Source organism: Microbacterium meiriae, assembly GCF_025143875.1.
Lineage (GTDB): Bacteria > Actinomycetota > Actinomycetes > Actinomycetales > Microbacteriaceae > Microbacterium > Microbacterium meiriae.
In genome coordinates this window covers 1-47,624 of the sequence record NZ_JAMBDU010000029.1, presented here as the reverse complement: position 1 = coordinate 47,624, position 47,624 = coordinate 1, and the positions used below count along the sequence as shown (strand labels likewise).

Below are 47,624 nucleotides of genomic sequence, written 5' to 3'. Positions count from 1 at the left end.
GTCCACCGGCTCGAGCCCGCGTGCTGCCCGCGCCCTGTCGACGATCTCCTGGATGACAGCGGTCTTCGCTGCGTTGTAGAAGGAGTTCCGCTCCTCCGCCTCCCGCGCTGCGTCGTGCTTGACGCGTTCGTATCGCTCCGCATCGTCCGGGTGCGCGCACAACCAGTCCCGCAGCAGGCGCTGAGGCACGGCATCCCATTCGGCTGCCGTGAAGAAGTGTGCGATGGCGAGGCGCTCCCCGGCCGCCTCCATGATCATCACCGGATGAGTGCGGATTCCGCTGCCGGTGCGCCATCCCACCGCCTCCAACGCGGACCGGTACGCGGCGAACTCTTCTCCTGTCTGCACCCGCACCGCCAGGTCGATGATCGGTTTCGCGCTCATCCCGGGAATGGCCGTCGATCCGATGTGCTCGACGATCCAGCCGTCCGCCCCGGCAGCGCGGATCGATGCCGCGAACTCCTCGAATCGCTGCGGCCACGACGGGTCGTAGGGAACGAGGAGCATCGGTCGTCAGGAGGCGTCGGCGATGCGAGGGTCCCAGCGACGATGGCGCTGCTTCTCGTCCAGGAGTCCCCAGACGGCCGGCGTGAGCTCCGGGTACTCCAGGGCGATCTGACGCAGCACCCGGTAATGCCGCGCGGCGTTGGGACGTACCCCGTCGTTCGCGGCGATGTTGTCGGCGCGCAGCAGGTAGACGACGAGTTCGTCGACACTGGGCAGCTCCTCCATGAACTCCCAGGGGTCCTCACCGCCGAGCAGGCGCTCCTGGACGAGGACGGCGAGTTCGTCCGAGGCCTCGGCGCGCAGCACTTCCAGGCTGGCGCGACGGGGGACGGACTCGGTCATCCCTCCAGCCTACGCGCGTGCGCGACGGGGTCGGCGCTCCACCTTCGCATCCTCGCTCATGTCCTCGAGCTCGCGGCCCTTGGTCTCCGGCACCTTGAAGAACACGAAGAAGAACGACAGCAGCGCGAAGAACGCGTAGAAGCCGTACGCGAAGGTGAGGCCGATCTCGGCGAACGCCGGGAACGTCGTCGAGATGAAGAAGTTCGCCACCCACTGCGCCGCGGCGGCCACGGCCAGGGCACCGGCACGGATCGAGTTCGGGAAGATCTCGCCCAGGAGGACCCACACGAGCGGTCCCCAGCTCGCCCCGAAGAACACCACGAAGCCGTTGGCGCAGACGAGGGCGACGGTCGCCCACGGGTCGGGAAGCGTCGCGGTGCCCGAGGCATCCAGCGTGCCGAACGAGAAGGCGAGCGCCATGAGTCCGAGGGTCACCGTCATGCCGACGGAGCCGACGAGCAGCATGATCCGGCGACCGATCCGGTCGACGAGCAGGATCGCGACGATCGTGACGACGATGTTGGTCACAGAGGTGATGACGGAGGTCAGGAGAGCGCTGGACTCGTCGAATCCGACCGACTGCCACAGTGTCGTGGAGTAGTAGAAGATCACGTTGATGCCGACGAACTGCTGGAACACCGACAGCAGGATGCCGACCCAGACGATCGGCTTGAGGCCCAGACGGCTGCCTCGCAGGTCTCGCAGCGACTCGGAGCGCTCCGTGTCGATCGTGCCCGTGATCTCCTTGATCTTCGCCTCGGTATCGATCGTCCCCGTGACGGTCTGGAGCACTTCCGCGGCACGCTTCACTTCGCCCTTGCGCACCAGGTAGCGCGGGGATTCCGGCAGCCGGAGCGACATCAACCCGTAGACGAGCGCGGGGATGGCCGCGACCATGAACATCCATCGCCAGGCGGTCAGGCCCCAGAGCGGCTGGTCGGCCTCCCCCGCGATGCCGGCGAGCAGGGCGTCCGACAGCAGGGCGGCGAAGATGCCGAGGACGATGGCGAGCTGCTGCAACGAGCCCAGACGACCGCGGATCGCCGCGGGAGACACCTCCGCGATGTAGGCGGGGGCGATCACCGAAGCCGCGCCGACGCCGAGGCCGCCGATCACACGCCAGACGATGAGATCGACGACGCTGAACGCGAGTCCGGAGCCGATCGCCGAGACGAAGAACATCGCCGCGGCGACAACCATCACCGGGATGCGTCCGAACTTGTTCGACACCGGGCCGGCGAACCAGGCGCCGACCGCGCAGCCGATCAGGGCGGAGGAGACAGCGAAGCCCTTGAGACCCGTGCCGAGGTCGAACCCTGAGACATCTCCCGCCAGGGCGTCGACAGCACCGTTGATCACCGCGGTGTCGAATCCGAAGAGGAATCCGCCCAGAGCCGCCGCAATACTGACGGCGATCACGCGACGCTTGATACTCGCTGGATCAGCTGGTCTGGACATGACATCCCCCTCGCATCGACAAGATGACGCGAGTCTATGTCACCCCCGACCGGGGGCGGGGTCAGCGCGCGGAGCCGTATCCTTCTTCGCCGAGCTCCTCGAGAATGCGGTTCAGGTCCTGGATCGATGCGAAATCGATCGTGACCTGGCCTTTCCGAGCTCCCAGTGCGATCCGGACGCGGGTGTTGAGCCGGTCCCCCAGCTTGCCGGCGACCTCATCCAGGTACGCCCGCCGTGCCCCTGGCGTGGGCTTGGGAGTCTTCCCTGCGGAGGGCTGCGACTTGGCCGCCTCTTCCGTGGCACGGACGGAGAGGTCCTCGTTGACGACCTTGTCCGCCAGGCGCTGCATGGCCTCCGGCGAGTCCACGCTCAGGATCGCGCGCGCGTGTCCCGCGGTCAGGACACCAGCGGCCACCCGCTGCTGCACGGGGACAGGAAGCTTGAGCAGGCGGATGGTGTTGCTGATCTGCGGACGGGAACGACCGATGCGCGTCGCGAGCTCCTCCTGCGTGATGCCGAAATCGTCGAGGAGCTGCTGGTAGGCCGATGCCTCTTCCAACGGGTTCAGCTCCGAGCGGTGGAGGTTCTCCAGGAGCGCGTCCCGCAGCAGGTCCTCATCGGCGGTATCCCGGACGATGGCCGGGATCGACTCGAGTCCGGCCTCGCGGGCAGCCCGCGTGCGCCGCTCCCCCATGATGAGTTCGTACTCGCCGTCGCTGTTCTTCCGGACCACCACCGGCTGCAGCACGCCGAACTCGCGGACGCTGTGCACGAGCTCCGCGAGGTCCTCCGGGTTGAAGTGCGTGCGCGGCTGGCGGGGGTTGGGGACGATCGCCTGCGGGTCGACCTGGATCAGGTGGATCCCGGGCACCGCCTCAAGCTCAGCCTCGGGTGCCGCGTCGGCGTTCGCGGAGGGAGGCTCGGGTGCCGGAGCGATCTTCGCGCCCGGGAAGAACACGTCGACAGGACGTTCGGCCTGGTCCGCCGTCGGGATGAGGGCGCCGATGCCGCGGCCGAGTCCAGTGCGCTTCGCCATTATTTCTCCTTGCTCTGCGTCTGTCGCGACGCGATCTCGACGGCGGCCTCACGGTAGGCGATCGCTCCGGCGGACTGACCGTCGTATGCGATGACCGTCTGGCCGAAACTGGGGGCTTCCGATACGCGTACGGACCGCGGAATCACGGTGTCCAACACCTGTGACGGGAAGTGCGAGCGCACTTCCTCCGCAACCTGCTGCGCCAGACGCGTCCGCCCGTCGAACATCGTCAGGAGGATCGTCGAGAGATGGAGGCTCGGATTGAGGTGCTTCTGGATCATCTGAATGCTGCCGAGCAGCTGGCTCAGGCCTTCCAGGGCGTAGTACTCGCACTGGATCGGGATGAAGACCTCGTTCGCCGCGGTGAACGCGTTGATCGTGAGGAGTCCGAGCGATGGGGGGCAATCGATGATGACGAAGTCGACAGGGTTGTCGACGAGGTAGTCCTCCAGAGCACGGCGAAGTCGGTGCTCCCGGGCGACCTGTGCGACGAGTTCGATCTCGGCACCCGCGAGGTGGATGGTGCTCGGCGCACAGAAGAGATTGGGGCTCTCCGGACTGGGCTGCACGATCTCCGCGAGCGGGAACTCGTCGATGAGGACGTCATAGACGCTCGGTGTGTCGGCATTGTGTGGCACCCCGAGCGCCGTGGAGGCGTTCCCCTGAGGGTCCAGGTCGATGACGAGCACCTTCGCACCCAGACCAGCCAATGCCGAAGCGATGTTGACGGCGCTCGTGGTCTTACCCACGCCACCCTTCTGGTTCGACACCGTCAGGATTCGCGTGTCTCCCCCGAACTCCACGGTGACTGCTTCGAGCGCGCGGCGACGAACAGAGAGATCCGCGATTTCTCGCGCGAGGGGGGTGTCCATCCCGAACGATTCGTTCGACGATGCCTTCTCGGACTGTTTCACGTGAAACATCCACTCCTTTCGGGGCCGCGTTCCACTCTAATCGCAGCGACCGACGTCGGATCACAGGCACGACCGGGCGGCAGAGATGCTTCCCGTCCGCGCACTTCCGCATACACGCGGACAGTCAGCTCCGGTGAGGTTCGTTTCACGTGAAACGACGGCTTCAGCACGGCCCGCTGAACGCGGCTTTCGTCACCGGTTGCTTCGCGCAACTCCATCGACGAAAGGCGAAGGGACGCCCCCAGCGCTGACACCGGGGTCCCCTGCTGAGACGGATGTCTGAATCACGCGACTGGGGTCCCTACCGCTCCACCGAAGCGTGCTCGCGAGCCGACCTCGTGCCCCTCCTCGATGAGAGCGCCTGGCGGTCCGGCGTAGCTTCTCCGCGTCGTCCGGTTCGACGCCACATTTCTCGAGGCCCAGTCCCGCGCTCGCAAACCTCAGCCTCCCCACCTCACTCGGGTACCCTGTCGCAGCTTCCCACGCGGGGTGCCTGCCGCGGTCAGGCGAATTCGCGACCGCGTCCTTCTGGATAACCCCCGGCCTACACCCGCGAGCCATCGCTCTGCCGGGCACCTCCCCCGCAGAGCACGCGGATCCTTCACGCGTGCACCCTCCGCCGGGAGGACGCCAGCGTCGCGCGGCACCGATCCGGTCCGCTCGCGCCCCGTGCTCCGTATGACAGCGCGACAGGCGCGTCGCGTCGTTCTGGCCCCTCCGTGACCTGCCTGCCCGCACAACTCGCGGAGCATCACACCGCTGCCTCCTCCAGCGTCCGAGCCGGCAGGTGGACGAAGGATCGCGCCGCATGGGGGCACCGACCCCCAATGTGGCCCGTCCCTTCGCCCTTTGCGACGGCTCGTCTCCCGTGAATCCGCCGCCCGATCGCGGTCTGTTTCACGTGAAACGCAACCCTCCTGACCTGTTCACATCCGTTCACCATCTCGGGCACGCACAGCAGCACGTGTTCCCAGCCGCTGCTCGGGTCGCCCCACGACGACGGAGCACACCTGGGAGCAGTTCTGGCGCGGAGGATTTCCCTTCACGGCGATGCCCATCGAACGACGTGGCGTCGCCCATCCACGCACACCGCTCGGCATGCGTACTCGAAGTGTGTGGAACGACCGTCGCTCAAGAGCCATCTGCGTCACGCCAGCGATAGCCCCCGGCGGCGGCTGGGCACGTTCACGCCCGACTTTCGCGCAAACGCCGCACACAGCTCCCCCTCCCCTTCCTGTGCACACCGTCCATAGCGAAGATCAGAGCTCGTCGCAGCAGGTCCGCCGCGGACCGCTATAGAGAGGAGGCTCCACGGCACGTCTGCCACAGCGGCGCCCGGTCACACCGTTGCCCGCTCCTCCACGGGAAGGCCGATCACCGGGCCCCGCCCACTCATCGAGGGACACCGTTGAGCATCAAGGCCAGCCCCGGTTGTCCGGAGTCTTCCCCCGGACAAAACACGAGACGAGGCATGAGCGCCACTGCCGCAGCGGCCGAAGGCGCCAAAGCCCACTCCCGCGTCAAGGCACTCACCGGGCCCCTCCACACATGGACACACAGTATCGAATGCCAGGCCAGCACCGGTTACACCGCGTCTCCCCCCCGACGGCACTCGAGACGAGCACGAGGGATCCGATGGCGCCGCAGAAAGGTTCAGAGGCCACCTCCGAAGAAGGCCACACACCGGGTGCCTTTACACGTCGGCACACCAGCGAACGCCAGGGCCCGGCCCCGTTGCCCCGAGTCGTCATTGAACCAAGCACGGGACGAAGTATCGCGCCGCCCCCCGCCGCAGAACCCGGCGACACCATCACACTCTCCCAAGAGAAAGCCACCCGCCGGCTCCAGTCCAGGCTTCGAGGCACACCCCGAACGTCACTGACAGGACTGGTGGCACCATGTCCGTTTCAGACGGCAGAGGAAACGAGGCACCGAGGCACCCCCTGCGGTAGCTTCGCCGAGCGGATGACCTTCTTGCCTGTCGACGCCCCCGCGGGGGACCTCCACTGCCGCAGCGACCTGCAGGAGCCAGCGGTACGACCCAGTCGACTCTGACGAGGGCTCCCCCCGACGACCGATGACACGTTCGCCCCGTGCCGCGCTCACCGTCACCACACTCTGCGCACGCGCTGAGGATCGGTGCCCCTCAGCGCAAGGACGGGCACTCAGGCACCGTGGGAGCCACACTGAGAACCGACTGTTTCACGTGAAACACTCATTCAAGATCGCTGCGACTGAGGGATACCTCCTCCACTACCGAATGCGCCATGGCAAACGGTCGGAGATCGTCAGCGGACGACGTAGGCGCGTGCGATAACTCGTCGAAGCGAATCGCGCGACGTTTCACGTGAAACGGTTGTGTGTCTGATGTGGCCACGCCGACCACGATCCCACCTCCTGCGTCTGCCTCACGGGAGGTTCTGCGATCCGCAGCCCACCACGCCGCGCCGTGAAGACAGCACACCCCGCTCGCTGACCCACAGCACGGGCAGGTGCCAGTGTCGAGCAGAAGGGCACTCAACGAGCAGTACGTCCGATGACCTCGCAGGAGAACATCACTGTTGACCTACGGACCGCCCGGGGCAGCGCCCCACGCTCCTTGGCTCGATCAGTGGATGCCCCACCGGTCTCCACACGCGCTTTCCAGAAAGACCCGGGGACGCTGATGAGTACGCCCGTCCACAGCGCCGATGCCAAGGAGTTGTGTGGCGGCGCCCACCGATTCCCTCCTCCGAGGCCGGCCTCGGAGTCGTGATACTCGCCCCTGACCGCCTCAGCGAAGATGGTCCCGCGATGGAAGAAGCTCTACGCCCCCGAACCCAGCGCTCCCGACAACCGTGTCAGACAGAGGTCGATCGCCGATTCAGGTTCACCGTAACTGGCAACCAGGACACTGGCGTCGCTGAAGCACCCAGTGAACGCGATTCCCGACTCAGCGCCTTCGGAGCCGTGAGTAGCGTCCTACCGCACTGCACCGAGACTCGTTGTTGTTTCACGTGAAACATGGCCTGTCCGGGCGAACCTCATGCGTGAGCCGACACGACCTTTTCGGATCAGCCGATCAAGAGGTAGTGCCCACCAAAGAAGGCCACTCTGACGGCAGAGTTTCACGTGAAACGACAATGTCCTCAGCGCACGTGGGCACGGACGACCCGGGTCGTCTCGGGAAGCAGTCCCTCGCCCAGAACCTCGACGCGAACGTCGGAGAGTGTGAACTTCGCGATCTGCTTCCGCGCCGCCTCGATCTCGTTCGCGGCGTTCATGCCCTTCAAGAGGGCGAGTTCACCACCATCGCGCACCAGCGGAGCCGTCAGTGGAATCAAGGTACGCAGCGCGCTCACCGCGCGAGCCGTGACGACGTCGAAGGCACCCTTCGCACGGACGTCCTCCGCACGCGCACGGAGGATGGTGACGTTCGAGAGCTCGAGATCGTTCACCTGCTCCGTCAACCAGTTGATCCGACGCTCCATCGGCTCGACCAGTGTCCACGACACATCGGGGCGGGCGATGGCGAGCACCAGACCGGGCAGCCCGGCACCAGACCCGATGTCCGCCACGGAACCATGGAAGAGCGGTGCGGCGATCGCGCTGTTCAGGATGTGACGGGTCCACAGGCGGGGCAGTTCGAGCGGCCCGATCAGACCCCGCTCCTCCCCCTCACGGGCGAGGGAGTCCGTGAACCGCCGAGCCATCTCCAGGCGGTCTCCGAAAAGATCGGCAGCGACAGCCGGCTCCTGCTCGACGGTCTTCTCGCCGGAATCGTTCGTCTCAGACACCCGCCCGTACTCGCCTTCGGTACGTCAGTGACGACGCAGGACCGTGTGACGGTCCGCGCCCTCGCCGTACGACTCGGAGACGAGCCCTCGCTCGGCAGCGATGTCGTGGACCAGCTTGCGCTCGTAGCTCGACATCGCCGGCAGCGACGCCTGCGACGAGCCCTCATCGAGCTTGGCGGCCGCCGCCTCGACCAGGGTCACGAGCTGCCGGCGGCGCGTGTCGCGGGATCCTCCGATGTCGAGGATGAGACGCGAGAACGAGCCGGTCTTGTTCTGCACGGCGAGACGTGTGAGCTCCTGCAGCGCCTGCACTGTGTCCGGAGCGGAGAGCAGCGCGAGGCCGTCATCCTCGGCCTCGACCGAGACGTAGGCACGCCCCTGCCGGACATCGAGGTTCAGGTCGCCGTCGATGTCGGCGATGTCGAGCAGCTCCTCGAGGTAATCCGCGGCGACATCGCCTTCGTTCTCGAGCTGCGCCACAGTGGGCTCGGTGCTCCCGGTCACGACCTCACTCATGACGCGTTCCCCTTCTTCTTCGCGCGCTTCTTGCCGACCGGCTGCTGTCGCTTCGGTGCCTCAGCCTTCGCCTTCTCGGCCTGCTCCAGCAGACGCTGCTGCTCTGCCTCGTACACCGACATCGGCACGACCTTGCCCGAGGAATCGATGGCCTTGCCCTTACGCGCCAGACGCTCTTCGCGCGCCTTCGCCGCCTCCGAGCCCGGGGTGGGCATCTCACGGATGACGAGGAACTGCTGGCCCATGGTCCAGAGGTTCGAGATGAACCAGTACACGACGACACCGAGCGGGAAGAAGACACCGGAGAAGATGAAGCCCAGCGGCAGCACGTAGAGCATGATCTTCTGCATCTGGTACGCCTGGCCGGTCTTGGCCTCCGGCGAGAGGTTCTTCGAGATGATCTGCAGCTGGGTGAAGAACTGCGACGCGATCATCAGGACGACCAGGGTGACGAGGATGATGATCGCCGTGACGTTCTGGGCATCGATGGCGTTGCCCAGCGTCTCGTGCAGCGAAGCGACGCCGAAGAGCTTCGCGTCGTAGAACTCCTTCGTGAGCTCCGGGCTCAGCAGGCCGACGCCACCGACGTTGTCGCGGGCGTGCTTGCTGACGTCGCTCAGCACGCTGTAGAGCGAGAAGAAGATCGGCATCTGCACGAGCAACGGCAGACAGCTCGACATCGGCGTCGTGCCGTGCTTCTTGTACAGCGCCATCGTCTCGCGGCTCATCGCCTCACGAGAGAGCTGATCCTTCTTGCCGCGGTACTTCTCCTGAACTTTCCGCAGTTCAGGAGCGATTTCCATCATCTTGCGCTGGCTCTTGATCTGCTTCACGAACAGCGGGATGAGCGCTGCACGGACCACGATCACGAGGCCGACGATCGAGAGGACCCAGGTGATGCCCGAGGCCGCAGGAAGACCGACGGCGGTCAGCAGCCAATGCCAGGCGACGAGGATGAGCTCGACGACCCACTTCAGCGGCCACAGGATCGTGCCGAGCAGGTCGAATCCGCCGGATGCCGGCTCCGGGCTGGGGGTGGCACTGGCGAACAGAAGGTCAAGACCCACCGATCAGTCCTTTCGGGAGGGGACGACGAAACCGTGTGCGGTCAGGTCGTAGCGGAAGTGTCGGTGCGGTGTGACGTCGTCGACGCCTCCGCGAGACCAGGGATTGCAGCGGAGGATGCGCCACGCCGAGAGCAGAGCCCCCCGCACGGCGCCGTGCTGCTGCACCGCACCTACAGCGTAGGCGGAACAGGAGGGGTAGTACGCACATACGTCCCCGTACATCGGCGAGACCACCCTGCGGTACCCCGCCAGGAAGGCGAGCACGACGTTGCGTGGCAGGAGCGGGATGCTGCGAAGCACGTCGCGCCCGTGCATCTCCCCCGTCCCCACCGACGAGGCCGGCAACGCGGTCATGAGGCGGCCTCGGCCGGTGCGAGCCGCGCCAGGCAACGATGCACATCGCTGCGAAGCTCCGCGTAGGAGGCGGTCGCGGACGCAGGAAGGGCACGGATGACGACATCCGTGCCCTGAGGAACACGCGGGAGCGCCTCCGCACAGACGGCTTTGAGTCGCCGACGGACGGTGTTGCGCACCACGGCCGTGCCCACCTGCTTGCTGATGATGAAGCCGAACCGGGCGGCCCTGCTCTCGCCCGTCGCCAGCATGGAGGTGAGGACGCGGGCCCCGCCACAACGCGATCCGCGTCGAACGACCAGTCGGTAGTCGCTCCCGCGGGTCAAACGGAACGGGCGGGCGAGCACAGCTGCTTACGCGGAGAGCTCGGTACGGCCCTTCGCGCGGCGTGCCGAGAGGATGGCACGGCCGGCGCGGGTACGCATGCGGGCACGGAAGCCGTGCTTCTTGGCGCGACGACGGTTGTTGGGCTGGAAGGTGCGCTTGCTCATGAGATCACTCCGGGAATGCTGTCACCGGATTCACTTCGACCGGAGACATAGGGAACTGCCAAACAGGCATAAGTCAACCGACTAAGGGTACGTCTTGGCGGCGGACAGGGCAAATCTGCGACCTGTACCGCTTGTCATCCCATGCGTACCGCACAGCCATTATCCACAAGCCGGACGCATCCGCCACATCCAACACGCCCGCGTGTTTTCAAGGGCAGGTTGCCGTTCCGAGCCGGTGTGACTACCGTGGCATCCGAAGTTATCCACAGGGGAACGGCACGTCGACCCCGACCCGATCCGTCGTCCGGAGCACCATGTCCTCACCAGCCCAGCCCGAAGTCCCGATCTGGACCACGGTGCAGGAGCTGCTGGAAGCCGACGATCGGGTCACGCCGCAGCTCCAGGGCTTTCTGAGCCTCGCGGTGCCGGCCGGGGTGATGTCGGCGACCCTGTACCTCGAGGTGCCGAACGACCTCACCGCCGCCCAGATCAACAAGCGCCTCCGCCTGCCCATCATGGAGGCCCTCGCTCACGTCGGCGAAGAGGTCACGTCCTACCGGGTGGTCGTGAACCACGAACTCGCGGACCAGCCCACGGCCCCCATCGCGGTCGCCGACTTCGGTCGCCAGGAGCCGGTGCGCGCCGAGTCGCCGATGGAGCAGCCGACGGCGCTGCGCCACGAGTCCCGCCTCAACCCGAAGTACACCTTCGACAACTTCGTGATCGGCCAGTCCAACCGGTTCGCCCACGCGGCCGCCGTGGCCGTGGCCGAAGCTCCGGCCAAGGCCTACAACCCGCTCTTCATCTACGGCGACTCCGGACTGGGCAAGACACACCTCCTCCACGCCATCGGTGACTACGCGCAGTCCCTCTATGCCGGGGTGAAGGTGCGGTACGTATCGAGCGAGGAGTTCACGAACGACTTCATCAACTCCATCGCCAACAACCGCGGCGCCGCGTTCCAAGCGCGGTACCGCGACGTGGACATCCTCCTCATCGACGACATCCAGTTCCTCCAAGGACGGGCGGAGACGCAGGAGGCGTTCTTCCACACGTTCAACACGCTGCACGACCACAACAAGCAGGTCGTCATCACCAGCGATGTCGCACCGAAGCACCTGACCGGCTTCGAGGACCGCATGCGCAGCCGGTTCGAGTGGGGCCTCATCACCGACGTGCAGGCGCCCGACCTCGAGACCCGTATCGCCATCCTGCGGAAGAAGGCGCAGAGCGAGGCCCTCCACATCCCGGACGAGGTGCTCGAGTACATCGCCACGGTCGTGTCCTCGAACATCCGCGAGCTGGAGGGTGCACTCATCCGCGTCTCCGCGTTCGCGAGCCTGAACCGCTCTGCTCTCGACATCTCCCTGGCTCAGACCGTGCTGCGGGACATCATCGACACGGCCGAGGACAACATCATCTCGCCGACCGACATCATCACCGCGACCGCGCAGTACTTCAAGCTCACCGTCGACGACCTCTACGGCTCCAGCCGTTCGCAGCAGATCGCCACCGCACGGCAGATCGCCATGTACCTCTGCCGTGAGCGCACCAGCCTCTCCCTCCCGAAGATCGGTCAGCTCTTCGGCAACCGGGACCACACGACGGTCATGTACGCCTACAAGAAGATCAGCGAACTCATGAAGGAGCGTCGCTCGATCTACAACCAGGTGACCGAGATCACCACGCAGCTCGGTCGTCGCTGACGACCTGCACCCACGAGAGGGACGCCGCATCCGACACGGGACGGCGTCCCTCTCGGCGTTTCGGGGACATGCACCCGCCGGATAGATGCGTCTATGCACATGTGGATAACTTGTGGATGAACGTGGAACGCGCCGTCTCGAATGTGGGGCGATCGGGGAAACCTGTGGATAACCCCGGGATGGCGAAACGACGACCGACCCCTGTCCACCCGCGGATTCCTCAGGGTCTCCACAAGTGACACGTGTGTAGTTCCCTACTCGCGCCTGCTTTCCACCGACTTATCCACAGTATCCACAGGTGTTAACACCGTTAAGGAGTTAAGTCGTTCAGGGTGCGATCCGATCACCAGACGGTGGGGAGAACCGGCGGCGGCATGACAAGTCCTCCGGCGTAGGGAACCGCAGGACTGTGGGGCTAGCATGGGATTCCCTGCAGTGGCAGGACCCGACGACGACCCGTCATGTTCGACGACAAGGGAGCACCCGTGAGGTTTCAGGTCAACCGCGATGTCTTCAGCGAGGCTGTGTCCTTCGTCGTCAAGCTGCTGCCCCAGCGCAATCCACAGCCGATCCTCGCCGGTGTCCTTATCGAGGCGGACGGCTCCGGACTCACCCTCTCGGCCTTCGACTACGAAGCATCCGCACGGACGACCATCGAGGCGACGGTCGAGACACCGGGCACGATCCTCGTCCACGGGCGGCTGCTCTCCGACATCGCGAGCCGCCTCCCGAACGCTCCCATCGAGATCGCCGTCGAGGATGACGGCGGAATCGCCGTGACCTGTGGCTCGGCTCGCTTCACCCTCGCGGCCATGCCGGTCGAGGAATACCCGTCCATTCCCGAGGTGTCCGGATCCTCCGGCGTCGTCCCGGCCGACGATTTCGGCACGGCGATCGCGCAGGTCGGCTTCGCCGCGTCCCGTGACGATGTGACTCCCGTGCTGACGGGTGTCCAGCTCGAGGTCACCGGACAGACGCTCAGCCTCGTCGCCACCGACCGCTACCGGGTCTCGCTCCGCGACGTGCCCTGGGACGGCGAGGCCGTCGAGGCCACCGCACTCGTTCCCGCCCGCACCCTCGTCGAGGTCGGCAAGACGTTCGGACACGCCGGCACGATCCAGATCGCCTTCTCGGGTGCCGGGGATCGCGAGATCATCGCGTTCACCGCCGGCAACAAGACCGTGACGTCGCTGCTCATCAAGGGCAACTTCCCCCCGGTCCGCCGCCTCTTCCCCGAGCAGACCGACCACTACGCCGTCGTCAACACGGCCGATCTCATCGAGGCCGTCCGCCGTGTCTCCCTCGTGCTCGACCGCGCGGCGCCACTGCGTTTCACGTTCTCGACCGACAGCGTCACGATGGATGCATCGGGCAGCGAGCACGCCCGCGCGTCCGAGTCGGTCGACGCGATCCTCTCCGGCGGCGACGAGGTGACGCTGGGTCTCAACCCGCAGTACCTCATCGAAGCCCTCGGTGCGGTCAAGAGCGAGTTCGTGCGGGTGACCTTCACCTCCAGCGACAACGCCAACAAGCTGAGCCCGGTCCTCATCACCAGTCAGACGTCGGTCGACCAGGCCGGTCTGGACTCGTTCAAGTACCTCCTCCAGCCCAACCTCCTCCTGCGCTGAGCACCCCCGGCCCCGAGGGAGTGTCCGACCCGGAAGGTAGGCTGGCTCCGTGATTGTGGAGCATCTCAGCCTGGTCGATTTCCGCAATTACGCGACCGCGGAACTCGCCTTGCACCGCGGGCCGAACGTCCTCGTCGGGCGGAACGGCCAGGGCAAGACGAACCTCGCGGAGGCGGTGGTGTTCCTCGCGACGCTGGGATCGCATCGGGTGTCCTCGGACGCGCCGATGGTGCGGGACGGCCAGGAGTTCGCCGTCATCCGGGCCCGGCTCGCGCACGGTGAGCGACGCGTGCTCGTCGAGGTGCAGCTCAATCGCCAGGGGTCGAACAAGGCACGGATCAACGGCTCCCCGTCGAAGACGAACGAGCTCCCCCGCTACGCACATGTCGTGCTGTTCGCGCCGGAGGATCTCCAGATCGTGCGGGGCGACCCCTCGGCCCGCCGCCGGTTCGCCGACCAGCTCCTCATCCAGCGCACCCCGCGAATCGCCGCCGTGCTGGGTGACTACGACCGCGTGCTCAAGCAGCGCAACGCCCTGCTCAAGTCGGCGCGGGCACGGGGCATCCGCGGTGAAGCGCTGAGCACCCTCGACGTCTGGGACGACAAGCTCGTCTCCCTCGGATCCGAGATCATCACGGCACGGCAGCGGCTGGCGTCCGATCTGCAGCAGCCCGTCGCCGATGCATACGCGGCGATCGCCGGCGCGGACCACCGTCCCCGGCTCGACTGGGCGCTGTCGGTCGCCGGCAGCGATCCCGAGGATGACGACGACCGCGATGACGCGGACGGTGCCGCTCCCGTCGACGACGTGCGCGGGGACGCCCGTCGCATCGCCGAGATGTTCCGCGCCTCTCTCGCGGCGAAACGCTCGAACGAACTCGACCGCGGCCTCACCCTCACCGGACCCCATCGGGACGACCTGGTGCTGCGGGTCCGGGACCTGCCGGTGAAGGGGTACGCCTCCCACGGCGAGTCCTGGTCGGTCGCACTCGCCCTGCGACTAGCGTCCGCCGAGCTGCTCCGCAGCGAGTCCCCGGCCGGCGACCCGGTACTGATCCTCGACGACGTCTTCGCGGAGCTGGACGCCGATCGGCGGCAGCGGCTCGCCGCACTCACCGCGGGCTACGAGCAGGTGGTGGTCACGGCAGCGGTGGAGGAGGATATCCCCGACGTGCTCCATGCTCACGTCGTCCGCATCACGGCGGGGACCATCACCGATGAGCGGGACCGGCTGCAGGGAGAGGACGGTGCGCCGAATGACTGACGTGGTCACCGACAGCGCGGCCTCGGCGGAGGCTCCCGAGACCGTCTCCACCTACCTGCGACTGCGGGGACTCAAGCCGAGCGCCAAGAACTGGAAGCGCAAAAGGCGGATCTCCGTCGACGACGACAACGCGCCGTTCACCCCCGGCCGCGATCCGGGGAGCCTCGGCGCCGTCCTCGACACGCTCAGCCGTGAATCCGGCTGGGAGACGACGCTCGCCCGGGAGGACCTCGTCCGCCAGTGGGCTGACCTCGCGGGGGCGGACACCGCGAAGCACTCGGAGCCGGTGTCTCTCGAGCGCGGACTGCTCACCGTCAAGTGCGATTCCACCGCGTGGGCGAAGAACCTCCAGTTCATGCGCGCGACGATCCTCACGGAGATCGGACGACGGTACCCGGAGGCGGGAGTGGAGAACCTCCGCTTCATCGGACCGGACGTCCCCTCGTGGAAATGGGGTCCCAGAGCCGTTCCAGGGCGGGGCCCGCGCGATACCTACGGGTAGGGCACCATGCAAGGGGTCCGAAACGCTCAGAGGGCCACACGCGGCCGTTGAGCGGCATTTCGACTCGAAACCCGGCTAGAATGGGAGTTCGAGATATCGATCTGGAGAATGCCCTCTGATGACGCCTGAATCCCCTGCTGACGAGACGGAACCGAACAACGACGCTTCGTCGGGCTCACAGGCCGGAGGATCGGCGGCACCCGCACCGAAGAAGCAGCAGCCCGGTGAGTACGGCGCCGACTCGATCCAGATCCTCGAAGGACTCGAAGCGGTCCGCAAGCGACCCGGCATGTACATCGGCTCGACCGGTCCCCGCGGACTGCACCACCTCGTCTACGAGATCGTCGACAACTCGGTGGACGAAGCGCTGGCCGGGTATGCCGACACGATCTTCGTCACCCTCCTCGCCGACGGCGGCGTGCGCGTGGTCGACAACGGTCGCGGTATCCCCGTCGACCCGCACTCGTCTGACCCCTCGAAGTCGACCGTCGAGGTCGTGCTCACGATCCTGCACGCGGGCGGCAAGTTCGGTGGCGGCGCCTACGCCGTCTCCGGCGGTCTGCACGGCGTCGGATCCTCGGTGGTGAACGCCCTGTCGACCCGCTTCGACGTGGAGGTCAAGCAGAAGGGCTTCGTCTGGCGGCACAGCTTCGCCGACGGTGGCGTCCCGCAGCAGAAGCTCGAGAAGGGCGAGGCCACCGAGGAGACCGGGACCAGCATCACGTTCTGGCCGGACGCGGAGATCTTCCAGGAGACCGTCGAGTTCGACTACGACACGCTCCGCACCCGGTTCCAGCAGATGGCGTTCCTCAACAAGGGACTGCGCATCGAGCTGTCCGACGAGCGGCCGGAGTCGGCGTACGAGACCGAGGAAGACGGCCAGGCGGTCACGAAGCAGCCGGGCGACGTCTTCTTCTACGAGCGCGGTCTCGTCGACTACGTCGAGTACCTGAACAAGGTGCGCCACGCCGAGGTCGTCAACGAGGAGATCATCGCCTTCGAGTCCGAGGACACGGCGCGCAAGATCTCGCTCGAGGTCGCGATGCAGTGGACGACGTCGTACACGGAGAACGTGTTCACCTACGCCAACACCATCAACACGCACGAGGGTGGCACGCACGAGGAGGGCTTCCGGGCGGCGCTCACCACGCTCGTCAACCGCTATGCCCGTGCGAACAACCTCCTCAAGGAGAAGGACGACAACCTCTCCGGAGACGACGTGCGCGAGGGGCTGACCGCCGTCATCTCGATCAAGCTCGGCGAGCCCCAGTTCGAGGGTCAGACCAAGACGAAGCTCGGCAACACCGAGGCGAAGGCCTTCGTGCAGAAGGTCGTCGGCGATCAGCTCGGCGACTGGTTCGAGCGCAACCCGAACCAGGCGAAGAACGTCATCCGCAAGGCCATCGACGCGGCGACGGCACGCCTCGCCGCGCGCAAGGCACGCGAGACCGCGCGTCGCAAGAGCGTGTTCGAATCCGCAGCGATGCCCGACAAGCTCAAGGACTGCACGAGCAAGGACCCGTCGATCAGCGAGATCTTCCTCGTGGAGGGCGACTCGGCCGGCGGTTCGGCCGTGCAGGGTCGGGACCCGCACACGCAGGCGATCCTGGCGCTGCGCGGCAAGATCCTCAACGTCGAGCGCGCGCGTCTCGACAAGGCGCTCGGCAACAAGGAAGTCCAGGCGATGATCCAGGCCTTCGGCACGGGCATCGGCGAGGAGTTCGACATCGAGAAGGCGCGGTATCACAAGATCGTGCTGATGGCCGATGCCGACGTCGACGGTCAGCACATCACCACCCTGCTGCTCACCCTGCTGTTCCGCTACATGCGCGGACTCATCGAGGCCGGCTTCGTGTACCTCGCGATGCCGCCGCTCTACCGCCTCAAGTGGTCGAACGCGGCACACGAGTACGTGTTCAGCGACGCCGAGCGCGATGCGCTGCTGGCCTACGGCCTGGAGAACGGCAAGCGCATCCCCAAGGACGCGGGCATCCAGCGCTACAAGGGTCTCGGCGAGATGAACGCCAAGGAACTGTGGGAGACCACGATGGACCACACCACCCGGACGCTTCGTCAGGTGACCATCGAGGACGCCGCCGCCGCGGACGAGATCTTCAGCGTGCTGATGGGCGAGGACGTGGAATCGCGTCGGAGCTTCATCCAGCGCAACGCCAAGGACGTCCGGTTCCTCGACATCTGATCACCGCGGGGTCCCTGAGTCCGTCGAACGGGACCCGCTGCTCCGACCAGCTCAGCCCACCAGGAAAGACACATGACTGACGAAGAACGCCCCGACATCACCGAGGGTCACGAGCACGGCAAGATCGACCAGGTCGATCTGCAGTCGGAGATGCAGCGCAGCTATCTCGACTACGCCATGGCGGTCATCGTCGGCCGCGCCCTCCCCGACGTCCGCGATGGCCTCAAGCCGGTGCACCGCCGTGTCATCTACGGCATGTACGACGGTGGGTTCCGCCCCGACAAGTCGTTCTCCAAGTGCGCCCGCGTCGTCGGCGAGGTCATGGGTCAGTACCACCCGCACGGCGACTCGGCGATCTACGACGCCCTCGTCCGTCTGGTGCAGCCCTGGTCGCTCCGGTACCCGCTCGCCCTCGGCCAGGGGAACTTCGGCTCCCCGGGCAACATGGGTGCCGCAGCCCCGCGATACACCGAGACGAAGATGGCTCAGCTCGCGCTCGAGATGGTGCGCGACATCGAGGAAGACACCGTCGACTTCACCGACAACTACGACGGTCAGACGCAGGAGCCCACAGTCCTGCCCGCCCGCTTCCCGAACCTGCTCGTCAACGGCTCGGTCGGCATCGCGGTCGGGATGGCGACCAACATCCCGCCGCACAATCTGCGCGAGGTGTCCGACGCGGCGCTCTGGGCTCTCGACAACCCCGGGGTCTCGCGCGAGGAACTGCTCGAGGGTCTGATCCAGCGCATTCCGGGCCCGGACTTCCCGACCGGCGCGCAGATCCTCGGCACCAAGGGCATCCATGAGGCGTACCGCACGGGTCGCGGCTCGATCACGATGCGCGCAGTCGTCAACGTGGAGGAGATCCAGGGTCGCACCTGCCTCGTCATCACCGAGCTGCCCTACCAGGTCAACCCCGACAACGTGGCGGTGAAGATCGGCGACCTCGCCCGTGACGGCAAGATCACCGGCATCGCCGACATCCGTGACGAGTCGTCGGACCGCACCGGTCAGCGCCTGGTCGTGGTGCTCAAGCGCGATGCGGTCGCGAAGGTCGTGCTGAACAACCTGTACAAGCACACGCAGCTGCAGGAGAACTTCGGCGCGAACATGCTCGCGATCGTCGACGGTGTCCCCCGGACGCTCGCGATCGACGGCTTCATCTCGCACTGGATCGCTCACCAGATCGATGTGATCGTCCGACGCACGGAGTTCCGCCTCCGCGAAGCCGAGAAGCGCATGCACATCCTGCGCGGCTACCTGAAGGCGCTCGACGCGCTCGACGAGGTCATCGCCCTGATCCGTCGTTCGCAGACCACCGCGGATGCGAACGAGGGACTGCAGAAGCTCCTCGACATCGACGAGATCCAGGCCGACGCGATCCTGCAGATGCAGCTGCGTCGACTCGCCGCTCTCGAGCGTCAGAAGATCATCGATCAGGCCAACGAGCTCGAGGCTCAGATCACCGACTACAAGGCGATCCTGGCCGACGAGGGCCGCCAGCGCTCGATCATCCGCGAGGAGTTGACGGGCATCGTCGAGCGGTTCGGCGACGAGCGGCGGACGCACATCCTGCACGGCTTCGACGGCGACGTGTCGATGGAAGACCTCATCGCCGAGGAGGAGATGGTCGTCACCGTCACGCGCGAGGGCTACATCAAGCGCACGCGCAGCGACAACTACCGCTCGCAGCACCGCGGCGGCAAGGGTGTCAAGGGCGCCCAGCTGCGCGCGGACGACATCGTCGAGCACTTCTTCGTCACGACGACGCATCACTGGCTGCTGTTCTTCACCGACAAGGGCCGGGTCTACCGCGCGAAGACGTACGAGGTGCCGGAAGCAGGGCGCGACGCGAAGGGCACCCATGTCGCGAACCTCCTCGCGCTGCAGCCGGACGAGAGCATCGCGCAGGTCCTCGACATCCGCGACTACGCGGTGGCGGACTACCTCGTCCTCGCCACGCGCGAGGGCCTGGTCAAGAAGACCCGTCTGGACAACTACGACACGAACCGCCAGGGCGGCGTGATCGCGATCCGTCTGAACGACGAGGACGAGCTGGTCAGCGCCCTCCTCGTCAACGCCGAGGACGACATCCTGCTCATCAGCCGCCGGGGCATGTCGGTGCGATTCCAGGCGACCGACGAGGCGTTGCGCCCCATGGGCCGTGCCACCGCCGGGGTGAAGGGCATGAAGTTCCGTGAGGGTGACAGCCTGCTGTCCGCCTCCGTCGCCGCACCCGGGAAGTACGTCTTCGTGGTCACCGACGGGGGCTATGCGAAGCGCACCGCCGTCGAGGAATACCGCGTCCAGGGGCGTGGCGGATACGGCATCAAGGTCGCCAAGTTGAACGACGATCGGGGCACTCTCGCGGGTGGTCTGATCGTGTCCGAGGACGACGAGGTCTTGGTGGTTCTGTCCAGCGGCAAGGTGGTACGCTCTGCCGTGGCCGAGGTCCCCGCCAAGGGTCGCGACACCATGGGAGTGGTGTTCGCCCGCACGACGGAGGCCGACCGCATCCTCGCCATCGCCCGGAACGGCGAGCGTGGTCTCACCGAAGAGGAGACCGAGCCGGATGCCGACGCCGAGGCCCCCCAGACGACTGAGACACCCGAGGATACAGACGCATGAGCACAGTGGCTGACAAGCTGGCGAAGAAGTCGACACGCAAGACCGGCGGCAAGCAGGTCCGGCTGCGGCTCGTCTACGTCGACTTCTGGTCCGCGGTGAAGCTCTCGTTCCTGGGAGCGGTTGCTCTGGCCGTCGTCACGATGGTGTCGTTCTTCCTGATCTTCCTCGTGCTGCAGGCGACCGGCATCATGTCCACGGCCGACGAGTTCGTGCGCAGCTTCACCGACGGCGCGATCCCGCTGTCCGAGCTCGTGGGGCTGCCGCAGGTCATGGCGTTCGCGGCCGTCGTCGCCATCCTCAATCTCATCGTGTTCACGGTGCTCGGCGCCGTCGTCGCGGGCATCTACAACCTGGCCGTCAAGGTCACGGGCGGGTTGCTCGTCGGCTTCATGTCGAACTGAGCCCCCGAGACCCCGTCTTTCCGCCGAAACCCCGGCCTGCGCACCGATGCAGGCCGGGGTTTCGGCGATAGCGCGGGGTCTCGGCGGGTGGGGGTAGGGAAAACCCGAACGTGAGTGTCCGGTTGACTCGGTGGGCGAGGTCCGGCGGCGGCCCTACCGTGGAAGCATGACCACACAGACTGCGACCCCGGGCACCGCGCCAGCGGTGAAGCCGCCGTTGCGCATCCCGCTCACGATCCTGCATCTCGCCGGTGTCGGGGTGATCGGGGGCGCCATCTTCGGCATGCTCGGCGGGCTCCTCGGCACCGGACTCGGCCTCCTCTTCGTCTTCGGCGTCGGCATCGTGGTGCTCGTGGGCCTCGTATATGTGCTCTTCGGCGTCGGCTGGTTCGAGATCGCTCGCGTCGCCGCCCTGTACCGGGTACCGAACGCCCCGCTGCGGCTCCAGCCGCGGGACCGTCCCGGCTTCGGCGGCTGGCTCCGCGCGCTCGGGAGGCAGGCGATCGATGGGCGGATGTGGCGTGCGGTGGCGAACTTCGCCATCACCGCGGTCCTCGGCTTCGTGGTGCTCCGACTGTTCTGGGCACTCCTCTGGTCGATGATCATCGCCTTCGCACCGCTGACCTCGGCCGAGACCATCGTCGGCCCCTTCGGTGGCGGGCAGATCCCGGTGTCCTGGGCGCCCGTGATCGGCATCCTCGGCGCACTCGCCTCCGCCGCCGGGATCATCGGCCTCGCGCTCCTGGCCCGGACACTCGCGCTGGCGATCGTCGCCCGGGCTCGTGAGGTCGAGCTCACCGAGCGTGTCCGCGCATCCACCGCCCAGCGTGAGGGTGCCGTCCGTGCGGCCGATGTGGAACGGACGCGGATCGAGCGCGATCTGCACGACGGCGTCCAGCCGCGGCTCGTCTCCGTCGGGATGACCCTCGGGCTCGCCCAGCAGAAGATCGACACCGACCCCGACGCCGCGAAAGAGCTCATCTCCGAGGCCCACACGTCGACGAAGGCCGCCATCACCGAACTGCGGCAGCTCGCCCGCGGGATCCACGCCTCCGTGCTCGACGACCGCGGACTCGACGCCGCGTTGTCCGCGCTCGCCAGCCGCTCCCCCATCCCCGTGCAGTTGGACGTGCGGATGGACCCTTCGACAAGCTCAGGGACCCAGGGTGGCGGGGCAGGGACCCAGGGGTACGGCTCAGGGACCCAGAGTGGCGGCGCCGGGGCAAGCCGGCCCGGACGCGATGCGGAGGCGGCGGTGTACTTCTCCATCGCCGAATCGCTGACCAACGCGGCGAAGCACTCCCGAGCGAGCGAAGCGCGGGTCACCGTCCGGCTCCGCGAGGGAAACGTCCTCTGGGCGCGGGTCGAGGACAACGGCATGGGCGGCGCCCAGGTCATCCCGGGCGGGGGCCTCGACGGCATCGCGAACCGGATCCTCGCCGCGGGCGGGACCTTCCGTCTCGACAGTCCGCAGGGCGGCCCGACCAGCCTGGAGGTGAACGTGCCATGCGCATCCTGATCTGCGAGGATTCCGTCCTCCTGCGCGAGGGGCTCGTGCGTCTGCTCGAGGACGCCGGCCACGAGGTGGTCGCGGCCCTCACCGACACGACCGGTCTCCGCGAGGCCGTGACGTCGACGACGCCGGACCTCTGCATCCTCGATGTGCGGCTGCCGCCGACCTTCACGGACGAGGGCATCCGCGCGGCGCTCGATCTGCGGGCGGTGCATCCGTCGCTCGCCATCCTCGTGCTGTCCCAGTATGTGGAGGAGCGCTACGCGTCCGATCTCATCGCCGCGCAGGGCGGTCCGCTCGGCTACCTCCTGAAGGACCGGGTGGCGGATGTCGCGGAGTTCATCGATTCGGTGCAGCGGATCGCCGACGGCGCCACGGTGCTGGACCCGGAGGTCGTGGCCCAGCTCCTGACCCGCCGGAACCGCGACGATCGCATGATGCGGCTCACCGAGCGGGAGCGCACCGTGCTGGCGCTGCTCGCCGAGGGCAAGTCGAACCAGGCGATCGCTGCCCTCCTCTTCCTCTCGGGAGCGAGCGTCGAGAAGCACATCACCTCCATCTTCCAGAAGCTGGGCTTCGAACAGGACGAGGCGGGCAACCGCCGCGTGCTCGCCGCGCTGGCCCACCTCGAGAACACGGGCGGCACGACGCCGTCGAACGGCCAGACAGGAGTCTCACGATGACCACCGAGAACACCGGAGCACAGGGCGGGCACACCCCGATCACTCCCCCGCCGCCGTCCGCGGCTTCCCCCACGCCGTCGCCGAGCGCGCCCGGACCGCGGCGTTCATCCGGAGCGACCGCCGTCATGATCGTCACCGCCGTGGTCGGTGGGATCGCCCTGCTCGGAGCCGGAGGCACGGCGGCCGTCGCGGCGACCGGCACCCTTCTGTCCTCCAGCCGACCGGATTCGGTGCAGACGGTGGACGTCGACGGCGTCACTGCGATCGATCTCGACGCCGATGCGAGCATGGTCCGCATCGACTTCGGAGATGTGGACGCGGCGGAGCTCTCCGTGACCAACGGTCGAGGTTCGTGGACGTTCGAGCGCGAAGCGGACGAGCTCGTCGTCCGGAGCCCTCGGCCCGCCTTCGGCTGGTGGTTCGGCAACTGGTTCGGTGACGACGAGCGCGCCGTGCTCACCCTTCCGAAGGAGCTCAGCAGCTCGGGCCTCGACGCGAGCCTCACGCTCGATGCCGGCGCTCTCGACGTCTCCGGCGAGTTCGGCACCCTCGAGGTGCAGATCAACGCCGGATCCCTCGATGTCTCCGGAGCGGCCTCGGCCGTCGATGTGCAGATGAACGCGGGGCGGGCGGACGTCCTCCTCGACGGCGTCGACCAGGCGGATCTCGGCATCGCCGCAGGCGACCTGACGGTCGAACTCACCGGCGACGCGCCGACGGCGACCACCATCGATGTGAGCGCCGGATCCCTGAACCTGACGCTTCCGGATGTGGAGTACCGGATCACGCAGGACATCAACGCGGGATCGTTCGATGCCCGTGTCGACGAGTCGCCCAGCGCCCGTCGCACGATCGATGTGTCCGTGTCGGCCGGCAGTGTGAACGTCGACCCCGGACGATGAACCGGGCGAGGGCGGGGCTCCGGTGCGGGGCCCCCGCCCTCGATTCGGATTTTCGGCGAAACTCCGGTAAAGTTCTGGAGGTTGACGGGGCTATAGCTCAGGCGGTTAGAGCGCTTCACTGATAATGAAGAGGTCCCAGGTTCAAGTCCTGGTAGCCCCACCCTTTCAATTCAAGAATTCCCTCACGGGGCCTTAGCTCAGTTGGTAGAGCGCCTGCTTTGCAAGCAGGATGTCAGGAGTTCGAATCTCCTAGGCTCCACCATCCTCCCCCCGACTCACTTCACCCGTCGGTTGCCGTGAGTCCGTGCGGTGCCGTGTTCAGGCGTTCGACTCCGTCCGCCGTCACGACCACGATGTCCTCGATGCGGGCGCCCCACTCTCCCGGGAAGTAGATGCCAGGCTCGATGCTGAAGGCCATGCCCTCTCGGATCACGAGGTCGTTGCCGGGGGCGATGTAGGGCTCCTCGTGCACCGAGACGCCGATCCCGTGACCCGTGCGGTGCAGGAACGCCTCCCCCAGCCCGGCCTCCGCGAGCACCGAACGGGCGGCCGCGTCGACCTCCGCCGCCGTGACTCCAGGGCGCACCGCATCCACCGCCGCCTGCTGCGCGCGGACGAGGGTGGCGATGCGGTCCGCAGCATCCGGATCAGGCGTTCCGACGACATAGGTCCTCGTGCTGTCCGAGTTGTAACCGCTCGGCACGGCGCCGCCGATGTCGACGACCACCACGTCGCCCTCCTCGATGACCCGGTCGGAGACCTCGTGGTGCGGATCCGCGCCGTTGGGCCCAGAGCCGACGATGACGAACTCGACCGTCCGATGGCCTTCCTCGACGATCGCGGCGGCGATGTCGGCGGCGACCTCTCGCTCGGTGCGCCCCGCGCGCAACCAGGCGGGTACGCGGCGGTGCACGGCATCGATCGCCGCGCCGGCGCGACGCAGCTCGGCGATCTCCTCGTCATCCTTGATCATCCGACCCTCCCGGAGGACGGGCGTGGCGAGTTCGAGCCGCGCCTGCAGCCGCTCCCCGATCGGCACGACGTGCAGCGCGGGAAGCGCATCCGAGACGCCGACGCGGGAGACGGAACCCGTCGCCGCAGCCACGAGGGCGTACGGGTCCTCGCCGTCCACCCAGTCGGCGACCGTCAGTCCCAGCTCGCCGATGGCCGTACTGCGCACCTTGGCGAGCTCCATGCGTGGGACGACCACCGTAGCCGCGCCGCGGGGAGGAAGGACCAGCGCGGTCAGCCGCTCGATGGTGTCGCCCTCGACGCCGAGGAGGTACTGGAGGTCGGGGCCGGGGCCGACGACGATCGCGTCGAAACCGGCAGCATGCGCGAGGTCCTGCGCGCGCTCCAGGCGGCGGGCGTAGACGGCGGCGGAGAAGGGGAGGGTGCTCACAGCCACCACGCTAACGCGAGCGACACCGCTGCGTCAGGCCTTCACCGCGAATCAGCTGATCGCCTGGCGGATGCGCGCGGCGAGGAACTCGAGATCCTTCTCCGTGAGCGCGGTCACCGCGTACGCGGTCGGCCAGACGGTGCCGTCGTCGAGGTGGGAGATCGGCTCGAAGCCGAAGGTTCCGTAGCGGACCTTGAACTTGCTCGCCGGCTGGAAGAAGCACAGCACCTTGCCGTCTCGGCCCCACGCCGGCATGCCGTAGTACGTGCGGGGCACGAGCTCCGGCGCCACCTCGGACACCAGCGCGTGAAGCTTCTCGGCGAGCCGCCTGTCCTCGTCGGTGAGCTTCGCGACGGCTTCCTTGAGATCGGCCTCGCCGGCGGCGCGCAGTTCCTCGGGCGACTTCTTGGCTCGGGAGCGTCGGGTGCGCGCCTCCTTCGCGGCGGCCTGCATGGCCTCGCGCTCCTCGGGGGTGAAGTTCTTCTCGGTGTCGGCCATGATGGTCCTCTCGTGCGGCCTCGATGATGGTCCCAGCGTAGGGACGCCGACCGCTCCCGTGCTTCTCGATTCGTGATCGATCCGCCGGTCCCGTCACGCGGCGCGCGATGGCTCGATACCCGGATAGGGTGTCTCCATGGACCTGCGCGTCGCCGCATACGGGGTCGTCACCGATGAGGGTGGGCGCCTCCTCCTGGCGCGATGGACCGAGGGCCGGCGAGTGGCCTGGACCCTCCCCGGCGGTGGGCTGGAGCCGGGCGAGGCGCCCGAGGATGCCGTGCGCCGGGAGATCCGCGAGGAGACGGGCTACACGGTGAGGGTCGGGTCGCTGCTCGGTATCCATTCCCGTGTCATCCCCGCCGGGCGGCGCGTGCAGAAGTCGTCGGATCCGCTGCACACCCTGCGCATCGTCTACCGGGCGGAGGTATCCGGCGGGAAACTCCGCTGGGAGACGGAGGGATCCACCGATCGCGCGGAATGGTTCCCGCTCCCCGCGGTCGCGGGTTTGCAGCGTGTTCGCCTGGTCGACATCGCGTTGCGGATGGCCGGCATCCTCTAGGAGTCGAGCCGTCAGCGTTCGTCGGGAACCGAGATGTCGGCGACGGTGGCGTCGTACGCGGCGATGAGGTCGTCGGCGTCGACGAAGAGGCTGTAGCCGTGCGTGCCGGCGCCCATCGCCACCCGCTGACCGACGATCGATGCGTCGGCGTAGACCGGCCAGTCGGTGGTGCTGCCGATCGGCACGATGGTCCCGCGCTCGTAGCCGGTCGCCGCGAGGGCCAGCTCGGGCTCCGGGAGGCGCAGCTTGTTGACGCCCACGAGGGCGCGCAGCTTGGGCCAGGAGATGGATCGTCCGCCGGGGACGAGAGCGAACAGATACGTGTCGTCCGAGCGTTTCACCACGAGGGTCTTCACGATGCCCGACGGCGGGATGCCGAGGATCTCGGCGGCCTCGACGAGGCTACGCGCCTGCGGCCGCTCGCGGATCTCGATGTCGAGTCCACGGGCGGCCGCCGCATCCCGCACCCGCGCGTGCGGGTCGGGAGTGGTCACGCGTCGGGAGCCGACAGCGGGTCGTCGGCCACCCACAGCTCATCGTCGGCCCGCAGCGCCTGCCAGGCGGCGTAGAGCACGCCGACCGCGGCTGCGGCACCCAGGACGATGGCGATGACGGATCCGAGACCAGGACCCTTCTTCTGCGAGACGGCCTTGCGCGCCTTGTACTCGACGCCGTGACGCTTGGCGTTCGCGACGTCCCAGGCGGTCAGTGCCGTACCCACGACACCGCCGACGATCGGGACGACCTTGTCGTCCACGACGTGCTTGCCGGCCTTCACCGAACGGTCGACGACCGGGGCGACGCGGCGGTTGTAGGTGTCCTGGACGACCGGGACGATCTGCTCGCGATTGAAGTTGCCGAGCTGGCGACCTGCCTCACGAGCGACGTCGGCAGCGTGGCCGACGAGCACCTGCTGGTCTTCCCACAGCTGGTTCGCGTCCTTCTGAAGACGACGAAGCTGCTTCTTCCGCTTGCGGCTGAGGCTCACGATGCTCTCCTGTCCATTGGAGTACGGGTTCCCCATCTTGCCACGAGAGGCTGGATGCGGCGAGGGAATCGCCCGCCCCTTGCATCATCGGCGCCGGGCCTGTACGCACCCGGCCCGCTCACCGGAAGCTCTGCGAGAATGAACGCATGGTTCACGCTTCCCACGTCGCAACTCTGCACACCAACCACGGTGACATCGTCATCAACCTCTTCGGCGACCACGCCCCGAAGACGGTCAAGAACTTCGTCGGCCTCGCCGACGGGTCCCAGGAGTGGACGCACCCCGCCACCGGCAAGCCGGGCGAGGGCCCCCTCTACAAGGACGTCGTCTTCCACCGCATCATCCCGAACTTCATGATCCAGGGCGGCGACCCGCTCGGTCAGGGCGTCGGCGGTCCGGGGTACAACTTCGACGACGAGATCAACAACGAGCTCAACTTCAACGAGCCCTACATCCTCGCGATGGCCAACGCGGGTCTTCGCCGCAACGCCATCACCGGCAAGGTCGAGGGCACGAACGGCTCGCAGTTCTTCATCACGACCGACCCGACGCCGTGGCTGCAGGGCAAGCACACGATCTTCGGCGAGGTCGCCGACGACGCGTCGCGCAAGGTCGTCGACGCGATCTCCGCCGTTCCGACCGCGGCGGGCGATCGCCCGATCGAGCCGGTCGTGCTGCAGTCGATCGACATCGTCGCCGCCTGACGACAGCGACGGCCGATCCGGATGACGACGCCCGAGTTCACGAACAACCGTGAGAACTTCTGCTACCGGCATCCGGATCGGCAGAGCTTCGTGCTCTGCCAGCGGTGCCTTCGGACGATCTGCCCGGAGTGCCAGACGCCTGCCCCGGTCGGCGTCATCTGCCCGGAGTGCATGAACGCGGAGCGCAAGAACCGCACCCCTGCGCAGAAGAAGGCCGCGCGTCGGTGGCGCGGCGGTGGGGCCGCCACCATGGGTGCCGTGCGCAGCGGCAAGCCCGTGGTCACGTACGCGCTGCTCGCGGTGACGTCGTTCATCGGCCTCGTGCAGCTCATCCCCGGGCTCAACGCCCCGATCATCCAGGCCCTCGGCTTCTACGCGCCGTTCCTGTACCCGAACCTCTCCCTCCTGCCGTTCGAGCCGTGGCGGTTGCTGACGGTGCTTTTCGTGCACGGCGGCTTCGTGCATCTCGCCCTGAACATGCTCGCCCTGTGGATGCTCGGACAGAATCTCGAACCGATGCTCGGTCGCGTCCGCTACCTCGCGCTGTATCTCATCAGCGGTCTCGGCGGTTCGGTCATGGTGGCCGTTCTCGCGCCGGAGACGTGGACGGTCGGCGCCTCGGGGGCGATCTTCGGACTCCTGGCGTCGCTCCTGATCATCGGACGGCACATCGGGGCGAACGTCACCGGCATCCTCGTCATCCTCGGCATCAACTTCGCCTTCGGATTCTTCGCGGGCGGCATCTCCTGGCAGGCGCACCTCGGCGGCGCGATCACGGGTGCTCTCGTGGCGCTGATCTACGTCCGCACGAAGCGCCGCGATCAGCGGACCTGGCAGATCGTGTCGCTCGCAGCCCTGGTGGTGCTGTTGATCGTCGTGGTCGCCGTGGTACCGCCGCTGATCCTTTTGGCCTGATCCCGAGTTGTTAACAGGGTTGTTAACCCCTGTGAATAACATCGGTGTAATTCTCCCCAGTGTGGGGATAAACTGTGGATAACTTCCGCTTCGATCCACAGACGAAAACCCCCCGCCGAAGAGGCGAGGGGTTTTCTGTCGTTCTGCGCGGTCAGCGCCAGCGTGTCGTCATGAGGAATCCGATGAGGGCGATGCCCAGGCCGATGGCCAGATTCCAATTGTCGAGACCGGGGATGGGGAACTGCATGCCCGAGATGTAGAAGACGAGGATCCACGCGAGGCCGAGGAGCATGAAGCCGATCATCACCGGCTTGAACCAGACGGCGTTGGGAGCGGCGTCGCCTTCGGCGCGCTCGACGGCGGGTTCTTCGGTCTTGCGGTCACGTGCCATGCCGTCATTGTACCCGGGAGACCTCGGCGCCGACGAGCCGTCAGGGCGCGGATCGGCGATGCCCCGTCTCCTGCTGCACAGGTCGGACGGATATGATCACGCCCATGACTGCATCTGTCGCGCCTGGGGGGCGGCGCGAACGGCGGCAGCGACCACGGTCGCGAGCCACGTTCGCGAGCGTGCTCGGCGAACTGCTCCTGACCGCGGGCGTCGTCGTCCTCCTCTTCGTCGCCTGGCAGATGTGGATCGGCGACATCATCATCGCGGCCCAGAAGAACGAGGAAGGTGCCGCGATCTCGCAGCAGCTCGCCGCGGGGGAGGCACCGGAACTGCCGCCGCTGGTCGAGACGGACGACGGCGAGACCGTGTACGAGGCGCCCGTCCCCACGGCGCCGGCCGACGGGGAGTGGTTCGGTCAGATGCACATCCCCCGATTCGGGGCCGACTACAACTTCGGCATCTACGGGGGCACGAGTCGCGCGCGCACCCTCGACCAGAAGGGCATCGGCGTCTACACGCAGTCGAAGATGCCCGGAGAGGTGGGGAACTTCTCGCTCGCCGGCCACCGGACGACCTGGGGGAAGCCGTTCAACCAGCTCGACAAGCTGCACGTGGGCGACGCGATCGTGGTGGAGACGCCCGACGGCTGGTACACCTACCGGTTCCGCACCCTGGAGTATGTGAAGCCGACGCAGACCGACGTGCTCGCCGACGTGCCGCAGATGCCGGAGCAGCAGACCGGCGAGCAGTACATCACCCTGACGGCGTGCTCGCCGCTGTACTCGCTCGCCGAGCGCATCGTCGCCTACGGGGTGTTCGAGAGCTTCCAGCCTCGGGCCGAGGGGCCTCCGTCCGCCCTCACCGACCCACCGCCCCCGCCGGCCGCGCCGTCCGTCTGACCCGCCACCAGGAGAGAGAAGACCCATGTACGCCGCACTCTGGCGCCTGCTGCCCGGCCCGTGGTGGCTGCGCGTCCTCATCCTGCTCGTGGTGATCGCTGCGGTGCTCTACGCGTTGTTCTGGTACGTGTTCCCGTGGGTCAGCCCGCTCATCGCGCCGGGCGAAGTCGACGTCGAATGACCAGGGTGCTCGTGGTCGACAACCACGACAGCTTCGTGCACACCCTCGTGGGCTACCTCCGGGAACTCGGCGCCGACACCACGCTGGTGGAGTCGGACGCGACCGACCCGGCCGGGATCGACGCGCTTCTCGGCGCGCATGACGCCCTCCTGCTCTCTCCGGGGCCGGGGGCGCCCGCCGATGCCGGCGTCTCGGTCGACGCGGCACGCATCGCGATGCGGCGGGGAGTGCCCACCCTCGGAGTATGTCTCGGGCACCAGGTCATCGGGGCCGCATTCGGCACGGCCGTCGGTTCCGCCCCCGAGGTGATGCACGGCATGGTCTCGGCCGTCCGGCATGACGGCTCCGAGCTGTTCGCGGGTCTGCCCTCACCCTTCGACGTCGGGCGCTACCACTCGCTCGCTCTCGCGGCGGGTGACCTTCCCGCCGACCTCACCGTGACCGCGACCGCCCCCGACGGCACCGTCATGGCGCTCGCGCACCGGACACTGCCGGTACACGGGGTGCAGTTCCACCCGGAGAGCGTCCTCACCCCAGGGGGCTACCGGCTCCTCGCCAACTGGCTCCGGCTGTGCGGCGACGAGGAGGCCGTCACCCGCTCCGTCCGCCTCGACCCGCTCGCACGCTGAACCGCTGCGGAGTGTCGCGTCAGGATCCGGTGCAGTAGCGGAGTTCGACCGACGACCCGACGGGGACGTCGCCCGGCGCGACGGACATCGAGTGCACGGTCTCCGGATCCGTCGCCGGGCACTCCGGCGCCTCGGTCGGCACCGGGGTGAGCCCCAGGTCCTCGAGCGCCTGCGTGGCCGAGTCCAGGGACCAGCCGACGACGTTGTTCAGCGTGACCTTCCCGCTGGCGACCTCGAGGTTCACGACGGTGCCGGGAGCGACCTCGGCATCCGCCTCCTCGCTCGCCGTCATGACGGTGTTGGCGGCGAGGCCCTTGTCGTTGCGCTGCGTCACGGTGCCGAGTTCGAGGCCGGCGGCCTTCAACGCCTTCGTCGCGGCATCGAGGGACATCCCCTCGAGCTTCGGCACGACCACCGTCTCTTCGCCGGAGGACACGTAGAGGGTGACGGTCGAACCCTGCTCCACGGAGACGCCGCCCTCGGGGTCGGTGCGGATCACGTTGCCCTCGGCGATCGACGGGCTCGACTCGATGACGATCTTGGAGGAGAGATCCAGTTCGGCGAGATCGTCCTGCGCGCGCTCGGAGGCGACGTTCGTCAGGTCGGGGACGACTCGCGAGGTGCTGGGCACGTCGGCGGGACGCATGCTGATCGTCCAGACCCAGAACAGTACCGAGGCCAGGAGCACCGCCAGCAGGGCGACTCCCGCCCAGATCCAGGCGACGGGCGGTCCCGACTGCGTGCGGGCCATCGTGGTGTCGGTGCTGAGCTGACGCAGCGACCGCGCCGTCTCCTGCGCCTGGCGGGGGCTCGGGCCGTAGAGCTCGCTGGTCAGCGCGCCGATCTGCTTGCGGGTGGGTGCGGCGCCCGTCACCGCGGCATCCAGAGCGGCGCGGAAGTGCGCGGCATCCGGGTACCGCTGGTACGGGTCCTTGGCGAGGGCACGGAGCACGATCGGGTCGAGGGCGGCGGGCGACTCCTCGTTGACCTCGGAGGGCGGGACCGGCGTCTCGCTGACGTGCTGGTAGGCCACGGCGACCGGCGACTCGCCACGGAACGGCTGTCGCCCCGTCAGCAGTTCGTAGAGCACGACCCCTGTGGAGTAGAGGTCGGCACGGGCGTCGACAGGTTCGCCCTTGGCCTGCTCGGGGGAGAAGTACGCGGCGGTGCCGATGATCTGAGTGGTCTCGGCCACCGTCGAGGACGAGTCGGACACCGCGCGCGCGATGCCGAAGTCCATGACCTTCACCTGGCCCTTGTCGGTGACCATGACGTTGCCGGGCTTGATGTCGCGGTGCACGACGCCCGCGCGATGCGAGTAGTCCAGCGCTTCGAGGATGCCGTCGACGTAGCGCACCGCGTCTTCGACGGGGACCGGACCGTCGGCGATGATCTTCTTGAGCAGGGTGCCCTTGACCAGCTCCATCACGATGTACGGCGGCTCGTCCGAGGAACTGTCGACCGTCGACGGATCGCCGGCGTCGTACACACGGACGATCGACGGGTGCGACATGCGCGACGCCGACTGCGCCTCCAGGCGGAACCGCGTGCGGAAACTGGTGTCGCGGGCGAGATCGGGATCGAGGATCTTGATCGCGATCTCGCGGCCGAGGGTCAGGTCGTACCCGCGGTACACCTTCGCCATCCCGCCGTGTCCGATGAGCTCGTCGACGCGGTACCGGCCCGCGATGACTTGTGGCTCTGTGGACACGGATGACCCCCCTGGAAACGACTGCGGCTGGACTGGATACTCAGGCTACCCTTGGGCGCCGTCGCCGCCGTCACCCTCGCCGTCCTCCGGTGCCACGATCGTGACGGAGAGCGGGGGAGAGGCGTTCGACGTGCGCTGGTCGCCGCCGGAGCACAGACCCTGATACGTCGCGATGAGCTGCTTCCCGACGGCGTCGCCGACCGTCACCTGCGCGTTGCGCTCCGTCGGCTGGAAGTTCGGGCCGCCGGAGGCGAAGGTGCCGTTCTGCAGCGAGACGACGTAGCCGGACAGCGTCGTGCCACTGGGGCAGGTGAAACCGGTGCCCCAGGAGATCGTCACGGTGCTGCCCGCGACCGGGTCGCCGGTGATCGTCGGCTGGTCGGTCGGCGTCGGCAGCGGCGTGCGGCCGGCGTAGACCGTGAGCGCGATCGGGGTCGTCGTGGCGACGTTCCCCTCCGGCTGCACCCGGTAGACCTTGCCGACGTCGCCGTCGCTCGGGGCGGGGTCGCCCTCTCCGCAGGCGATGTCGGAGAACCCGGCCTCCTTGAGCGTCGCGGTCGCCGTGCCGCAGTCCATGCCGTTGAGACCCAGTGCGGTCACGTCGACCCGGGTCTCGTCGGGCGTGGGCTCCTGCGAGGGCGTCTGCGTCTGTGTCTGCGTGGGGGTGCGGCTCGCGGACCCGGTGGGGTCGGGGTCGGCATCCTTGCCCTGGTTGCCGAACAGCGCCCACAGCGTGCCGGCGACGACGATGAGCAGCAGGACCAGCAGCGCGATGAGCGGCCAGGTCCAGGCGCTCTTCTTCTTCTTTTTCTTCTCCTGCTCCTCCGCGGCGGCCTCGTCGGTGGGAAGCTGCGCGGTGGTGGGGAGGATGCGTGTGGTGCCGTCGTCACCGGTCGCAGTGAGCATGCGCGTGGCGTCGTCGTCGCCGGCGATGCCGCCCGTCGCGATGGCGGGCACGGCGATGGCCGCGGAGTTCAGGTCTCCGCGACGCAGGGCCTGGGCCGCACGAGCGACCGTGGCCGAGGAGGAGGGGCGATCCGCCGGCTTCTTGGCGATCATCGCCATGACCAGGTTCTGCACGGGGATCGGGACCGTCGGCGGCAGCGGCGGCGGCTGCTCGTTGATCTGCGCCATGGCGATCGCGACCTGCGACTCGCCCGTGAAGGGGCGCTTGCCGGCGAGGCACTCGTACGCGACGATGCCGAGCGAGTACGTGTCGGTCGCGGGGGAGGCAGGGTGACCCGACGCCTGCTCCGGCGACAGGTACTGCACCGTGCCCATGACCTGACCGGTCGCGGTGAGCGGTACCTGATCGGCGATCCGGGCGATGCCGAAGTCGGTGATCTTCACACGGCCGTCGGGCGTGATGAGGAGGTTCCCGGGCTTGATGTCGCGGTGCACGAGACCCGCGGCGTGCGCGGCCTGGAGGGCCGAAGCGGTCTGCGCGACGATGTCGAGCGTCTTGTCGGCACTCAGTGCGCCGTCCCGCTCCAGGATCGTCGACAGGGCCTCACCCGGCACGAGCTCCATGACGAGGTAGGCGCTGCCGTTCTCCTCGCCGTAATCGAACACGCTGGCGATGCCCTCGTGGTTGACGAGCGCAGCATGACGCGCTTCCGCGCGGAACCGCTCGAGGAACCCGGGGTCCCCCATGTACTCGTCCTTGAGGATCTTGATGGCGACGGTGCGTCCGATGACGTGATCCGTCGCCTCCCACACCTCGCCCATGCCGCCGATCGCAATCCGCGACTGCAGCTCGTAGCGACCACCGAACGACACACCCTGCGTCGGCCTCATCTGCCCAGCACCGCCTCTATGACCTTCTTCGCAATCGGAGCGGCGATGGTGTCCCCGCTTCCTGATTGACCCTGTCCGCCGCCGTTCTCGACGACGACCGCTACCGCGACCGCGGGGTCGTCCGCGGGGGCGAACCCCGTGAACCACAGCGTGTGCGGCCTGTTTCCGTTCTCCGCCGTTCCGGTCTTACCGGCCACGTCGACCCCGTCTATTCTTGCACCCTGCGCCGCGCCGTTTGAGACGCTCGCGACCATGGCGGAGGTCACCTCGTCGGCGACGTCCGGCTCCATCGCGCGACCGAACTCGGTGCTGTCGAACGACCGGATCACCGAGAGGTCGTTGCCGATCACGGCGTCGACCATCTGCGGGTTCATGACGACGCCGTCGTTGGCGATGCCCGCGGAGACCATGGCGATCTGCAACGGCGTCGCGGTCACCTGCCCCTGCCCGAATCCGGTGAGGGCGGTCTGCGCGTCGTCGAGTCCCTGGGGGTAGCTCGAGGGCGTCGAGGTGAGCGGGATGTCGAAGCTGCGGTTGAACCCGAACTTCTCCGCCATCTCCCGGATCGTGTCATCGCCGAGCTCGACCGCGAGCTCGGCCATCGGGATGTTGCAGCTGAGACGGATCGCCTCGGCGATCGTGACCGTCGCGCCGGAGCCGCAGGTGCCGCCCCACGCGTTGGAGACGCGACTGTTCGAGCCCGGCAGCGTGTACGAGGCGGGGTTGGGGAGGGTCGACTCCGGCGTCCACTCTCCGCTGGCGTAGGCGGCCGCCGCCACGACGATCTTGAAGGTCGACCCCGGGGGATTGAGGTCGCCGGCGATCGCCCGGTTCGACAGCGGTTTGCCGGGGTCGGCCACGAGCTGGTCATAGGTCGCGTTGGCGGCGTTCGCGTCGTGGGTCGCCATGCTGTTCGTGTCGAAGCCGGGGGTGGACGCCAGTGCGAGGATGCGTCCGGTCTTCGGATCCATCGCCACGACGGCGCCCTGCAGGCCGTCCAGTGCCTTGGTGGCGGCGCGCTGCGCAGCCGTGTTCAAGGACAGCTCGACGCTGAACCCGCGCTGGGGCTGACCGGAGAGGATCCGCTCGATCTCCGCGAAGAACGCGTTCGAGCCGGTGCCCGAGAGATCGGCGTTCATCGCCTCCTCGATGCCGGTGCTGGAGCCGAGCGCGGGGTTGAAGTAGCCGGTGACGGGCTCCCACATCTCGGCGTCGGTGTAGACGCGCTGGAACCGGTACGTGTCGTCGCTGGGGACCGAGTTGGCGATCGCGGTGCCGTCGACGATGATCGCGCCGCGCTGGATCTCGTAGCTGTCCAACCGGGTGCGCTTGTTGTGCGGATTCTGCGACAGCCCGTCGGTCTCGACGACCTGGATCCAGCTCGTCGCGGCGAACAGCGCGATGAACATGAACAGCATGACGATGCTGAGTCTGCGGAGTTCTCGTGTCATGTCAGCCGATCACCACCCGGGGCTGACGGCGGACGCCGTCGGAGATGCGGAGGAGGAGTGCCACGATGAGCCAGTTCGCGACGAGCGACGAGCCACCGGCGGCGAGGAACGGGGTGGTCAGACCGGTCAGCGGGATGACCCGGGTGACGCCGCCGACCATGATGAACACCTGCAGCGCGATGGTGAACGACAGGCCCGTGGCGAGCAGCTTGCCGAAATCGTCCTGACCGGCGAGACCGATGCGGACGCCGCGGCTGACGAACACCATGTAGAGGCAGAGGATCGCGAAGAGCCCGATGAGGCCGAGCTCCTCGCCCAGGCTCGTGATGATGTAGTCGCTGTGCGCGAGCGGCGTGATCTCCGGGCGGCCCTGACCCCAGCCGGTGCCGATGAGGCCGCCGCGGGCGAGCCCGAACAAGCCCTGCATGGGCTGGTATCCGGCGCCGTCGGGGTCGACCTTCGAGGAGTCGAACAGGAAGAGCCAGTTGACGAAGCGGCCCTGCACGTAGCTGAGGATCTGGGAGGCGACGGCGACGCCGGCGACCACGAGGCCGAGACCGATGAGCACCCAGCTCGTCTTGCCTGTCGCGACGTAAAGCATGGCAACGAACATGCCGAAGATGAGCGTTCCGGTACCGAGGTCGCGCTGGACGACGATGATGCCGAGCGAGACGAGCCAGACGACCAGCACCGGACCGAGCTCGCGCATCCGCGGCCAGGTGATCCCGAGCACCCGCTTGCCCACCGACGTCAGGCTCTCCCGCGTGCGCACGAGGTAGCCGGCGAAGAAGATCGCGAGACAGATCTTTGCGAGCTCTCCGGGCTGGAAGGCGAACATGCCGCCGAGCGAGACCCACACCTGTGCGTTGGCGTCGGGGATCCGCAGACCGGGCACGAACGGCAGGAGCAGGAGGAGGATTCCGGCGAGTCCGAAGATGTAGGTGTACCGGAACAGGATCCGGTAGTTGCGCAGCAGGATGACCACCGTGATCGCCCCGGCCAGCGAGATGGCGGTCCAGGCGAGCTGTTTGGTGGAGTACGCGTTCCACCCGGTGTTCGCGAAGGCGATGTCGATCCGATAGATCATCGCGACGCCGAGTCCGGTGAGCAGCGTCGCGATCGGGACGACGAAGGGGTCGGCGTCGGCGGCGACGAAGCGGAGCACGATGTGCAGCGCGAACGCCAGAGCTGCCAGGCCGCCGCCGATCGCCAGGATCATCGGGTCGATGGTGCCGAGGGCGCCGAGCTGGACGAGGGTGAGGGCGGCGCCGCTGATCGCACAGGCGAAGAGAAGCAGCCAGAACTCGCGGTTGCGCTGCGTCTGCGGCATGCGCAGGCGGCGCAGGGCCTTGATGACCGTGGTGTCGGCCTGGACGTCGGTGCTCACCCGGCACCTCCCGACGGTGTGGCGCTCGGGGAGGGGAGCGGTGTGGGCAGCGGGGTCTGCTCGATGATGTTCGCCTCGGCGCCCGTGCGGAGCCGGTCGACGATGGCCATCGCGTCGGAGAGCGAGCGTGCGCTGATCGTGCGCTCGACCGAGGCCCGCTGATACGGGGGCAGGTCGGCGAGGAGGATCTCGGTGTCCTCCACCGGCGTCGACAGCGTGATCGGACCGATGTTCTGCTGCACACCTTGGAAGATCACGACACTGTCCTCATCGGCGCCGATGAAGTAGCGCGTCTGCGTCCAGCTGTAGGCGGCGAACGCGGCGAAGCCCAGCATCGCGAGGACGACGAGGGTGCCGGCGATCCAGCCCAGCCGGCGGCGCTTGGCGCGACGGCGGTCCTCCTCGATCAGCTCCTCGAGGTACTCGGGTGCCGGCTCGAAGTGGCTCGGCTCATTCGCGGCCTGCCGCACCGGGTGCAGCCAGTTGCTCCGCGGGGCCCGCACCGGCGGCACGTAGACACCCGACGGGTTCGATGCCGCTCCGACGATCGTGGCGGTGCCGGAGTGGACGGGGTGCTGACCGCCGACGTCGACGATCACGATCGTGACATTGTCCGGGGCGCCGCCGTCGAGGGCCTGCTTGAGGAGGTTGTCCGCCGTGCGGCCGGGGGCGAGCCCGAGCTGCATGGCCTTGAGGATGCGGGCCTCGTCCACGACACCGGAGAGGCCGTCGGAGCACAGCAGCCAGCGGTCGCCGGGCTGCGCGTGCATGACGAACATGTCCAGCTCGGGGTCGGCGTCCATGTCGCTGAGCACGCGCATGAGCACGGAGCGCCGCGGGTGGTACCTGGCCTCTTCCGGCGTGATGCGGCCGGAGTCGACCAGGCGCTGCACGAAGGTGTGGTCGGCCGTGATCTGCGTCAGCGCGTCGTCGCGGTAGAGGTAGATGCGGGAGTCGCCGATGTGACCGATGACGGCATACTCGTCCACCATAATGATGGCGCTGAGCGTGGTGCCGAGCCCGGCGAGCTCCGGACGATCCTTGGCGGCGCGGATGAGGTCGCCCGCGGCGGTCGTGGCGGCGGCCTGAAGGGCGGCCTGCGCGTCCTCCGTGGAGGAGTACGGCTGGTCCAGCGGCTCCATGCGCTGGATCGCGATGCTGGAGGCGACGTCGCCGCCCGCGTGCCCGCCCATGCCGTCGGCGACGACGAACAGGTTCGCCCCGGAGTACCCGGAGTCCTGGTTGTTGGAGCGGACCTTCCCGGTGTGGGAGATCGCGGCGCTCGAGCCTTCGAAAACCATGCCGGCGTCAGGCCCTCAACTCGAACGTCGTCGCGCCGACCTTGACCGGGGTGCCGAGGCTCAGGGAGACCGGGCCGCCCGTCACCCGCTGGCCGGCCACGAACGTGCCGTTCGTCGAGTCGAGGTCCTGGATCGCCCAGGTGTCACCGCGGAGTATGAGTCGGGCGTGATGGCTGGACGTGTAGTCGTCGCGGATCACGAGGGCGGATTCGCTGGAGCGGCCGATCGTCATCGCGTCGGAGCCGAGGGGGAGCTCGAGACCGGCCTTCGGCCCGGACGTGATCACGAGGCGCTTCGCCGTCGCCACGGTCGCGGGGCCGGTCGAGGGTCGCGCCGACGAGGGACGGGGCGGAGCGGTCGGTGCCGGAGCGGCAGCAGCGGGTGCTCCCGCGGTGGCCTCGGCGGGGAGCTTGCGAGCACGCACCCCGAACAGGTCGGCGCGCAGGGAGTAGACGACCCCGAACACGAAGAACCACATCAGCACGAGGAAGCCGATGCGGAGAAGGAGCAGGACCAGTTCGCTCATCCGAGGGCTCCGAACACGCGGGTCGCGTCGTCGTCGGGGCGGGACGACCGCGACGGGGTGGCGACGGGGACGATGCGGAACACGAGGTCGGTGCGACCGATCGTGATCGTGGTGTCGGAGGGGAGGGCGGCTTCGCGGAGCTTCTGCCCGTCGACCTTCGTGCCGTTGGTGGATCCCATGTCGCGGAGCATGGCGCGCTCGCCGTCCCAAAGGATCTCGGCGTGACGACGGCTCGACCCGGCGTCGGCGATGGTGATGTCGGCGTCCGAGCCACGGCCGATCACGGTGCGGGCACGCGTGAGGGTGTGCCGGCGTCCGTCGACGTCGACCACGGCCTGCCAGCTCACGCGTCCTTCGACGGTGCCCGAGGTGACGCGCACGGTGCCGGTGGCGACCTTGTCGTCCGCCTCGAGTGTGAGGGACAGCGGGCCGGCGAAGCTGTAGCCCTGCGACTTCGCGTGCTTCGTGAGGAGGGCGTGCAGCTCGTCCGTCAGCGCGCCGCCGAGCCCGCGCATGCGCTCCGCGTCGTCGGGGCTCAGACGCACGACGTAGTTGTTGGGCGCGATGATGCGGTCACGGCTCACCACGGCCGCAGTGGTATCCGCCTCGCGTCGCAGCGCCGAAGCGATCTCCACGGGCTGGATGCCGCTGCGGAAGGTCTTCGCGAACGCGCTGTTCACTGCGCGCTCGAGACCCTTCTCAAAGCTGTCAAGTAGTCCCACTGGGCTCCTCTGGCATGCCGACCGGTAGGGACATCGTAGCCAGGTGACCTGGGGGAACGCCGCCGACGCCCCACCGGGGGTGTGCAACGAGGCCGAAAACGCGTGATATCCTCGGAAAGTTGAGTTCTTCGGAACGAGACGCTCGCGCGAGTGGCGGAATGGTAGACGCGCTGGCTTCAGGTGCCAGTGTCCTTATGGACGTGGGGGTTCAAGTCCCCCCTCGCGCACAGCGAGACATTCATGAAAGAGTCGGTCAGAGTCTGACCGGCTCTTTCTTCTTCTCCGCCGCGAACGCCCATCGATCGGTCTCACGCATGACCCCTTGGATGCACACCGCCGGACTCATCCTCGTCCGCATCGTCTTCCCCGGCGTCCTGGGCCTCATCAGTGGGCTGCTGCTCTGGTTGGGCATGCTCGAACGGGACGACGCGCCCGGGTTCGCCTGGGTGATGATCGCGACAGGGGGAGCAGGGGTCCTGGTGTCCCTCGCCGTGCTCTGGCGACTCAACAACGCGCGCGGTCGCGAGGATTTCCGGTGGTACGTCGTGCCGGAGGGCGAGGTGGAGGACGCCGCCCCGCCGGAGCTGCTGTCGGCGGAGGAGAGGGAGCGTCTCACCCGCGAGTTGGCCGAGGTGAACCGCCGGTGGCGAGAGGCACTGGAGGCGGGTTTCCTCTCCGGCGGCTCGCTCGCCGCCCACGAGATCCGTGCGGAACTCGAGGAGCGCGCCGCGGTTCTGCGCCACCGACTCGGCCTGTCCGCCGAGCAGGAGAACTGACTCACGTCCTCATCCTGGAGGGACGAAAGTCACCCTGGAGTTCCCTGATCGCTCCCCCTACTCTCAGCCGTATCCCAGTTCGGAGGGGTGGGTGAACTGGGCCCGGAACAGGGGAGTGTCCATGCAGTTCTCTCTGCATACGAATTCCGAACGCGAACAGAAGAACAGGGACCGGAGAACGCGACGACGCCTGCTGTCGCCGCGACGACCGTGGGCGGTGGCGACGATGCTGGCCCTCGTGCTCGGGTCGCTCGTCGCGCCCGTGCTGCCCGCGACGGCAGCCCCTGGTGACCCGGCGCAGCTGTACCTCGGCGTCTCGTACGAAGGTCCGATCGTCGGCTCCGACAAGGACCTCACGGCACCCACGGAGTGTCCGGCGAACTCGGTCCTCACCGCGGTGCAGACGGAGAACCGGACGGCGGAGGCCCCCGGCGCGACCGGCAACTCGATCCTCACGCGCTTCAGCCTGCAGTGCTCCACGATCACCGTGAGCAACGCGGGCGTCGTCACCGCGACGGTGAACCCCACCTGGATCACCGGACCGGTCTACGACCAGAGTCGCGGCAACGTGCAGACCGCGACGTGCCCCGCGAACACCTTCGTGCACCGGATCACGGGTACGACCTTCGTCGGCGACAACGGCGCCCGCTGGCCCTCCTCGGTGCAGATCACGTGTCGTCCGATGACCTTCACGGCGACCGGCGAGCTGCGGGTCAACCTCGCGGCGACCCCCACCGTCCTCACCGCAGGCCAGAACTTCAACACCAACGGCGGTCTCGACACGCCGACACCCCGATGCGGCCCCGCCGGGACGACCGGAACGAGCGACATCGTCGTGCGCGGCTACCGGGCTCAGAGCGGTGGCGAGGGCATCGACGGCTTCAATCCCTCCTGTACGACCATCCCCGACGACTTCGGCGATGCGCCGGCCAGCTACGGATCGGTCTCCCAGGAGCTCAATGCGGCGACGTATCTGGGGTGGTCGGCCGATGCCGAAGGCGCCATGCAGTACAGCGCGACCGCCACGGGCGACAACGCGGTCGGCGGCACGGCCCCGAACCAGACCATCAACGACGAGACGGGGGTGGCGTCGTTCGGGCCGATCATGGCGAGCGTGACCAACACGTATTCGGTGTCGGTGCTGGCGTCGAACAAGGTGCCAGGGGTGCCGGCGACCTTGGTCGGCTGGATCGACTTCAACCGCAACGGCGTGTTCGATGCGAATGAGGGTGCCACCGCGGCGGTGCCCGCAGGGACGGCGGACGGCTCGTCGGTGACGCTGAACTGGTCCGGCATCGCCTCCCAGACGGTGGGCGGGCAGACGTTCGCGCGGTTCCGCATCCAGAGCGGGACGGGTCTGACCACGGCGACCCCGACGGGGACCGGCGGCCCGGGTGAGGTGGAGGACTATGCCCTCGCGATCACGGCTCCGGCGCCGTCTCTGGCGTTGACGAAGACGGTCACGCCGACCACCGCCTCCGCGGCGGGGGACACGGTGACCTACTCGTTCGCGGTCTCCAACACCGGCAACGTCGCCGTATCGGGTCTCGGCATCCGCGAGTCCGCGTTCAGCGGCACCGGGACGCTCGGGGCGGTGAGCTGCGCGGCGACGACGCTCGCCGTGGGGCAGAACACCACCTGTACGGCGGCATACACGCTGACGCAGGCGGACATCGATGCGGGCACGGTGACGAACACCGCGCTCGCGACCGGTACCTCCGAGGCCAACACGGGTGTGGAGAGCAACCCGAGCACCGCGACGGTCACCACGACCCGTACCCCGGCGCTCACGGTCGTGAAGTCGGCCACCCCGTCCGGACCGGACGACTTCACGGTCGGACAGGTGATCGACTACTCGTTCATCGTCACCAACACGGGCAACGTGACCGTCTCGAACATCGCGGTGAACGAGACGGCGTTCACGGGTTCCGGCTCCCTGTCGACGATCGAGTGCCCGGTCGCCCCCCTCGCCCCGGGTGCGCAGACGACCTGTAGCGCGAGGTACACCCTGACGCAGACGGACGTGGACGGGGGATCGGTCAGCAACACCGCGACCGCCACCGGTGTGCCGCCGGGGTCGCTGACGCCACCGGTGTCGCCGCCGTCGACCGTGCGCGTGCCGGTGGACCCGGCTCCGGCGATCTCGCTGGAGAAGAGCTCCGAGACGACCGCGATCACGGCCGCCGGACAGACGATCGACTACTCCTTCCTCGTCACCAACACCGGGAACGTGACCCTGACGAACGTCGGCATCGATGAGGAGGCCTTCTCGGGCACCGGGGCGCTGGACGTGAGCTGCCCGGCCGGCGCCGGATCCCTCGCCCCGGGAGCCGAGGTCACCTGCACCGCGAGCTACACCGTGACCGCCGCGGACTACAACACCTCGGCGCTCACGAACACGGCCACCGCGACGGGCACCCCGCCCACGGGCACGGCACCGGTGTCCTCGCCGTCCACCGTCGAGATCCCCGTCACCGCCGCCCCGGCGCTCGCGGTGACGAAGTCGGCGGACCGCACGGAGATCACCGCCGCGGGTCAGACGATCACCTACTCCTTCCTCATCACCAACACCGGAAACGTGCCGATCGCCGACGTCGGGGTGACGGAGACCGCCTTCACCGGCACGGGTACGGCTCCTGTCATCACCTGCCCCGCGGCCGCCGCATCGCTGGCTCCGGGTGCGCAGGTGACGTGCACCGCTCCCTACGTGGTGACCCAGGCCGACATCGATGCCGGCGGCGTGACGAACACCGCGACCGTGACGGGCGAGCCCCCCACGGGCGAGCCGCCGGTGTCGCCGCCGTCGACCGTGGTCGTCCCTGCGGACGAGACGCCCGCGATCAGCCTCGTCAAGACCGCCGATCCGACGTCGATCACCGCCGCCGGGGCGACCGTCGACTACGCGTTCGTCGTGACCAACACCGGCAACGTGACCCTGACCGGCATCTCCGTGACCGAGACCGCGTTCTCCGGCACGGGCACGGCCCCTGTCATCACCTGTCCGGCCGCCGCCGCCACACTCGCTCCGGCCGCCCAGGTCACCTGCACCGCGTCCTACGAGGCGACGCAGGCGGACGTCGACGCGGGTCAGGTGACCAACACCGCCACCGCGACGGGCACGCCGCCGCGCGACCTCGAACCGCCGGTGTCCGCGCCCTCCACGGCGATCGTCACGGTCCCCGGCGCGCCCGCCCTCACGGTCGTGAAGACGGCCGACCGGACGGAGATCACCGCCGCGGGGGACGTCATCACCTACTCCTTCCTCGTGACGAACACGGGCAACGTGACCATCTCGGACGTGACCGTCGACGAGGTGTCGTTCTCGGGTACCGGCGCGACACCCGTCGTCACCTGCCCCGCAGCGGCCGCGTCCCTCGCGCCCGGGGCCCAGGTCACCTGCACTGCGACCTACGAGGTGACACAGGCCGACATCGACGCGGGCGGCGTGACGAACACCGCCACTGTGACCGGTGACCCGCCCGGAACCCTCGAGCCGCCGGTGTCGCCGCCCTCCGAGGTCGAGGTCCCGTCGACCGAGACACCCGGGATCACCGTCGTGAAGTCGGCCGATCCTTCGACCGCCGCCGGCTACACGGTCGGAACGGAGATCACCTACACCTTCGTCGTCACGAACACCGGCAACGTCACGCTCACCGACGTGACGGTGCAGGACACGGCCTTCACGGGCTCGGGCGAGCTGTCGGCGATCACCTGTCCGGCGGGGGCCGCGGCGCTCGCGCCGGGAACCCAGATCGCCTGCACCGCCACGTACACGCTGACGCAGACCGACGTCGACTCGGGGCAGCTGTCGAACACGGCGACGGCGACCGGAACGCCGCCTTCCGGCACGCCGCCGGTGTCGCCGCCGTCGACGGTGGAGATCCCGGGTGACCCGGCGCCGGCGTTGACCGTGGCGAAGACCGCGGATCGAACCGAGATCACGGCGGCGGGGCAGACGATCACCTATTCGTTCCTGGTGACCAACACCGGCAACGTCACGGTGCGCGACGTGACCGTGGACGAGGGCACCTTCACGGGCACAGGGACGGCTCCCGTCGTGACCTGTCCGGCGGGTGCGGCCACCATGGCACCCGGGGCCCAGGTCACGTGCACCGCCGAGTACGTCGTCACGCAGGCGGACATCGATGCGGGCGGGGTGACGAACACCGCGACCGTGACGGGTACTCCGCCGTCGGGGGAGCCGCCGGTGTCGCCGCCGTCCGAGGTCGAGGTGCCGTCGGAGCCGTCGTCCGGCCTGTCGGTCTCGAAGACGGCGGACCGGACGGAGATCACGGCCGCCGGGCAGACGATCACCTATTCCTTCCTCGTCGTGAACACAGGCAACGTGACGCTGACGGATGTCGAGGTGACGGAGGCCTCGTTCACCGGCACAGGGACGGCACCCGTCATCGAGTGCCCGGCCGCGGTGGCGTCGCTCGCTCCGGGAGCCGAGGCGACCTGTACGGCGGAATACGTCGTCACCCAGGCGGACATCGATGCGGGCGGGGTGACGAACACCGCGACCGTGACGGGTACTCCGCCGTCGGGGGAGCCGCCGGAGTCCCCGCCGTCCGAGGCCGAGGTGCCGTCGACTCCGGCACCGGGACTGTCGGTGGTGAAGTCGTCCGACCGCACCACGATCACCGCAGCGGGCCAGACGATCACGTATTTCTTCCTCGTGACCAACACGGGGAACATGACGATCGCCGACGTGACGGTGGACGAGACGACCTTCACCGGAACCGGCACGGCTCCGGTCGTGACGTGTCCCGCCGCAGCCGCATCGCTCGCGCCGGGAGCCCAGGTCACCTGTACCGCGCCCTACGTGGTCACCCAGGCTGATCTGGATGGCGGCGGGGTGACGAACACCGCGACCGTGACCGGTACGCCGCCCACGGGCGAACCCCCGGTCTCACCGCCGTCGACCGTGCTGGTCCCCGGCGACCCGGCACCCGCGCTGACCGTGGCGAAGACGGCCGACCGGACGGAGATCACCGCCGCCGGGCAGACGATCACCTATTCGTTCCTCGTCACCAACACCGGAAACGTCACGCTCACGGAGGTGGGCGTGGACGAGGTCTCGTTCACCGGTACCGGCACCGCGCCGGTGGTGACCTGCCCCGCGGGAGCAGAATCGCTCGCCCCGGGTGCGGAGGTGACGTGCACCGCGACGTACGTCGTGACGCAGGCCGACATCGATGCGGGCGGCGTGACCAACACGGCCACCGGTACGGGAACGCCGCCGTCCGGGGAGCCGCCGGTGTCGCCGCCGTCGACGGTCAGGGTGCCGTCAGACGGGTCGCCGGCCCTCACGGTCGCCAAGACGGCGGACCTCACCGAGATCTCGGCCGCAGGGCAGACGATCACGTACTCGTTCCTCATCACCAACACGGGCAATCTGACGATGACGGACGTCGGTGTCGAGGAGGTGTCGTTCTCGGGGACGGGAACCGCGCCGGTGGTCACGTGTCCTGCCGAGGCGGCATCGCTGGCCCCGGGAGCGACGGTGACCTGCACCGCGCCGTACGTGGTCACCCAGGCCGATGTGGACGCCGGGCGACTGACGAACACGGCTGTCGCGACGGGGGAGCCCCCGACGGGACCGCCGACCAGCGAGCCGCCGGTCACGCCGCCGTCGACGGTCGAGGTCCCCGGCGACCGGAACCCGGCGATCACGGTCGTGAAGTCGGCCACCCCGAATGCTCCGGACTCCTATGTGGTGGGCCAGGAGGTCACGTACTCGTTCGTCGTGACCAACAGCGGCAACGTCACGCTGACGGATGTCGTGGTGAACGAGGGGGCGTTCTCGGGGACGGGGACGCTGTCGGCGATCGACTGCCCGGCAGGCACCGCATCGATGGCCCCCGGGGCGCAGCTCGTCTGCACCGCGTCGTACGTGCTGACGCAGGCGGACATCGACGCCGGTCAGGTGACGAACTCCGCCACGGCGACCGGCGTCCCGCCCGGGGATCTGCAGCCTCCCGTGTCGCCGCCGTCGGAGACGCGCGTCCCGGCGCTTCCCGCCCCCGGCCTGAACATCGTGAAGTCCGCGACCCCGGCCGTGATGACCACCGTGGGGGAGATTCTGGAGTACTCCTTCGTCGTGACCAACACGGGCAACGTGACGCTGGCGGACGTGGTGGTGGACGACACGGACTTCTCCGGAGAGGGCGAGCTGTCGGCGGTCACATGCCCGGATGAAGCGGCCCGCATCATCCCGGGGCAGACGGTGACATGCACCGCGACGTACACGACCACTCAGGCGGACGTGGACTCCGGACGGCTGACGAACACCGCGACGGCCACGGCGACACCGCCCACGGGCACGCCGCCGGTGTCACCGCCGTCGACCGTGGAGGTGCCGTTCGACGGGACCAACTCCCTCGCGATCGAGAAGCGGGCGACGACCGTCGACGTCAACGCGAACCGGATCATCGACCTCGGCGATCGCGTGGAGTGGACGATCATCGTTACCAACACCGGGGCACAGACGGTTTCCGACATCGCCGTGTCGGACCCGACGGCCGGTGCGGTCACCTGCCCGGCGACGAGCCTCGCCTCCGGGGAGCAGATGACATGCACGGTGCCCCCGCACACCATCGACGCCGCGGACGTGCGTCGCGGCGAGGTGCGAAACGTCGCGACGGTGACGGGGAACACGCCGGACGGGCCGATCGATCCGCCGACCTCGCAGACGATCACCCGAGTGGTCCCCACCCCGCCGACCGGTCTCGCGGTCACGGGCGGCACGCTGATGGCCGGAGGGCTGCTCCTCGGGGGAGTGATGGTCCTCGCCGGGCTGGGTCTCGGCCTCACCCGGGTGCGCCGGCGAGAGGAAGAGCAGGAGCAGCGCTGACCGAGAAGTGGTGGGGGGGGGGGGGGGGGGCCCCCCCCCCCCC

At 68.1% G+C, this 47,624-nt stretch carries 41 protein-coding genes and 3 tRNA genes; 21 read left to right on the top strand and 23 right to left on the bottom strand.

Features of this window, described 5'->3' with window-relative positions; translation table 11 throughout:
- From M4D53_RS15180 to rpmH, 11 genes are all read right to left on the bottom strand, one after another.
- Positions 1–507, bottom strand: a 507-nt coding sequence (locus tag M4D53_RS15180; RefSeq protein WP_259954826.1) for a GrpB family protein, incomplete at its 3' end; no start/stop codon positions are given.
- A 6-nt stretch (positions 508–513) separates the two neighbouring features.
- Positions 514–849 (bottom strand): hypothetical protein, encoded by a 336-nt coding sequence (locus tag M4D53_RS15175; protein ID WP_025102860.1) that lies wholly within the window; start codon positions 847–849, stop codon positions 514–516.
- Between the two features lie 9 nt (positions 850–858).
- The gene (locus M4D53_RS15170; RefSeq protein WP_187662780.1) at positions 859–2,307 is read right to left on the bottom strand and encodes a sugar porter family MFS transporter; all 1,449 of its coding nucleotides are present in this window, start codon (positions 2,305–2,307) and stop codon (positions 859–861) included.
- A 61-nt stretch (positions 2,308–2,368) separates the two neighbouring features.
- A complete protein-coding gene (locus M4D53_RS15165) occupies positions 2,369–3,343 on the bottom strand; it encodes a ParB/RepB/Spo0J family partition protein (protein ID WP_259954825.1) in 975 nt (324 codons plus the stop codon).
- Positions 3,343–4,266, bottom strand: a complete 924-nt coding sequence (locus tag M4D53_RS15160) for a ParA family protein (RefSeq protein ID WP_259954824.1) — start codon at positions 4,264–4,266, stop codon at positions 3,343–3,345. The genes M4D53_RS15165 and M4D53_RS15160 overlap by 1 nt, the downstream gene beginning before the upstream one ends.
- 3,119 nt (positions 4,267–7,385) lie before the next feature.
- Positions 7,386–7,949 carry a 16S rRNA (guanine(527)-N(7))-methyltransferase RsmG gene (rsmG, locus tag M4D53_RS15155; RefSeq protein WP_259954828.1) on the bottom strand — a complete coding sequence of 188 codons (564 nt, stop codon included), beginning with the start codon at positions 7,947–7,949 and terminating at the stop codon, positions 7,386–7,388.
- 108 nt (positions 7,950–8,057) lie between these two features.
- Positions 8,058–8,549, bottom strand: coding sequence for a Jag family protein (locus tag M4D53_RS15150; protein ID WP_259954823.1), 492 nt, complete (start codon positions 8,547–8,549; stop codon positions 8,058–8,060).
- Entirely contained in the window at positions 8,546–9,616 is a 1,071-nt protein-coding gene (gene yidC / locus M4D53_RS15145; protein WP_187662784.1) for a membrane protein insertase YidC, read from the bottom strand. Before yidC ends, M4D53_RS15150 begins: the two co-directional genes overlap by 4 nt.
- A 3-nt stretch (positions 9,617–9,619) precedes the next feature.
- A complete protein-coding gene (gene yidD / locus M4D53_RS15140) occupies positions 9,620–9,970 on the bottom strand; it encodes a membrane protein insertion efficiency factor YidD (RefSeq protein ID WP_259954822.1) in 351 nt (116 codons plus the stop codon).
- Positions 9,967–10,317 carry a ribonuclease P protein component gene (gene rnpA / locus M4D53_RS15135; RefSeq protein WP_187662786.1) on the bottom strand — a complete coding sequence of 117 codons (351 nt, stop codon included), beginning with the start codon at positions 10,315–10,317 and terminating at the stop codon, positions 9,967–9,969. Before rnpA ends, yidD begins: the two co-directional genes overlap by 4 nt.
- A 6-nt stretch (positions 10,318–10,323) precedes the next feature.
- Complete coding sequence (rpmH, locus tag M4D53_RS15130; protein ID WP_022879826.1) at positions 10,324–10,461, bottom strand: 50S ribosomal protein L34; 138 nt, start codon at positions 10,459–10,461, stop codon at positions 10,324–10,326.
- Positions 10,462–10,775: 314 nt separating this feature from the next.
- On the opposite strand from rpmH, the gene dnaA reads away from it, so the two are divergent.
- The 12 genes from dnaA to M4D53_RS15070 all read left to right on the top strand — a co-directional run bounded on the left by dnaA (position 10,776) and on the right by M4D53_RS15070 (position 24,150).
- Complete coding sequence (gene dnaA, locus M4D53_RS15125) at positions 10,776–12,167, top strand: chromosomal replication initiator protein DnaA (protein ID WP_187662787.1); 1,392 nt, start codon at positions 10,776–10,778, stop codon at positions 12,165–12,167.
- A 485-nt stretch (positions 12,168–12,652) separates the two neighbouring features.
- Positions 12,653–13,795 carry a DNA polymerase III subunit beta gene (gene dnaN, locus M4D53_RS15120; RefSeq protein ID WP_259954814.1) on the top strand — a complete coding sequence of 381 codons (1,143 nt, stop codon included), beginning with the start codon at positions 12,653–12,655 and terminating at the stop codon, positions 13,793–13,795.
- 49 nt (positions 13,796–13,844) lie between these two features.
- Positions 13,845–15,059: a DNA replication/repair protein RecF gene (recF, locus tag M4D53_RS15115; RefSeq protein WP_259954812.1), complete on the top strand. Its 1,215-nt coding sequence runs from the start codon at positions 13,845–13,847 to the stop codon at positions 15,057–15,059.
- Positions 15,052–15,561, top strand: a complete 510-nt coding sequence (locus M4D53_RS15110) for a DciA family protein (RefSeq protein ID WP_259954811.1) — start codon at positions 15,052–15,054, stop codon at positions 15,559–15,561. The genes recF and M4D53_RS15110 overlap by 8 nt, the downstream gene beginning before the upstream one ends.
- A 118-nt stretch (positions 15,562–15,679) precedes the next feature.
- Positions 15,680–17,761: a DNA topoisomerase (ATP-hydrolyzing) subunit B gene (gyrB, locus tag M4D53_RS15105; protein WP_187662791.1), complete on the top strand. Its 2,082-nt coding sequence runs from the start codon at positions 15,680–15,682 to the stop codon at positions 17,759–17,761.
- A gap of 72 nt (positions 17,762–17,833) precedes the next feature.
- Positions 17,834–20,389, top strand: a complete 2,556-nt coding sequence (gyrA, locus tag M4D53_RS15100) for a DNA gyrase subunit A (RefSeq protein WP_187662792.1) — start codon at positions 17,834–17,836, stop codon at positions 20,387–20,389.
- Entirely contained in the window at positions 20,386–20,790 is a 405-nt protein-coding gene (locus tag M4D53_RS15095) for a DUF3566 domain-containing protein (protein ID WP_025102877.1), read from the top strand. Before gyrA ends, M4D53_RS15095 begins: the two co-directional genes overlap by 4 nt.
- 166 nt (positions 20,791–20,956) lie before the next feature.
- Entirely contained in the window at positions 20,957–22,309 is a 1,353-nt protein-coding gene (locus M4D53_RS15090; RefSeq protein WP_259954809.1) for a sensor histidine kinase, read from the top strand.
- A complete protein-coding gene (locus M4D53_RS15085) occupies positions 22,297–22,986 on the top strand; it encodes a LuxR C-terminal-related transcriptional regulator (protein ID WP_187662794.1) in 690 nt (229 codons plus the stop codon). Before M4D53_RS15090 ends, M4D53_RS15085 begins: the two co-directional genes overlap by 13 nt.
- On the top strand, positions 22,983–23,888 hold the full coding sequence (locus tag M4D53_RS15080) for a DUF4097 family beta strand repeat-containing protein (protein ID WP_187662795.1): 906 nt from the start codon (positions 22,983–22,985) through the stop codon (positions 23,886–23,888). The genes M4D53_RS15085 and M4D53_RS15080 overlap by 4 nt, the downstream gene beginning before the upstream one ends.
- 86 nt (positions 23,889–23,974) lie before the next feature.
- Positions 23,975–24,048 (top strand) — tRNA-Ile (locus tag M4D53_RS15075).
- 26 nt (positions 24,049–24,074) lie between these two features.
- A tRNA-Ala gene (locus M4D53_RS15070) sits at positions 24,075–24,150 on the top strand.
- An 18-nt stretch (positions 24,151–24,168) separates the two neighbouring features.
- Here M4D53_RS15070 and M4D53_RS15065 read toward each other — a convergent pair.
- Positions 24,169–25,290 carry a M24 family metallopeptidase gene (locus M4D53_RS15065; RefSeq protein WP_187662796.1) on the bottom strand — a complete coding sequence of 374 codons (1,122 nt, stop codon included), beginning with the start codon at positions 25,288–25,290 and terminating at the stop codon, positions 24,169–24,171.
- Positions 25,291–25,341: 51 nt separating this feature from the next.
- Entirely contained in the window at positions 25,342–25,788 is a 447-nt protein-coding gene (locus tag M4D53_RS15060; protein ID WP_187662797.1) for a DUF1801 domain-containing protein, read from the bottom strand.
- A gap of 136 nt (positions 25,789–25,924) precedes the next feature.
- Between M4D53_RS15060 and M4D53_RS15055 the strand changes: the two genes are divergently transcribed.
- Positions 25,925–26,347 carry an NUDIX hydrolase gene (locus tag M4D53_RS15055; protein WP_187662798.1) on the top strand — a complete coding sequence of 141 codons (423 nt, stop codon included), beginning with the start codon at positions 25,925–25,927 and terminating at the stop codon, positions 26,345–26,347.
- An 11-nt stretch (positions 26,348–26,358) separates the two neighbouring features.
- Here the strand turns inward: M4D53_RS15055 and M4D53_RS15050 are convergent, their stop codons facing one another.
- Both M4D53_RS15050 and M4D53_RS15045 read right to left on the bottom strand, forming a co-directional pair.
- Positions 26,359–26,841, bottom strand: coding sequence for an aminoacyl-tRNA deacylase (locus M4D53_RS15050; RefSeq protein WP_232089133.1), 483 nt, complete (start codon positions 26,839–26,841; stop codon positions 26,359–26,361).
- Entirely contained in the window at positions 26,838–27,335 is a 498-nt protein-coding gene (locus tag M4D53_RS15045; protein ID WP_025102885.1) for a hypothetical protein, read from the bottom strand. The genes M4D53_RS15050 and M4D53_RS15045 overlap by 4 nt, the downstream gene beginning before the upstream one ends.
- A 146-nt stretch (positions 27,336–27,481) precedes the next feature.
- Between M4D53_RS15045 and M4D53_RS15040 the strand changes: the two genes are divergently transcribed.
- Together M4D53_RS15040 and M4D53_RS15035 are read left to right on the top strand one after the other, a co-directional pair.
- Positions 27,482–28,039 (top strand): peptidylprolyl isomerase, encoded by a 558-nt coding sequence (locus M4D53_RS15040; RefSeq protein ID WP_187662799.1) that lies wholly within the window; start codon positions 27,482–27,484, stop codon positions 28,037–28,039.
- A gap of 21 nt (positions 28,040–28,060) precedes the next feature.
- Positions 28,061–28,954 carry a rhomboid family intramembrane serine protease gene (locus M4D53_RS15035; protein WP_187662800.1) on the top strand — a complete coding sequence of 298 codons (894 nt, stop codon included), beginning with the start codon at positions 28,061–28,063 and terminating at the stop codon, positions 28,952–28,954.
- 151 nt (positions 28,955–29,105) lie between these two features.
- Here M4D53_RS15035 and M4D53_RS15030 read toward each other — a convergent pair whose 3' ends face one another.
- Positions 29,106–29,345 (bottom strand): cell division protein CrgA, encoded by a 240-nt coding sequence (locus M4D53_RS15030; protein ID WP_025102888.1) that lies wholly within the window; start codon positions 29,343–29,345, stop codon positions 29,106–29,108.
- A gap of 104 nt (positions 29,346–29,449) precedes the next feature.
- On the opposite strand from M4D53_RS15030, the gene M4D53_RS15025 reads away from it, so the two are divergent.
- The 3 genes from M4D53_RS15025 to M4D53_RS15015 are packed head-to-tail and all read left to right on the top strand — an operon-like array spanning position 29,450 to position 31,054.
- The gene (locus M4D53_RS15025) at positions 29,450–30,244 is read left to right on the top strand and encodes a class E sortase (protein ID WP_187662801.1); all 795 of its coding nucleotides are present in this window, start codon (positions 29,450–29,452) and stop codon (positions 30,242–30,244) included.
- Positions 30,245–30,269: 25 nt separating this feature from the next.
- Positions 30,270–30,425 (top strand): DUF4175 domain-containing protein, encoded by a 156-nt coding sequence (locus M4D53_RS15020; protein ID WP_136051341.1) that lies wholly within the window; start codon positions 30,270–30,272, stop codon positions 30,423–30,425.
- Positions 30,422–31,054: an anthranilate synthase component II gene (locus tag M4D53_RS15015; RefSeq protein ID WP_259954805.1), complete on the top strand. Its 633-nt coding sequence runs from the start codon at positions 30,422–30,424 to the stop codon at positions 31,052–31,054. Before M4D53_RS15020 ends, M4D53_RS15015 begins: the two co-directional genes overlap by 4 nt.
- A gap of 19 nt (positions 31,055–31,073) precedes the next feature.
- On the opposite strand, the gene pknB is transcribed toward M4D53_RS15015, so the two are convergent.
- Genes pknB through M4D53_RS14980 form a run of 7 tightly spaced genes read right to left on the bottom strand, consistent with a single transcriptional unit; the run spans position 31,074 to position 39,949 of the window.
- A complete protein-coding gene (gene pknB / locus M4D53_RS15010) occupies positions 31,074–32,765 on the bottom strand; it encodes a Stk1 family PASTA domain-containing Ser/Thr kinase (protein WP_187662803.1) in 1,692 nt (563 codons plus the stop codon).
- A gap of 45 nt (positions 32,766–32,810) precedes the next feature.
- Entirely contained in the window at positions 32,811–34,562 is a 1,752-nt protein-coding gene (locus M4D53_RS15005; RefSeq protein ID WP_259954803.1) for a serine/threonine-protein kinase, read from the bottom strand.
- A complete protein-coding gene (locus M4D53_RS15000) occupies positions 34,559–36,013 on the bottom strand; it encodes a peptidoglycan D,D-transpeptidase FtsI family protein (RefSeq protein WP_259954802.1) in 1,455 nt (484 codons plus the stop codon). The genes M4D53_RS15005 and M4D53_RS15000 overlap by 4 nt, the downstream gene beginning before the upstream one ends.
- A gap of 1 nt (position 36,014) precedes the next feature.
- Positions 36,015–37,400, bottom strand: coding sequence for an FtsW/RodA/SpoVE family cell cycle protein (locus tag M4D53_RS14995; RefSeq protein ID WP_187662805.1), 1,386 nt, complete (start codon positions 37,398–37,400; stop codon positions 36,015–36,017).
- Positions 37,397–38,701 (bottom strand): PP2C family protein-serine/threonine phosphatase, encoded by a 1,305-nt coding sequence (locus M4D53_RS14990; RefSeq protein ID WP_060922719.1) that lies wholly within the window; start codon positions 38,699–38,701, stop codon positions 37,397–37,399. The genes M4D53_RS14995 and M4D53_RS14990 overlap by 4 nt, the downstream gene beginning before the upstream one ends.
- 7 nt (positions 38,702–38,708) lie before the next feature.
- The gene (locus tag M4D53_RS14985; RefSeq protein WP_187662806.1) at positions 38,709–39,227 is read right to left on the bottom strand and encodes an FHA domain-containing protein FhaB/FipA; all 519 of its coding nucleotides are present in this window, start codon (positions 39,225–39,227) and stop codon (positions 38,709–38,711) included.
- Positions 39,224–39,949, bottom strand: a complete 726-nt coding sequence (locus M4D53_RS14980) for an FHA domain-containing protein (protein WP_025102897.1) — start codon at positions 39,947–39,949, stop codon at positions 39,224–39,226. Before M4D53_RS14980 ends, M4D53_RS14985 begins: the two co-directional genes overlap by 4 nt.
- Positions 39,950–40,093: 144 nt before the next feature.
- Here M4D53_RS14980 and M4D53_RS14975 point away from each other — a divergent pair.
- From M4D53_RS14975 to M4D53_RS14965, 3 genes are all read left to right on the top strand, one after another.
- Positions 40,094–40,176 (top strand) — tRNA-Leu (locus M4D53_RS14975).
- 87 nt (positions 40,177–40,263) lie between these two features.
- Positions 40,264–40,725 carry a hypothetical protein gene (locus M4D53_RS14970; RefSeq protein ID WP_259954797.1) on the top strand — a complete coding sequence of 154 codons (462 nt, stop codon included), beginning with the start codon at positions 40,264–40,266 and terminating at the stop codon, positions 40,723–40,725.
- A gap of 226 nt (positions 40,726–40,951) precedes the next feature.
- Positions 40,952–47,581, top strand: coding sequence for a CLIPPER-2 domain-containing protein (locus tag M4D53_RS14965; protein WP_259954827.1), 6,630 nt, complete (start codon positions 40,952–40,954; stop codon positions 47,579–47,581).
- Positions 47,582–47,624 lie beyond the last annotated feature (43 nt).

Coding starts and splice junctions, on each gene's coding strand:
- M4D53_RS15175 (WP_025102860.1), bottom strand. CDS start 849: ATGACCGAGTCCGTCCCCCGTCGCGCCAGCCTGGAAGTGCTGCGCGCC.
- M4D53_RS15170 (WP_187662780.1), bottom strand. CDS start 2,307: ATGTCCAGACCAGCTGATCCAGCGAGTATCAAGCGTCGCGTGATCGCC.
- M4D53_RS15165 (WP_259954825.1), bottom strand. CDS start 3,343: ATGGCGAAGCGCACTGGACTCGGCCGCGGCATCGGCGCCCTCATCCCG.
- M4D53_RS15160 (WP_259954824.1), bottom strand. CDS start 4,266: ATGTTTCACGTGAAACAGTCCGAGAAGGCATCGTCGAACGAATCGTTC.
- rsmG (WP_259954828.1), bottom strand. CDS start 7,949: ATGGCTCGGCGGTTCACGGACTCCCTCGCCCGTGAGGGGGAGGAGCGG.
- M4D53_RS15150 (WP_259954823.1), bottom strand. CDS start 8,549: ATGAGTGAGGTCGTGACCGGGAGCACCGAGCCCACTGTGGCGCAGCTC.
- yidD (WP_259954822.1), bottom strand. CDS start 9,970: ATGACCGCGTTGCCGGCCTCGTCGGTGGGGACGGGGGAGATGCACGGG.
- rpmH (WP_022879826.1), bottom strand. CDS start 10,461: ATGAGCAAGCGCACCTTCCAGCCCAACAACCGTCGTCGCGCCAAGAAG.
- dnaA (WP_187662787.1), top strand. CDS start 10,776: ATGTCCTCACCAGCCCAGCCCGAAGTCCCGATCTGGACCACGGTGCAG.
- M4D53_RS15110 (WP_259954811.1), top strand. CDS start 15,052: ATGACTGACGTGGTCACCGACAGCGCGGCCTCGGCGGAGGCTCCCGAG.
- gyrB (WP_187662791.1), top strand. CDS start 15,680: ATGACGCCTGAATCCCCTGCTGACGAGACGGAACCGAACAACGACGCT.
- gyrA (WP_187662792.1), top strand. CDS start 17,834: ATGACTGACGAAGAACGCCCCGACATCACCGAGGGTCACGAGCACGGC.
- M4D53_RS15095 (WP_025102877.1), top strand. CDS start 20,386: ATGAGCACAGTGGCTGACAAGCTGGCGAAGAAGTCGACACGCAAGACC.
- M4D53_RS15090 (WP_259954809.1), top strand. CDS start 20,957: ATGACCACACAGACTGCGACCCCGGGCACCGCGCCAGCGGTGAAGCCG.
- M4D53_RS15085 (WP_187662794.1), top strand. CDS start 22,297: ATGCGCATCCTGATCTGCGAGGATTCCGTCCTCCTGCGCGAGGGGCTC.
- M4D53_RS15080 (WP_187662795.1), top strand. CDS start 22,983: ATGACCACCGAGAACACCGGAGCACAGGGCGGGCACACCCCGATCACT.
- M4D53_RS15060 (WP_187662797.1), bottom strand. CDS start 25,788: ATGGCCGACACCGAGAAGAACTTCACCCCCGAGGAGCGCGAGGCCATG.
- M4D53_RS15055 (WP_187662798.1), top strand. CDS start 25,925: ATGGACCTGCGCGTCGCCGCATACGGGGTCGTCACCGATGAGGGTGGG.
- M4D53_RS15040 (WP_187662799.1), top strand. CDS start 27,482: ATGGTTCACGCTTCCCACGTCGCAACTCTGCACACCAACCACGGTGAC.
- M4D53_RS15035 (WP_187662800.1), top strand. CDS start 28,061: ATGACGACGCCCGAGTTCACGAACAACCGTGAGAACTTCTGCTACCGG.
- M4D53_RS15030 (WP_025102888.1), bottom strand. CDS start 29,345: ATGGCACGTGACCGCAAGACCGAAGAACCCGCCGTCGAGCGCGCCGAA.
- M4D53_RS15025 (WP_187662801.1), top strand. CDS start 29,450: ATGACTGCATCTGTCGCGCCTGGGGGGCGGCGCGAACGGCGGCAGCGA.
- M4D53_RS15020 (WP_136051341.1), top strand. CDS start 30,270: ATGTACGCCGCACTCTGGCGCCTGCTGCCCGGCCCGTGGTGGCTGCGC.
- M4D53_RS15015 (WP_259954805.1), top strand. CDS start 30,422: ATGACCAGGGTGCTCGTGGTCGACAACCACGACAGCTTCGTGCACACC.
- M4D53_RS15005 (WP_259954803.1), bottom strand. CDS start 34,562: ATGAGGCCGACGCAGGGTGTGTCGTTCGGTGGTCGCTACGAGCTGCAG.
- M4D53_RS15000 (WP_259954802.1), bottom strand. CDS start 36,013: ATGACACGAGAACTCCGCAGACTCAGCATCGTCATGCTGTTCATGTTC.
- M4D53_RS14990 (WP_060922719.1), bottom strand. CDS start 38,701: ATGGTTTTCGAAGGCTCGAGCGCCGCGATCTCCCACACCGGGAAGGTC.
- M4D53_RS14985 (WP_187662806.1), bottom strand. CDS start 39,227: ATGAGCGAACTGGTCCTGCTCCTTCTCCGCATCGGCTTCCTCGTGCTG.
- M4D53_RS14970 (WP_259954797.1), top strand. CDS start 40,264: ATGACCCCTTGGATGCACACCGCCGGACTCATCCTCGTCCGCATCGTC.
- M4D53_RS14965 (WP_259954827.1), top strand. CDS start 40,952: ATGCTGGCCCTCGTGCTCGGGTCGCTCGTCGCGCCCGTGCTGCCCGCG.